57 protein-coding genes and 1 pseudogene (1 of these 58 running past the window's edge) are annotated in these 57,671 nt (G+C 37.0%); 28 read left to right on the forward strand and 30 right to left on the reverse strand.

What is annotated here, in order from left to right; translation table 11 throughout:
• From AP75_RS14095 to AP75_RS07510, 11 genes and pseudogenes are all read right to left on the reverse strand, one after another.
• Positions 1-198, reverse strand: a pseudogene (locus tag AP75_RS14095) (IS1182 family transposase); the annotation flags it as partial.
• 299 nt (positions 199-497) lie between these two features.
• Positions 498-998: a GreA/GreB family elongation factor gene (locus AP75_RS07465; protein ID WP_088264076.1), complete on the reverse strand. Its 501-nt coding sequence runs from the start codon at positions 996-998 to the stop codon at positions 498-500.
• Positions 999-1,624: 626 nt separating this feature from the next.
• Entirely contained in the window at positions 1,625-2,176 is a 552-nt protein-coding gene (locus tag AP75_RS07470; protein ID WP_088264126.1) for a ferritin, read from the reverse strand.
• A 449-nt stretch (positions 2,177-2,625) separates the two neighbouring features.
• A complete protein-coding gene (pdeM, locus tag AP75_RS07475; protein WP_031504685.1) occupies positions 2,626-3,273 on the reverse strand; it encodes a ligase-associated DNA damage response endonuclease PdeM in 648 nt (215 codons plus the stop codon).
• Positions 3,270-5,732: a ligase-associated DNA damage response DEXH box helicase gene (locus AP75_RS07480; RefSeq protein ID WP_262488054.1), complete on the reverse strand. Its 2,463-nt coding sequence runs from the start codon at positions 5,730-5,732 to the stop codon at positions 3,270-3,272. The genes pdeM and AP75_RS07480 overlap by 4 nt, the downstream gene beginning before the upstream one ends.
• On the reverse strand, positions 5,729-7,309 hold the full coding sequence (locus tag AP75_RS07485) for an ATP-dependent DNA ligase (RefSeq protein ID WP_088264077.1): 1,581 nt from the start codon (positions 7,307-7,309) through the stop codon (positions 5,729-5,731). Before AP75_RS07485 ends, AP75_RS07480 begins: the two co-directional genes overlap by 4 nt.
• A gap of 197 nt (positions 7,310-7,506) precedes the next feature.
• Positions 7,507-8,514: a ligase-associated DNA damage response exonuclease gene (locus AP75_RS07490; RefSeq protein ID WP_031501293.1), complete on the reverse strand. Its 1,008-nt coding sequence runs from the start codon at positions 8,512-8,514 to the stop codon at positions 7,507-7,509.
• Positions 8,515-8,579: 65 nt separating this feature from the next.
• Positions 8,580-9,572 (reverse strand): SDR family NAD(P)-dependent oxidoreductase, encoded by a 993-nt coding sequence (locus AP75_RS07495; RefSeq protein ID WP_031501294.1) that lies wholly within the window; start codon positions 9,570-9,572, stop codon positions 8,580-8,582.
• Between the two features lie 87 nt (positions 9,573-9,659).
• Positions 9,660-9,908, reverse strand: a complete 249-nt coding sequence (locus tag AP75_RS07500) for a GlsB/YeaQ/YmgE family stress response membrane protein (RefSeq protein WP_031501295.1) — start codon at positions 9,906-9,908, stop codon at positions 9,660-9,662.
• Positions 9,909-10,052: 144 nt separating this feature from the next.
• Entirely contained in the window at positions 10,053-11,036 is a 984-nt protein-coding gene (locus AP75_RS07505) for a catalase family protein (protein WP_031501296.1), read from the reverse strand.
• Positions 11,036-11,551 carry a pyridoxamine 5'-phosphate oxidase family protein gene (locus tag AP75_RS07510; RefSeq protein ID WP_031501297.1) on the reverse strand — a complete coding sequence of 172 codons (516 nt, stop codon included), beginning with the start codon at positions 11,549-11,551 and terminating at the stop codon, positions 11,036-11,038. Before AP75_RS07510 ends, AP75_RS07505 begins: the two co-directional genes overlap by 1 nt.
• A 300-nt stretch (positions 11,552-11,851) precedes the next feature.
• Between AP75_RS07510 and AP75_RS07515 the strand changes: the two genes are divergently transcribed.
• From AP75_RS07515 to AP75_RS07540, 6 genes are all read left to right on the forward strand, one after another.
• On the forward strand, positions 11,852-12,619 hold the full coding sequence (locus tag AP75_RS07515) for an HU domain-containing protein (RefSeq protein ID WP_031501298.1): 768 nt from the start codon (positions 11,852-11,854) through the stop codon (positions 12,617-12,619).
• Complete coding sequence (locus tag AP75_RS07520; RefSeq protein ID WP_031501299.1) at positions 12,586-13,101, forward strand: acyl-CoA thioesterase; 516 nt, start codon at positions 12,586-12,588, stop codon at positions 13,099-13,101. Before AP75_RS07515 ends, AP75_RS07520 begins: the two co-directional genes overlap by 34 nt.
• A 1-nt stretch (position 13,102) precedes the next feature.
• Entirely contained in the window at positions 13,103-14,032 is a 930-nt protein-coding gene (locus AP75_RS07525) for a 2-hydroxyacid dehydrogenase (protein ID WP_031501300.1), read from the forward strand.
• A gap of 88 nt (positions 14,033-14,120) precedes the next feature.
• A complete protein-coding gene (locus AP75_RS07530) occupies positions 14,121-15,401 on the forward strand; it encodes a serine hydrolase domain-containing protein (RefSeq protein WP_088264079.1) in 1,281 nt (426 codons plus the stop codon).
• 28 nt (positions 15,402-15,429) lie between these two features.
• Positions 15,430-17,118 (forward strand): Ig-like domain-containing protein, encoded by a 1,689-nt coding sequence (locus tag AP75_RS07535; RefSeq protein ID WP_031501301.1) that lies wholly within the window; start codon positions 15,430-15,432, stop codon positions 17,116-17,118.
• Positions 17,118-17,576: a heme-binding domain-containing protein gene (locus AP75_RS07540; RefSeq protein ID WP_088264081.1), complete on the forward strand. Its 459-nt coding sequence runs from the start codon at positions 17,118-17,120 to the stop codon at positions 17,574-17,576. Before AP75_RS07535 ends, AP75_RS07540 begins: the two co-directional genes overlap by 1 nt.
• Before the next feature lie 3 nt (positions 17,577-17,579).
• Here AP75_RS07540 and AP75_RS07545 read toward each other — a convergent pair whose 3' ends face one another.
• The 3 genes from AP75_RS07545 to AP75_RS07555 are packed head-to-tail and all read right to left on the reverse strand — an operon-like array spanning position 17,580 to position 19,499.
• Positions 17,580-17,909: a hypothetical protein gene (locus AP75_RS07545; protein ID WP_031501302.1), complete on the reverse strand. Its 330-nt coding sequence runs from the start codon at positions 17,907-17,909 to the stop codon at positions 17,580-17,582.
• Entirely contained in the window at positions 17,910-18,725 is an 816-nt protein-coding gene (gene panB / locus AP75_RS07550; protein WP_088264083.1) for a 3-methyl-2-oxobutanoate hydroxymethyltransferase, read from the reverse strand.
• Positions 18,726-18,785: 60 nt separating this feature from the next.
• A complete protein-coding gene (locus AP75_RS07555) occupies positions 18,786-19,499 on the reverse strand; it encodes a Crp/Fnr family transcriptional regulator (RefSeq protein ID WP_031501303.1) in 714 nt (237 codons plus the stop codon).
• A gap of 91 nt (positions 19,500-19,590) precedes the next feature.
• Here AP75_RS07555 and AP75_RS07560 point away from each other — a divergent pair, with 91 nt between their 5' ends.
• The 8 genes from AP75_RS07560 to AP75_RS07595 all read left to right on the forward strand — a co-directional run bounded on the left by AP75_RS07560 (position 19,591) and on the right by AP75_RS07595 (position 28,429).
• The gene (locus AP75_RS07560) at positions 19,591-21,981 is read left to right on the forward strand and encodes a heavy metal translocating P-type ATPase (protein ID WP_088264085.1); all 2,391 of its coding nucleotides are present in this window, start codon (positions 19,591-19,593) and stop codon (positions 21,979-21,981) included.
• Between the two features lie 115 nt (positions 21,982-22,096).
• A complete protein-coding gene (gene ccoS, locus AP75_RS07565; RefSeq protein ID WP_088264087.1) occupies positions 22,097-22,297 on the forward strand; it encodes a cbb3-type cytochrome oxidase assembly protein CcoS in 201 nt (66 codons plus the stop codon).
• Between the two features lie 9 nt (positions 22,298-22,306).
• On the forward strand, positions 22,307-24,586 hold the full coding sequence (ccoN, locus tag AP75_RS07570; protein WP_088264089.1) for a cytochrome-c oxidase, cbb3-type subunit I: 2,280 nt from the start codon (positions 22,307-22,309) through the stop codon (positions 24,584-24,586).
• Between the two features lie 19 nt (positions 24,587-24,605).
• Positions 24,606-24,800, forward strand: coding sequence for a cbb3-type cytochrome oxidase subunit 3 (locus AP75_RS07575; RefSeq protein WP_031501305.1), 195 nt, complete (start codon positions 24,606-24,608; stop codon positions 24,798-24,800).
• Between the two features lie 11 nt (positions 24,801-24,811).
• Positions 24,812-25,690 (forward strand): c-type cytochrome, encoded by an 879-nt coding sequence (locus AP75_RS07580; protein WP_088264090.1) that lies wholly within the window; start codon positions 24,812-24,814, stop codon positions 25,688-25,690.
• 95 nt (positions 25,691-25,785) lie between these two features.
• A complete protein-coding gene (gene ccoG, locus AP75_RS07585; RefSeq protein ID WP_088264092.1) occupies positions 25,786-27,234 on the forward strand; it encodes a cytochrome c oxidase accessory protein CcoG in 1,449 nt (482 codons plus the stop codon).
• Between the two features lie 5 nt (positions 27,235-27,239).
• Positions 27,240-27,695: a FixH family protein gene (locus AP75_RS07590; RefSeq protein ID WP_088264094.1), complete on the forward strand. Its 456-nt coding sequence runs from the start codon at positions 27,240-27,242 to the stop codon at positions 27,693-27,695.
• Entirely contained in the window at positions 27,686-28,429 is a 744-nt protein-coding gene (locus tag AP75_RS07595; RefSeq protein ID WP_031501307.1) for a sulfite exporter TauE/SafE family protein, read from the forward strand. Before AP75_RS07590 ends, AP75_RS07595 begins: the two co-directional genes overlap by 10 nt.
• Before the next feature lie 84 nt (positions 28,430-28,513).
• Here AP75_RS07595 and serS read toward each other — a convergent pair whose 3' ends face one another.
• From serS to AP75_RS07645, 10 genes are all read right to left on the reverse strand, one after another.
• Positions 28,514-29,782 carry a serine--tRNA ligase gene (serS, locus tag AP75_RS07600; protein WP_088264096.1) on the reverse strand — a complete coding sequence of 423 codons (1,269 nt, stop codon included), beginning with the start codon at positions 29,780-29,782 and terminating at the stop codon, positions 28,514-28,516.
• A 79-nt stretch (positions 29,783-29,861) separates the two neighbouring features.
• Positions 29,862-30,359 carry a hypothetical protein gene (locus AP75_RS07605; RefSeq protein WP_088264098.1) on the reverse strand — a complete coding sequence of 166 codons (498 nt, stop codon included), beginning with the start codon at positions 30,357-30,359 and terminating at the stop codon, positions 29,862-29,864.
• Positions 30,360-30,374: 15 nt separating this feature from the next.
• The gene (locus tag AP75_RS07610; RefSeq protein ID WP_088264100.1) at positions 30,375-31,652 is read right to left on the reverse strand and encodes an MATE family efflux transporter; all 1,278 of its coding nucleotides are present in this window, start codon (positions 31,650-31,652) and stop codon (positions 30,375-30,377) included.
• 1 nt (position 31,653) lies between these two features.
• The gene (locus AP75_RS07615; RefSeq protein ID WP_088264102.1) at positions 31,654-32,784 is read right to left on the reverse strand and encodes a glycosyltransferase; all 1,131 of its coding nucleotides are present in this window, start codon (positions 32,782-32,784) and stop codon (positions 31,654-31,656) included.
• A 45-nt stretch (positions 32,785-32,829) separates the two neighbouring features.
• Positions 32,830-33,321, reverse strand: coding sequence for a hypothetical protein (locus tag AP75_RS07620; RefSeq protein ID WP_031501309.1), 492 nt, complete (start codon positions 33,319-33,321; stop codon positions 32,830-32,832).
• A gap of 22 nt (positions 33,322-33,343) precedes the next feature.
• Positions 33,344-34,471, reverse strand: a complete 1,128-nt coding sequence (locus AP75_RS07625; RefSeq protein ID WP_143755836.1) for a hypothetical protein — start codon at positions 34,469-34,471, stop codon at positions 33,344-33,346.
• Between the two features lie 58 nt (positions 34,472-34,529).
• Entirely contained in the window at positions 34,530-35,315 is a 786-nt protein-coding gene (locus tag AP75_RS07630) for a (Fe-S)-binding protein (protein WP_088264106.1), read from the reverse strand.
• A 63-nt stretch (positions 35,316-35,378) separates the two neighbouring features.
• Positions 35,379-36,710 carry a (Fe-S)-binding protein gene (locus AP75_RS07635; RefSeq protein WP_088264108.1) on the reverse strand — a complete coding sequence of 444 codons (1,332 nt, stop codon included), beginning with the start codon at positions 36,708-36,710 and terminating at the stop codon, positions 35,379-35,381.
• A 19-nt stretch (positions 36,711-36,729) separates the two neighbouring features.
• Positions 36,730-37,680, reverse strand: coding sequence for an MlaD family protein (locus AP75_RS07640; RefSeq protein ID WP_088264110.1), 951 nt, complete (start codon positions 37,678-37,680; stop codon positions 36,730-36,732).
• Positions 37,681-37,805: 125 nt separating this feature from the next.
• Positions 37,806-39,953, reverse strand: coding sequence for a peptidylprolyl isomerase (locus AP75_RS07645; RefSeq protein WP_031501275.1), 2,148 nt, complete (start codon positions 39,951-39,953; stop codon positions 37,806-37,808).
• A 238-nt stretch (positions 39,954-40,191) separates the two neighbouring features.
• Here AP75_RS07645 and lon point away from each other — a divergent pair, with 238 nt between their 5' ends.
• From lon to AP75_RS07685, 8 genes are all read left to right on the forward strand, one after another.
• Positions 40,192-42,597 (forward strand): endopeptidase La, encoded by a 2,406-nt coding sequence (lon, locus tag AP75_RS07650; RefSeq protein WP_031501276.1) that lies wholly within the window; start codon positions 40,192-40,194, stop codon positions 42,595-42,597.
• Between the two features lie 276 nt (positions 42,598-42,873).
• Positions 42,874-44,514 (forward strand): glucose-6-phosphate isomerase, encoded by a 1,641-nt coding sequence (gene pgi / locus AP75_RS07655; protein ID WP_088264112.1) that lies wholly within the window; start codon positions 42,874-42,876, stop codon positions 44,512-44,514.
• 28 nt (positions 44,515-44,542) lie between these two features.
• Positions 44,543-45,427 (forward strand): bifunctional 5,10-methylenetetrahydrofolate dehydrogenase/5,10-methenyltetrahydrofolate cyclohydrolase, encoded by an 885-nt coding sequence (locus AP75_RS07660; RefSeq protein ID WP_031501277.1) that lies wholly within the window; start codon positions 44,543-44,545, stop codon positions 45,425-45,427.
• Positions 45,420-46,052: a 7-carboxy-7-deazaguanine synthase QueE gene (locus AP75_RS07665; RefSeq protein WP_031501278.1), complete on the forward strand. Its 633-nt coding sequence runs from the start codon at positions 45,420-45,422 to the stop codon at positions 46,050-46,052. The genes AP75_RS07660 and AP75_RS07665 overlap by 8 nt, the downstream gene beginning before the upstream one ends.
• A 33-nt stretch (positions 46,053-46,085) precedes the next feature.
• The gene (locus AP75_RS07670; RefSeq protein ID WP_031501279.1) at positions 46,086-47,453 is read left to right on the forward strand and encodes an exopolysaccharide biosynthesis polyprenyl glycosylphosphotransferase; all 1,368 of its coding nucleotides are present in this window, start codon (positions 46,086-46,088) and stop codon (positions 47,451-47,453) included.
• A 37-nt stretch (positions 47,454-47,490) separates the two neighbouring features.
• Positions 47,491-48,243: an MlaE family ABC transporter permease gene (locus AP75_RS07675; protein ID WP_088264114.1), complete on the forward strand. Its 753-nt coding sequence runs from the start codon at positions 47,491-47,493 to the stop codon at positions 48,241-48,243.
• The gene (locus tag AP75_RS07680) at positions 48,243-49,052 is read left to right on the forward strand and encodes an ABC transporter ATP-binding protein (protein WP_088264116.1); all 810 of its coding nucleotides are present in this window, start codon (positions 48,243-48,245) and stop codon (positions 49,050-49,052) included. Before AP75_RS07675 ends, AP75_RS07680 begins: the two co-directional genes overlap by 1 nt.
• Complete coding sequence (locus AP75_RS07685; protein WP_031501287.1) at positions 49,045-49,671, forward strand: outer membrane beta-barrel protein; 627 nt, start codon at positions 49,045-49,047, stop codon at positions 49,669-49,671. The genes AP75_RS07680 and AP75_RS07685 overlap by 8 nt, the downstream gene beginning before the upstream one ends.
• Positions 49,672-49,707: 36 nt before the next feature.
• On the opposite strand, the gene AP75_RS07690 is transcribed toward AP75_RS07685, so the two are convergent.
• A complete protein-coding gene (locus AP75_RS07690; RefSeq protein WP_088264118.1) occupies positions 49,708-50,025 on the reverse strand; it encodes a lipopolysaccharide assembly protein LapA domain-containing protein in 318 nt (105 codons plus the stop codon).
• 77 nt (positions 50,026-50,102) lie between these two features.
• The gene (locus AP75_RS07695; RefSeq protein ID WP_031501281.1) at positions 50,103-50,912 is read right to left on the reverse strand and encodes a M48 family metallopeptidase; all 810 of its coding nucleotides are present in this window, start codon (positions 50,910-50,912) and stop codon (positions 50,103-50,105) included.
• A gap of 106 nt (positions 50,913-51,018) precedes the next feature.
• On the opposite strand from AP75_RS07695, the gene AP75_RS07700 reads away from it, so the two are divergent.
• Positions 51,019-51,543, forward strand: coding sequence for a DUF4251 domain-containing protein (locus tag AP75_RS07700; protein ID WP_088264120.1), 525 nt, complete (start codon positions 51,019-51,021; stop codon positions 51,541-51,543).
• A 3-nt stretch (positions 51,544-51,546) separates the two neighbouring features.
• Here AP75_RS07700 and meaB read toward each other — a convergent pair whose 3' ends face one another.
• Together meaB and AP75_RS07710 are read right to left on the reverse strand one after the other, a co-directional pair.
• Positions 51,547-52,530, reverse strand: a complete 984-nt coding sequence (gene meaB / locus AP75_RS07705) for a methylmalonyl Co-A mutase-associated GTPase MeaB (protein ID WP_031501282.1) — start codon at positions 52,528-52,530, stop codon at positions 51,547-51,549.
• 21 nt (positions 52,531-52,551) lie between these two features.
• Complete coding sequence (locus tag AP75_RS07710) at positions 52,552-53,547, reverse strand: enolase C-terminal domain-like protein (protein WP_031501283.1); 996 nt, start codon at positions 53,545-53,547, stop codon at positions 52,552-52,554.
• An 87-nt stretch (positions 53,548-53,634) separates the two neighbouring features.
• On the opposite strand from AP75_RS07710, the gene AP75_RS07715 reads away from it, so the two are divergent.
• From AP75_RS07715 to AP75_RS07730, 4 genes are read left to right on the forward strand one after another with little or no spacing between them, the layout of a single operon-like run.
• Complete coding sequence (locus AP75_RS07715; RefSeq protein ID WP_084185964.1) at positions 53,635-53,955, forward strand: c-type cytochrome; 321 nt, start codon at positions 53,635-53,637, stop codon at positions 53,953-53,955.
• A 1-nt stretch (position 53,956) separates the two neighbouring features.
• Positions 53,957-54,301 carry a tRNA-binding protein gene (locus AP75_RS07720; protein ID WP_031501285.1) on the forward strand — a complete coding sequence of 115 codons (345 nt, stop codon included), beginning with the start codon at positions 53,957-53,959 and terminating at the stop codon, positions 54,299-54,301.
• A 51-nt stretch (positions 54,302-54,352) separates the two neighbouring features.
• Positions 54,353-55,051, forward strand: coding sequence for a 3'-5' exonuclease (locus AP75_RS07725; protein WP_031501286.1), 699 nt, complete (start codon positions 54,353-54,355; stop codon positions 55,049-55,051).
• A 40-nt stretch (positions 55,052-55,091) separates the two neighbouring features.
• Complete coding sequence (locus tag AP75_RS07730; protein ID WP_031501288.1) at positions 55,092-55,418, forward strand: SUF system Fe-S cluster assembly protein; 327 nt, start codon at positions 55,092-55,094, stop codon at positions 55,416-55,418.
• Here AP75_RS07730 and AP75_RS07735 read toward each other — a convergent pair.
• A complete protein-coding gene (locus tag AP75_RS07735; protein WP_088264122.1) occupies positions 55,415-56,248 on the reverse strand; it encodes a sulfurtransferase in 834 nt (277 codons plus the stop codon). The genes AP75_RS07730 and AP75_RS07735 overlap by 4 nt on opposite strands.
• An 8-nt stretch (positions 56,249-56,256) precedes the next feature.
• Positions 56,257-57,105 (reverse strand): beta/alpha barrel domain-containing protein, encoded by an 849-nt coding sequence (locus tag AP75_RS07740; protein ID WP_031501289.1) that lies wholly within the window; start codon positions 57,103-57,105, stop codon positions 56,257-56,259.
• Between the two features lie 150 nt (positions 57,106-57,255).
• Here AP75_RS07740 and pepT point away from each other — a divergent pair, with 150 nt between their 5' ends.
• On the forward strand, positions 57,256-57,671 hold the 5' portion of the coding sequence (gene pepT, locus AP75_RS07745; protein ID WP_031501290.1) for a peptidase T. The gene runs 844 nt beyond the window's last position; the window shows 416 of its 1,260 coding nt (coding positions 1-416); the start codon lies at positions 57,256-57,258; its stop codon lies off the right edge, out of view.

Here is a 57,671-nt window from a genome sequence, read left to right on the forward strand (position 1 = left end):
CACTAACAGTATCTTGAAAAAGACCACAGGATCGATGCTGTCCTGCCCGCAACGGCCGTAATAATGAGAGGTTGACTTGTAGAGGAAGCTAAAGGGTACTTCCTGACTGATTTTACGGTAGAAATCATCCTGGGGAACGAGCCCCTCCAGGCTGAGTTCGTAGAAGATTTTCGGTTCAAATGTTTTTCTGCCTTGCATACGCTAATTTACGGAGAATAAACGATATATACAATTGATTTTCAATATTTTAAACCCGTTTATAACCACATTTTCTATTTCTGAAATCTTTTTACCGTATCTTTGAAAAGAGGTTGTGCAACAGGCACATAGTATTTGCAAAAGGCGGGATGACGTGCAAACTTGGAGCTTTGCGCTTCTATTCAAGTGTAGTGCTGGTTGACTGTTTTGTGCTCCGAAATCCGCTACGCCGTTTTCCGATAGTAGCAATGCGATCGGCGACCAAATCCAAATCAAAAGTCAGACACTTTATAAATCCATCAGTATTTTATTGACACAATTTCAAATTGCTTTTCCGCTTTTCCCAATTTCAATATCACGCGATCGCCTACCTTTCTGTCCATAAAGATTTTCGCAAGCGGAGAGGTAAACGCTATTTTTCCTTCTGCAACATTTGCCTCATCGACGCCCACGATTTGATAGTGCTGGATTTTGGGATCGGAATCAACCTTAAAGTACACTTCAGCACCGAACCTAACAATATTTTTTGGTTGTTTGGCCAGATTAACAATTTTCGCAGACGAAATTCGATCGAGTAACAATTGCAATTTCGCATTGATTAAATTTACGGCAATACGATTTTCATTCTCGTCCGAAATCAAAGTATTGTCGCGCTCATGAATCATTTGATCACGTTCGGCGAGTAACTGACTGTATCCGAACTCTGTAACGAAGTTTACCGTACCGGGCGGTAAATCGGCGCGGGGCGGAATCATCGGGAGTTCCTCCTGATCACCTTCTTTCACAAATCCTCTACTCATATATTCCAGTTATACATTTATTCTGTTACACTTAAAATTACTGATATATTTAAAAAATTCACCAAATAAACTTGACAATTTTAAGGTTATAAAGTTTGCTAACCTGTTCCAAAAGGCAATTAAGTACAAAGCACGCACTTCAGCCAACAGCCGCTTAGAAGCAATTGCTTCATTGTCTGTAATGTAAATATAAATTTTTAAAGTAACTTCGCATTCTTCAGACGCAACTTTCTTCGAAAGACGCAATTGCACTTAGCGTCGAAGTGTTAGCAGAAATTTTTTGAAAATCCAGGAATTTAAGAACGAATTTGAAGAAATTACTAAATACTTAAAAATAAATGAAGATAAAGTTTATCTAAAGCTTTCTGTCATATTTTTTTGGTTAGGCTTTTCTTCAAAGGACCAATATATTACAAACTCAAAACCATTTTTGACTTGAAAAACCAACACTGAATTGTAAAAATCACCGACGCAAAATAAATAATAAAAAAACCTGAGATACACTCCTGCTGAACGGAAGCTTCGCGAGCTTTGTTACAGAGCTGAACCAACAGCAAATTTTATTATATTCATAAAAAAAGCAGCCTATTTTTGATAAACTGCTTTTTTTATTTTTAAGAGAATTTTTATGGATTCTCTGCTGTTGCATCCCTTGCAAGATCTGCATCATCTGGCATTTTCTCCAAAGTTTTATCCAGGTTAAATAAGGATTCATCTGTTGCTTGGTCACCGCCGGCAATCTTTAATTTGTCAATTAGATTCATGGCTAAAGTTTCTTCTTCAATCTGCTCTTTCACAAACCATTGCAAGAAATTGTAGCTAGCCCAATCTTTTTCTGCCATCGCCATATCCACTAGGGCATATATTTTTTCAGTATTGTCCACTTCATGTTTAAATACCAAATTAAAGCAGTCTGTCAGGTTTTTAGGATCTTCACCTGGAGCAGGAAGCGCTTCCACTTTTGGTTTGCCACCTCTGTTCAGGATATAACTCATAAATTTAATCGCGTGATCTCTCTCTTCCTGCGCGTGGCGGAACAAGAAATTGGCAATACCGCCGTAACCTTGATCTGCCGCCCAAATTCCGTAAGAGAGATAAACATGAGACTGTAAATCTTCAACATTCATTTGTGCACTCATCGCGTTTTCTAAATTGGCTGAAATTCTTTTTGTATCCATAATTGTGTTGATTTTAATATGCCTTTTAACTATCAAAAAGAACTCCATAGAGCCTTTTTCTAAGCTTAAATTCATTCTAAATAATTAAATAAATTTTATTATCGTTGACAAATTTTCAGTTAGTAACATTAAAATAATTATTCCCAATTAAAATACCTACCTTGCAATGAAGATTTTTTTTATCTTCCATTATGATTTTATTATGAAAGACTGTTGATTTTAATTATTTTGGAATGTACGGTGACCAAATTGGCACGTTTAAGAAAAATTTCACTTCCATCATCAACACTTACTTTACTGAAGAACAAAATGCCGAAGTCTAAAAGGAGCAGAAAGAGCCTACGCTGAGCTTTTGAGTTATTGATGATTTTAATAAGTCTATTTTACGCCAATCTTTGTAATTTCTTAATGCAATAAAGAACAATAGTCTCGGGAAAGGAGGGAATTTCTCAAATTTCATAAAGTCCGTCTTCAGTAAAAAAGAAATATTGACATTTTTCGGGGTGATTCTTAGTGTCTAATCCCGTAAAAGAGCTGAAAGCTGGCAAGATCAGTTGTTGCGGAGTTACAATATAACTTGGAAATCTCAAAAACCGATGTACTGCAGTTTTCACTCGAACTCCAGGATGAAAATGTCCTGAAATCACAAATTTTTCCTGATTTTCTAGTTTTTCATGACTGAAAATTAACTCGTCTTCTTCATACGTTGCATAAATTTCATCCACACCCAATTTTTGCAAATGGTCTTTAGACAGTCGATCGTGATTTCCTTTAATCAAAATAATTTTAAGAATCGGGAATTGAATTTTCCACGTATGAAAAATATACAATTCGGAGTTCTTTCCTGCATGTAAAAAATCCCCAACGATTATTAATTTTTGAGGTTGAAAATGATGAATCAAATCACCCAAGCGTTGCAAATCATTCTGAATTAAATTGTCGGGTAATGCAATCCCGTTTTTTCTAAAATGAGCGGTTTTGCCCAAATGCAAATCGGAAAAAATCAACGCAGAAGATTCTTCCCAAAACATCGCACGCTGATTGGTTAAAATAAAACTTTGATTTCTAATGAGTATTTTCTTTTCTGCAAGCATCATTTTTTTCTGCTTTTTTTCTTCAAATTGTTCTCCTGCATTTTTCGAATTCGTGTGGCCAAATCTTCGCTAGACAAGGATTGTCGCAAACTGTCCACTTTAATCGGAAAACTTAATGGCGTAAACCGATCGGAGAAAATATATACAATTTTACTCGTGCTAATTCTCTCGAAAGCACTTACCAACCGTGCTTCTTCTAATTGTTGATTGAAGACTTCGGTGTAGGCCTGCCTCAGCAACAAATTTTCAGGATCATAATCTTCCAACACCGAAAAAATAATGCCAGAAGAGGATTGCAAAGATTTGTTATTTACCTGGCGCCCGGGCATCGTTTGTACAACCATTCCCGAAATTACAGCAATATCACGAAATTTTCGTCTTGCCATTTCGGTAGCATTTACGCTACTGATAACGTCTTGCATCAGGTTTTCTTTGGATAATATTTGATGTAAATCTTTTTCTGATAGTTTGATTTCACGGTCGGAAAACAATTCAAAACCGTAATCATTCATCGCCATCGAAAAACTGATGGGATATAATTTTGAAATGCGATACGCCAATAAACCGGCCATCACTTCGTGTACCAAACGCCCTTCAAAAGGATAAAAAAACAGATGATAACCTTCACGGGTTTTGATTTGTTCCACTAAAAATTCGTCTTCTTTGGGAATGTGCGAAAATTCATTCTGATTGGCTAAAAGCGGATGCAGAAACCGCAGCTCTTTTTCACGAGCATTGGGAGAAAGCGACTCGGCCAATTTTTTACGCAAAAAGAAACTTAAATTGGATGAAAGTGGCAATCTTCCGCCCAACCAACTCGGCGTTATCGCCTTTCCACTCGATGATTTCACGTAAACCGTCATTTCTTTAAGCATAGCATATTCCAAGATTCTGCCGGCCAAAATAAACTTGTCGCCTTTGTGAAGCTTTGAGATAAAATATTCTTCAATCATCCCTACGTAACCGCCTGAAAGAAATTTCACTCGCAACATGGAGTCGCTAACGATTGCACCGATATTCATCCGATGGAGCATTCCAATTTTACGTTTTTCCACGATCAGTTTACCATCTTCTTGAGGAACCACTTTATGGAATTCTTCGTAATTTTTTCCTGTTTTTCCTCCTTGAGTAATAAAATAAATGCACCATTTCCATTCGTCTTCCGTAATCTCAGAAAAAGCATAGGTATTTTTTATCAACGGAAAAAGTTGATCGGGATAAAATCCGCCACCCAGAGCCAAAGTTACCAAAAACTGCACGAGTACATCGAAAGCTAAAACAAAGGGTTCTCGATGCTCGATGATTCTCAATCTTACCGCTTCTTTTAATGCCGATGCTTCAATCAACTCTAAGGAATGTGTGGGAACGAAATAAATTTTTGAGGTTTCAAAAGGGGAATGCCCACTCCTCCCCGCTCTTTGCATAAACCGTGCAACACCTTTACTGGAGCCAATTTGGATGACGGTATCAACTGGTTTAAAATCAACACCCAAATCCAAGGACGAGGTTGAAACCACTGCTTTCAATAAACCAGAACTCAGATTTTCTTCCACCCATTGCCGAAGATTGGCATCAATAGAACTATGATGCAAAGCGATTTGTCCCGCAAAATCAGGATAAGCTTCCAAAAGCAGTTGGTACCACATTTCCGACTGACTACGCGTGTTGGTAAAAATCAATGTAGATTTGCTGTTGAGAATAATAGGAACCACTTCCTGCACCAATTTGCCACCTAAATGCCCTGCCCATGGCAAAATTTCGACTTCAGGAGGATAAACAGAAAGAATTTCTATCTTTTTTTGCTCTTTGGCAACCACTTTCGTTCTTTTAGTGGCATCGGGAATCAATACTTCCAGGGCTTGATCTAAGTTCCCGATCGTCGCCGTGATGCCCCATATTTTTATCTTAGGATTTTCAAATTTTAAAGCTGCTAATGCCAACTCAACCATAACGCCACGTTTGGTGCTCAGCAATTCGTGCCATTCGTCTACCGCTACACATTTTAGATTTTTGAAAAATCGTTGATGTTCTTTTTGAGCGAGCAGCAAGTGCAAACTCTCCGGCGTTACCAGCAGAATATCGGGCATATTCTTGGTTTGTCGCATCTTTTGTTTGAAATCCGTGTCGCCATTTCGCACTTCTACCACCCAATCCAGACCGATTTCGTTGATGGCTTCCTGCATTGCTCGGGCCAAATCTTTGGCCAGGGAACGCAGAGGTGTTACCCAAATAAGTTTTAATCCGGATTTGTAATTTTCAGGATGATTAAAGAAATCGACGATGACCGCTAAAAAAATCGAGTATGTTTTTCCGAAACCCGTCGGAGCAACAACCATTCCCGAATAACCGTTGGAAAAGCGCTGCCACGCTTCGTTCTGAAAAGAAAAAGCCAACATTCCTTTTTCAGTCATCCATTTTTGGACGAGTTGATAACCTTCCGATTGTTGAAATTTTTGGGTCACGTAATGAGTTTTTTTATATCTTCGATATCATCAATCTGGTCCGCAGTTTTATCTCGTCGCCATCGTAAAATTCGAGGAAAACGCAATGCAACGCCCGATTTATGCCGACTGCTGAAACCAATGCCTTCGAAAGCCAGTTCAAAAACCAATTCGGGCTTCACGGTACGCACGGGACCAAATTTTTCTACGGTATTTTTTGAAATGAATTTGCTTACTTCTTGAATTTCTTTATCTGTTAAACCCGAATACGCCTTGGCAACCGTCACCAATGTTCCTTCTTTTTTCACCGCAAAAGTGTAATCAGTGTAAAATCCGCTTCTTCGTCCGCTTCCTTTCTGGGCATAAATAAGAACTGCATCAATCGTCAAAGGATCGATTTTCCACTTCCACCAATCCCCTTTTTTTCTGCCCGTGTGGTAAGGCGAATGGTAGTTTTTTAACATTAAACCTTCGCTGTTGATATCCCGTGCATTTTCTCGGATTTCGCCCAGCTGATCCCAATTTTCAAAAACAATCTTCTCCGAAATTCGGATTTTATCAGATGGATGATTTTCGAGTAATTCTTCAAGCTTTAGACGTCTTTCCAACATCTTTTTAGACCGATAATCCTCGCCTTCCCATTCCAAAAGATCGTAAGCGAAAACTACAATCGGAATTTCTTCCAACATTTTTTTGGTTAATGATTTACGGTTGAGTCGTTTTTGAAGTTCATTAAAATTAAGGACTTTATCGTCTTTGAAAGCCAAAATTTCACCATCAATCACAAAATTCCCATTCCACTGCAAAAGCTCATCACGAATTTCGGGAAACTGATCCGTAACCAATTCTTCGCCTCGCGACCAAATAAAAACCTCATCATTTCTTTTAATAAACTGCCCACGAATTCCGTCCCATTTATATTCAATCAACCAATTTTCGGGCGCTCCCAAGTCATTTAGATCTTTTTCCAAAGCATAAGCCAGGCAGAACGGATACGGTTTTGAGAGGTGCGTTTCGGTGTATTCCCCTTTTACAAGATGTTCAAAATCAACCTCATCGGGATTCCAGTGGCCCATAATGCTGTGTGTTACTGCGCTGGGATCCAGGTCATAATGTTTTGCTAAGGTGTTGATTAAAGTTTTAGAGGAAACACCAATTCGGAAACTGCCCCCTAATAATTTATTGAAAATAAATCGCTCGACATAATCCAAATGTGACCACGCGTTCAACACAAATTCTTTTTTATCGGCTTCAGGAAAATTTTTTAAATCAATGATTTTTTGCATCCATTCGGACAGCGACATTTCGATTTTATCGGTGGGCGGCGGTAAAATGAGGGAAATCGTTTCTCCCAAGTCGCCCACAGAAGAATAACTTTCAACAAAAAGCCATTCGGGAATGTTGGCCACTTCCATCGCCCAGGTTTTCATAAAGGTGGAGTTGACATTTCGCTTGGGTTTTTTGCCTGTAAACAAAGCAAGAAACCACAATTTATCTTGTGAAGACGCCACTTTCAGGAACTCGGAAATCGCTTCCTGCTTTAAGGAAGTTTTATTGGTGCTGTCGAGCGCATTGATTAAAGCGGCAAAATCTTTCATTTCTTTAAACCTAAATATTTTTTGACCTGTTTTTTAAATCTAGGATACTTCAGTTGTAGTTATTTTCCGAAATAAAATGAATGAAAATTGTGTCGTGAACTTATTTTAAAGCTCAAAAAAATAGAATTTCTCGATACAAAATTCTTTCTGAATTCCATTCGAACTGATGAGTTTTTCATATAATTAAATAGCTAGTTCTAAATACTTTCATCGATGTCGGTTTTCTCTTCATCGTCACCAAACTCTGTTTTAATTTCGTCGGCATTAATTCCAATTTCATTCAAATATTTTGAGAAAACAGCTGTTTGACCGTGTGTGATGTGTACTTTTTCGGCTTCGGTGGCTTTAATAGCTTCAATTAAACCCTGCCAATCGGCGTGATCACTCATTGCAAAACCCGCATCGGCACTTCGCCAACGCCTTGCCCCACGAATCTGCATCCAACCTGAACAAATTGCATAAGCCATATTCGGAATTTTCTTCATCGCTGGATTATCCACCAAAGCAGGCGGAAGAATCACAATTTTACCATTGAGATGTTTTTTCTCTTCGCGCAAATCCACCACATTATAGCCGGGAAGATGAACGCCAACACTTTCGTAAGCTTCATTGAGTTTTGCAATAGAATAATGAACATTAAGCTCGCCCACACCTTCCAAAGCTTTCATGATGCGTTGCGATTTTCCCAAAGAATAACCAATGAATACGGAAGTTTTACCATTGGCTCGATTGTGCTCTACCCAATTTCGCATTTGTTTTTCCTGATCCTCCACAGAAAGCCAGTTGTAAACGGGAAGTCCGAAGGTACTTTCCGAAACAAATTCGTGGCATTTTACCGACTCAAAAGGAGTTGACAAACCGTCATCCTGAATTTTATAATCTCCCGAAATCACCGCCACGTAACCTTTATACTCCATCCTGATTTGCGCTGAGCCAATGATGTGTCCTGCAGGATGAAGAGAAACTTTGACGCCGTTGATATTTAGGACCTCGCCGTACTCCACGCCTTGGCATTCAATATTGCGACCAATTCTGGAATAGAGAATCGGTTTTGTAAATTGATGACACAGATATTTTTTCATTCCACCGCGGGCATGATCGGCATGACCGTGCGTGATGACCGCTAAATCCACAGGTCGCCACGGGTCAATATAAAATTTACCCGGAACGCAATAAATGCCTTTGGATGTGAATTTAAGCAACATTGTTTTGATTTAGGATTACAAAGATTTAGGAAACTTTAATACACAAATAATTCTAGTCGGCGATTTTATTTATTCTTTTTCTGCTTAAAATAAATTAATCCTGCGCCTAGTAATAAAGATACTGCCAACACTTTTTTCGTTGTTTTTGAAGGCACAGGTAAGCTTGTTTCGCCATAAACTCGGTGTGGATATTGTGATGGCTCTAAAATATTTCCGCTGTCGTCGGCATTATTTTTATTCATTTTCATCATCATTCGCAGTCCGCCAGTTGCCAAATTGGTTACGCCATGTGGAAATAAATCGTGTGCGAATTTGATTAGGTACGAACTGACATCTGGGAATTTATCTTTTTTCGGATTTTCCACAAGATTAAAGATTGCCTTTGCGGTATCTTTTGGATCGGCAGCGAAAGGCGGAATTTTAAAATCTAATCCTGAATATTTTGCCGAATGCATATTTCCTGTTGAACGCTGAACCTGTGGATACAGATTGCAAATGTGAATTTGAGGATATGTACTGTATTCACTTTGCAGACCACTCATCATGCCTTTAATCCCTGTTTTTGTCGCCGAATAAACCGAACTGAAGGGTGCCGGCATAAAACCACCGATAGATACATTATTGATAAGTATTCCTTGATTTTGCTCTTTGAAAACAGGCAAGACGTAGTACGCGCCATGCATATACCCCATCAAGTTGGTTCTGATCACTTGTTCGTTAATATCCATCGGGATTTCCTCAAATTTTCCGCTTGCCATAACGCCGGCATTATTTACCCAAACATCTATTCTTCCGAACTTTTCCAGTGTATAATCAACCAAGGATTTCACGTCCTCAGCAGAACCCATATCGGTTGCTTTGTAAAATGCCGTCGCACCAAGACTTCGGCATTCGTCGGTAGCTTTTTGCAAACCTTCCTCACCTCTGGCAGCGAGAATAATTTGATAGCCATTTTTTGCGAATAATTGTGCCGTGGCAAGACCGACACCGCTAGATGCGCCCGTGATTACCGCAGTTTTATTAATTAAACTTAAGTCTACTTCTGATGTATTTTTCATGATATTGAATTTTGTTTAAAAAAATTTTAGTAAAAAAAGCCACAGATCTCTGAGGCTTTTATGAATCAGAATATTGATCTGATAAGCTTATTTAGCGACCATTCTATAAATCGCAAGACAAATAACTGCGCCACCTATTGCTACTAAAAAACTTGAAATATTGAAACCGGTCACGTCTACTCCAAAAATCATAGAACCTAACCAACCTCCTACAACAGAACCAATAATACCGATAAGGATGGTTACAATCCAACCGCCAGGATCCGCTCCTGGGTGAATAGCTTTAGCAATTGCTCCTGCGATAAGTCCGAAAATAATCCATGTAAGAATTCCCATAATATTTTGTTTTTTAATGTTAATAAATAATATTTTAGTTATTAAAAAACTTACAAACGCGATGCCAAAAAACCTTTGTCATTAGTCTTTAAAGAAATAATTCTTTAAATATTCAATTTCATCTAACTGAGATTTAACCACTTATTAGCTATTTAAATTGTTTCGCATTTTTCCTGATTTCTCGTAAACCGACTTTCGGAGATGTTGAATTTTACCAACAGGTTGAAGCGCTACCATATTTATAAAAGGATTGAATGATAGTCTTTCCAAATCCAAACCATTCTCTTCTAAAACCTGCAAACAAGTTAATGTTCCAAAATGTTTGAATTCAGTATTCTTCCAGCCTCTTGTCAAAGTATTTATGGGTTGATCTTTTTCGTTATAAGCTAGCTGATAAAAGATATCGTACTGCAATTTTTCTTGATGAAGATAGGCTTTCACATTTTCATGAATGGACTCACTTACTTTAAATTCGGGATCGAAAAGTTTAGGAACCAATTTCAATTTAATCATCTTATTTCCTAATCGATATACTCCAACCGAATAATAACTTCTAGCTAAAATGAAATGGTGAAAATTTTTAACCCAAGTTTTTACCGCTTTGAAAAATGAGAGATTTAACATTTCCAAAAACATGGGTGATACTGCTGAAATAATTCCTAATACTTTAAACGGCTTTAGTAAAAATGAACTCGTGAAAAACTGATTGATTTTTATAAATAACTTCAAAAATCCTTTGACTGAATCTGTAGGAAATACGGGGAAATTAACCAACGGATAATTGACTTCCTTCGATTCGGCTCTATAAATTTTCAATGCAAAGCCAAAGACGGGAAGTTGCTTATCCGATTTTGATATCTTAAGATTTGCATGCGATAAACGGACTGTAGACTCATATGACTCCTGAGGAAAAAATTCTTTAACGGCTTCATCATTGGACGGCTCAAAAACAGCTTTAATGTATGCATAAGACTTTGCATGAGCGTCTCGGGTGGCATAATTCACGTCGCTTATTCGCTTCGATCTTTTAACAAAAAACTCAACGGAAGACAAAGCTTCACTTAATAGAGCCTCCTCTTCCGCCGAAAGTTGATTGTATTTAGGATGGTATGGTAATGAATTTTTCACTAAACATCTAGTTTACCTTCAACACCTCCGTCTTCAATAGAGCTTCCCGTAACTGCCGCAAAAATCATCTTAGACATTGCGATGAGTTTATTTTCCTTAGTTTCATAATAATAACCATCGTTTGGCGAAACTTTAATTACGCTAATACTGGGATCATCTTTTCCATCGAACCAAGCGTTGGCAAAATTCGTCCAATACTTTTCAATAAGTGCTTTATCCTGAGAAATACTCGCTTTGCCCTTAATAAAAATGTATTCGTATTTTGAGTTATTCATGAAATAAAGTTCAACATGAGAATCATTTTTGATATCTTGATTCTTATCACTATTTACATCGCTCAAAAACCAAAGATTGCCCTGTTCATCCACTTCCTGTAGAGCCATGGGTCTACTTTTTGTCTCGTTGTTTACATTTGTTGAGAAAAAACAGGTACCTGCAGATTCTGCGATTTCTTTAATTTTTTCAATTGCCGTCTTTCCGCTTAGATCTTCGTGCGGTGATTGTGCATTTGCCATAATATTTTGTTTTTTGATTGTTTCAAAAGCTGTTGCAAGTATTATGCCTCAAAAAATAAAATAATCATCAAAACAAATTCGAAAAAAAGTTGACAGTAAATAAATGAGCCACCATAATGCCTGCTACAAATTGTCTTAATTATTGTAATCGCTTTGGTAGGATAAGCAGACTTTCCTTACACCTACAAACCCAACAAAAAAGCAAACAAAAGCTTGGAAATGGTTATGCTGACGACTGCTTTTCGCAACAAATCTTTTTATTTTTGAATAAATCATTCAAAAAACATAAATTTGCGAAATATGAATTTTCCAGTTCTCATTCTCGAGTTTCTCAACAAGCATGGTCATGTGAACATTCCGGGTTTTGGTGTTTTCTATCTGAAGAACACCAATGCATCATTGGACAATGAAAATGCTCATATTTTGCCGCCGGGAAAAGAGGTTGCCTTTCGTACAGAAACTTCTGAAAAAGATGAAAATCTGGCGGATTTTATTATCCAACAAAACAATCTTTCCCGAATTGAAGCCGAAATTGAACTCAGAAAACTCACTAATTTTTGGAACTCCACCCTGGAAAAAGACGGTAAAATCGCCATCGAAAACATAGGAACTTTCTTTCTTGATGACAGCAAACTGCGCTTCACAGGCGAAAGAACTGTAAACTTATCGCCGGATTTTTATGGTTTGGAAGAAATCAATCTTTCACAAATTAAAAACTCACGGCCAATTGAAAGCGTAGATGGTGGTGCAAAACCCTATCGCTTCAGCAAAACAATTTTCTGGCTCATTCCAGTTCTATTGGGAATCGGCGTGATTACTTACCTCGGTTTATCGCAACCGGAAATAATTTTCGGCCAGAAATCTTTTGAAAAAGGCTTCGGCAAGCCGATCGAAAAAAAAATTGAAAATCCATCAGCTAAAACGGATTCCGCAGTGGTCAAGCAATTGGCCATAGATTCCTTAAAAACAGATTCAACAGCCACAACCATCGCTCCAGCAAAAAAGTGGAGCTCGAAAAAAAAATCTACTTCTAAATGGAAAAAATCAAGAAAGCCTCAGAATCATTAACGGTAATGACAAATATCGTTTTGCCCAACGAAACCAACTCGCTCCGAAATCTTTTTGGAGGCGAACTGCTCGCGAGAATGGATCGTTGCGCATCGATTTCGGCGGCAAGACATTGCGAAAGACGCGTGGTAACGGCTTCTGTGAACCATGTTTCGTTCAATCATCCGATTCCGGAAGGCGGAATAGTAGTGTTGGAATCCAAAGTTTCGCGGGCATTTTCTACCTCGATGGAAATTTATGTAGATGTGTGGTTGGATGATCCCATTAATCAAACAAAAACGCACACCAACGAAGGAATTTATACATTTGTAGCGGTAGATGAATTCAACCGCCCGATTCCGATTCCCAAAATCGAACCCGAAACCGAAGAAGAGAAACTTAGATTTGATGCGGCATTGAGAAGAAAAGAACTTTCACTAATCCTTTCCGGAAGAATGAAACCTTCGGAGTCCGTAGAATTAAAAAAACTATTTTCAGAATAAAATGAAAATTCTTCAACTGGATAAAAATCATCCGCTCATTACCGAACAACTTTCTGCCAAAGGTTTCGAAATTGATGATGATTTCAGCTCGTCTTATGATGAAGTTTTAAAAAAAATAGATGCGTACGAGGGCATCATTATCCGCAGCAGAATCCCCATTGACCGCAACTTTATGGAACACGGTAGGAACCTGAAATTCATTGCCCGAGTCGGTGCCGGAATGGAAAACATCGATGGCGAATTTGCGACCAAATCTGGAATATCATTAATCAGTTCGCCAGAAGGAAACCGGGATGCTGTAGCGGAACACGTGTTGGGAATGCTTTTAATTTTGATGAACCGACTCTTCATCGCATCCAACGAAGTGAAAAACGGAATTTGGAAACGTGAAGAAAACCGCGGTGACGAACTTCTAGGGAAAACCTTCGGCATTATCGGGTACGGAAATATGGGAAAAGCCGTGGCAAAAAGACTGTCGGGTTTTGGAGTTAAGGTGATTTTCCATGATATTTTGCCCAATCTTTCCGATGAATTTGCAACTCAAGTTTCATTAAAACAACTTCAGGAAGAAGCGGATATTTTGAGTCTGCACCTGCCGATTACTCCCGATACGCGATATATTTTTAATGAAAAAATGATTGCCGGAATGAAGAAAAACTTCTATTTCATCAATACCGCCAGAGGAGAAAATGTGAATACGAAAGATTTGGTAAAAGCGATGAAATCCGGAAAAATAAAAGCCGTCTGCCTCGATGTTTTGGAATTCGAGAAACCATCTTTCGAAAATATCACTGAGAAAAATGAAGATTTGGAATACTTATTACAATCGGAAAACGCCATCGTAACGCCACATATCGCAGGCTGGACGATACAAAGCAAAGAAAAATTGGCGCAAATCATTGTGGATAAAATACTTGCCCAATTTCCGTAATTCTTAACAATTCTTTATGAGTTTCCAACTCTAAAATTTTAGCAAAATCCCTTATCTTGCGGAGATTTTTTTTCATAAAATTTTTTAGATGAAGTTATCCCGCAGATTATTTTTCCTTTTAATTCTTTGTTGTTCTCTTATTTCGTGCAAAAAAGAAAATCCCGCAGAAAACCAGCAAAAAACCACATTGCCCAATTACGGAAACGTCGATCTGGATGATGTTTTCAAAAATAAAGACATCAAACTAAAAAACAAAGATTCCATAGTTTCGGCAATTGATGATTACTACCAAAAAGTTTGGGTAAAAGGCGATTTGTGGGGCGGATTTTTAGTAGCAAAAGGCGACCAAATCCTCTACGAAAGCTACCGCGGTTTTGCACAAGACAATCAGCAAGTCCCAATTAATGATACCGTTGCGCTTCACGTTGCCTCCATATCGAAATCCATTACTGCGATGGCAACGATGAAATTAGTTGAAGCCGGCCAACTGAAATTGGATGATCCACTCACTAAATTCTTCCCGAAATTCCCTTATCCGGAAGTTACGGTTTTCACCTTGCTTTCCCAAAGAAGCGGTTTGCCAAAATATGAGCATTTCATTGAAAAAATTCAACCACAACCTGCAGAACTTACCAAAAAATACATCACCAATCAGGATGTGCTGAATCTTCTGATTCGTTATCAACCAGAACTCGCAAGACCGACCAATACGGGATTTATGTATTGCAATACGAACTATGCATTGTTGGCTTTAATAATAGAAAAAATTACCAAAACTCCTTTTCCCGAAGCGATGCAGCAAATTGTTTTCCGACCGCTGAAGATGAAAAATACGTACATTCTTCAGGAAAAAGATATGGAAAGATCTGCGAAATCTTTTTACCAAAGAGGTCCACGTGTTTATCCTTACGACCGCCTCGATTTGATTTACGGTGATAAAAACGTCTACACCACTCCACGGGATTTGCTGAATTTTTCTAAAGCATTGTTCGCTGAAAATTTCCTTAGAGAAGATTTAAAAAAGATGGTTTTCGAACCACACAGCAACGAAAAACCAGGCGTAAATAACTACGGACTCGGTTTCCGGATGAAGATTTTCGACAATAACGAAAAGCTCACTTATCATAACGGTTGGTGGCATGGAACCAATTCGGTTTTTGCGCATTTGCTGAAGTCGAATGTTACCATTATCGCAATCGGAAACAAATATTCTAATCGGGTTTATACTTCGTTGGCGCTTTCCGGCCTGTTTGAAAATTTCCCGGTGGAGAAAGAAAAGTTCCAGAAAATCATGACTGACACGGAAGCAGCGAAAATTCCGAACGCTACAGATTCGCTAAATACTAATAATGAATCGTACAGCGAATAATTTTCTTAATTTTGTTCAAAACATTTCAATGAAGAAATTGTGTTTTCTTGTCATTCTCAATTTTATTTTGCTGTCCTGCGCACGGGTTGGATCACCAGTCGGAGGCACAAAAGATTCGATTCCCCCAAAAGTCGTAAGTTCCAATATTGATACGCCTCGTGTGAATGTTCCGCGAGATATCAAAGAATTGCGCATCGATTTTGATGAATATATCACGCTGAAAGATATCAACAAACAATTGATTATTTCGCCACCGCTGAAGAAAATGACCAAAATAATTCCTTCCGGAATGGCCAATAAATATTTGCTGATTAAGTGGGAAGATACTTTGCAAGCAAATACTACTTATAATTTCAACTTCGGGAATGCAATTGTTGACAATAACGAAGGAAATGCGCTTCGATATTACAATTTTGCATTATCTACAGGAGAAAAAATTGACGATTTGTACATCAGCGGAGAGCTGAAAAGCTTAATTGAAGATAAAGAGAAAAAATCTGAAGAATCGAACTTGGTTGTAGGACTTTATCAGGAGAAAGACACGATGAATTACCGCCAAAAGCCTTATTACATCACGAAAGCTGATCCAGATGGATATTTCGAACTCAATTATCTGTCGCCGGGAAATTACCATATTATTGCTTTCGACGACGCCAATTCTAATTCGGTATATGATCCGGGAAAAGAAAAAATCGGGTTTTTGAAGGAAAAAGTGAAGTTAGATAAAAACATTTCCGGCCTTAAAATTTATCTTTTTCCATCCCGAAAAGAGCAGAAATATGCCGAAATGAAGGAAACTGCCGGAGGAATTCTAATGACTTTCGAAGGCAATCCAGAAACCGTGAAAGTACTTTCATTAAATGAAAAACTACAAGATTACAGAGTTACTCATTCGCCAAAATCGGACTCAATCAATATTTGGTTTAATGCTAAAAAACAAAACATCGGACTTGAAAGTAGCGAAAATCTGAAGTTCAGCTACGACGATGGCAAAAAACAAGATACTGTTTCTGTCTTCTATCGCTACAACGCGAAAAACGAGATGTCGATTAGCAATGCAAAAGGAAATTTGTTGCCACCCAATCAGGATTTTGTCATCAGTTCGAATTATTTTATTGATCGAATTCAACCTGAAAAATGGACGTTGGCTTCGGATAGCATCCAACAAGAATTTACTGCAAAAATTTCCGACAACAATCCTTATGAAATTCACATAAAATCCAGTTTTAAAGAAGGAAAAAAATACTCGTTGACGGTTCCGAAAGAAAGTATTTCTTCGTTTTATGAAACCATTGCGAAATCTTATCGGTTTGATTTTGAATCCGATAAAATGGAAAATTACGGAACATTTGTGTTGTCAATCACCAATGCTCCGTCGCAGAAATTTTGGGTTCAACTCCTTAGCGAAAACGGTACTGTCGCCTATTCCCGATACGGAACGGAGAATGTTATGACATTTAATTCTTTGAAACCCGGAAAATATAAATTGCGGATTTTGGTCGATAATAACGAAAACGGAATTTGGGATTCGGCAGATTTCGGGAAATTAGAATTTGCAGAAGATGTTTTCGTATTTGAAAAACCGGTAGAAATTCGTCCATTATGGGAAGTTCGAGAGACTTGGGATTTGAAAAAAACCGAGGAGAAACCAACAATTTCAACGCAGGAACCCGCAGAAAAAACCGTCACTACCACTCCAATTTCCAATCAACCTTAATGAAAACTTTCAAGAAAATTGTTTATTGGTCGCTAATTATTTTTGCAGTGATCCAGTTCATTCCGGTGGACAGAACTTTAAAACCTGTGAATCAACAAGAGAATTTCGTTACGGTTTACAATACGCCCAAAAACGTTCAGCAAATCTTGAAAAAAGCTTGTTACGATTGCCACAGCAACGAAACTGTTTATCCAAAATATGCTTATGTAGCGCCAATTTCGTGGTCGGTACAGCACCACATCAATGAAGGTCGGGAGCATTTGAATTTTTCTGAATGGGGAAAATTCAATTCTGATTTAAAGCGTAATATGTTGGAAAATAGTATAAATGCAGTAAAAGACTACTCTATGCCTTTCGCGGGTTATGTTGCGCAACATCCCGAAGCCAATCTCACCAAAGCAGAGCGGGTACTATTGGTAAATTACTTTGAGGAAATTTTAAAATCAGGAAAGTACTGATTTTTAATTTTTTAGCTGTCTCGGTCGGTTGAAAATCGACATAATTACACCCGCGAAAAGTCCAATGGTTTTAATAGCAGAAAATTGGGAATTTTCAGGTAAAAACGCACCAATAATACACAAGGCCGCAGCAGCATACATTGGATAAATGAAATTTTTATTCAACAATGTTGGAGCTTGAAAAATGAAACTTGCGCCGATTAAAACATAAAAGATTTTGTTGTAAAGCAAATCATTGATTTCTGGGGAAAATAGATTGAAAAATCCTACAATCAGGCAGAGTAATGCGGCAATCGATAGTATTCCTTGGATGGTTTGAGTATTGGTATTCATTTAGTAGCTTTCATTTTTGTTAGGGAAATCAACAGCTTTCACGTCTTTTACATATTGTGAAACAGCTCCTGTAATTTCGGTGTATAAATCGAGATATCTTCTTAAAAATTTCGGTGAAAATCCTTGGTTCATTCCCACCATATCCTGGTACACAAGCACTTGTCCGTCGCAATCTGGTCCGGCCCCGATCCCGATCGTTGGTATGCTGATGCTCTCTGAAACTTTTTTAGCCAACTCTGCAGGGATTTTTTCTAAAACCAAAGCAAAACATCCTAAATCTTCCAAAAGTTTAGCATCAGAAAGCAGTTTTTCGGCTTCTGCATCTTCTTTGGCTCTCACTTTATAGGTTCCGAATTGATAGATGGATTGCGGAGTCAGTCCCAAATGTCCCATCACAGGAATTCCGGCATTTATAATTTTCTTAATCGATTTTTGAATCTCTACTCCACCTTCAATTTTGATGGCATGTGCACCGCCTTCTTTCATCATTCTAACCGCAGATTCCAAGGCTTTTTCCGAGTTACTTTGGTAGGAACCAAATGGTAAATCAGCAACAATAAGTGCTCTTTCCACGCCACGAACCACGCATTGCGTATGATAAATCAATTGATCTAGCGTAATAGGCAAAGTAGTTTCGAAACCCGCCATCACATTTGCCGCTGAATCTCCGATCAGGATAGAATCTACACCACCGGCATCTACCATTTTTGCGGTCGTATAATCGTAAGCAGTAAGCATGGTGATTTTTTCTTTGTCGAATTTCATTTTTCGCAAAGTTTCGGTGGTAATTTTTTTTATTTCTGAATGTACAGACATGGTTTCTTTTATTAAAAATGAATATTATGAGATGATTTTTGGCGTAGAGCACCTCTGAAATCACATCACAACGTGACCTAATTTAATGAGTTTATCGTGATTTAATATTTTTAAATTTCTACCTTCAACCTCAATCAAACCATCTTGTTTAAATTCTGAAATTAATCGAATAGCACTTTCGGTAGCGGTCCCGATGATGTTTGCAATTTCTTCTCTGGTCAATGAAATTTTGATGAAGCCCTCGGGATCCGTTCCCAGTTTTTGTTCTAGGAGCAAAAGGATTTCCGCCAATCTTTCTCGAACTGTCTTTTGTGCAAGGAAAGTTACGGTGTTTGCAGACTCGCCCAATTCGAAAGCAATTTTCTGAAGCATTACAAATGAAAGTCTAGGAGCTACTTCTAAAAGATGAAGGAAAATATCAGAAGGTAAAAACTGTGCTTCCACCTCGGTCATTGCTTCAGCTTTTGCCTGAAAATCTTCGCCACAAAGCAAAGATCGGTAACCAATTAAATCGCCTTCTTTTATGAATCTTAGAATTTGTTCCTTGCCATAAACCCCTTGTTTAGACAATTTTGCGGTTCCTTTGCTTAAAAAATAAACACCATTTGGGGTTCCACCATCCTCGAAGATGGTTTCTCCTTTATGAAATTTAAGATTTTGTTTTGCGGAAAGGTATGAAGTAAAATCTTCCAGGGAGAGCATTTCTTTGAAGGATTCGTCACTGAAAACTTTTTGTAAATTTTCTTCAATGAGCGTTTGTTTTTCTAAAGACATTATTTTATGACATTTATCAGCAAAAATAGGTTTTTTAAACCCCAGAGACAAATTTATTTATCATAATTTTGCAAGTCAAATTTATAGGAAAGTGTCTGAAAACTGTTTTCATTGTGGCCAGAATATTGAGAAAGAACGCATTGCATTTGATGATAAAATCTTCTGTTGCAATGGGTGTAAATCCGTTTATGAAATACTGAATATCAATAATTTAAGTAATTTCTACGAACTCAATAAGCGCTCGGGAATTCGACCAGATAACGAGCAGACATCCCAATTCGACTACCTCGATACGCCAGAAATTTTCAGTACGATAACCGATTTCTCTGAGGGCAAAACCAGTCTTGTCACTTTCAAAATACCAGTGATCCATTGCTCTTCTTGCATTTGGCTGTTAGAAAGTTTGCATACTTTAAATCCAAATATCCATTATTCCCAAGTAAATTTTACCCGGAAAAACGTTCAAATTTCTTTCAACCACGAAGAATTAAAACTCAGCGAACTTGCAAAATTTCTCACCAATTTAGGTTATAAACCGGTTGTGAACCTAGAAACTGCTGACAAAAAAGAAGAAGTCCTCGATAAAACTTTGCTTATTAAATTGGCAATTGCCGGTTTTGCTTTCGGGAATGGAATGTTCTTCAGCTTACCGGAATATACGAGCCAATGGGCAGGAACTACCGATTACTGGATGGAAACCTACAAGAATTTGTTCCGATTCATCATGTTTCTTTTGGCAACTCCTGTGGTTTTTTATTCCGCTTCAGATTATTTTAAATCTGCTTGGTATGGCTTGAAAAATAAAATAGTAAATATTGATGTACCGATTGTTTTGGGAATCATCATGCTCTATGGACGCAGTATTTATGAGGTTGTCACAGATTATGGAGCCGGATATTTTGATACGCTGTGTGGACTTTTATTTTTCATGCTGCTCGGAAAAGTTTTCCAAAAAAGAACGTATAGTGCATTGGCCTACGACAGAGATTACAAATCTTTTTACCCGATCGCTGTAACAAAAGTTGATTTCAACGGAAAGCAAGAGAATATTTTGCTTTCGGAGTTGCAAATCGGCGATAGAATTATGGTAAGAAACCAGGAAATTATCCCTGTTGATGGAATCTTAATTAATGGTGAAGGAAATATTGACAACAGTTTTATCACAGGTGAAAGCGCCTCCATTCCGAAAAAACCTGGCGACAAGATCTTTGCCGGCGGAAAACAATTAGGTTCTGCGCTGGAACTTGAAGTCATCAAAACGGTAAACCAAAGTTATTTGACTCAACTTTGGAATAAGGAAGCCTTCAAAAAATACGAAACCGGACTCGACACTTTAACAAATGAAATCTCCAAATACTTCACTTTCATTATTTTAGGCATCACATTAATTGCCGGAATATACTGGGGAAGAATCGATTTCGAAAAAATGTTTCAGGTGATTGCCGCGATTCTTATTATCGCTTGTCCGTGCGCTTTGGCGCTCTCTGCTCCGTTTACTTTCGGACATGTGATGAGGATTTTGGGTAGAAATAAATTCTATGTAAAAGACACCCTCACGATTGAAAAACTTTCGAAAATAGACACTTTTGTTTTCGATAAAACCGGAACCATTACCCATCACAAAAAATCAAATATTAAATATGAAGGCGCTGAACTCCAAGAATTTGACTTAAAAAACATTAAAAGTTTATTTAAAAATTCCAACCATCCATTATCGAAATCAATTTATGAATATTTGGAGGTGAATGACGAATATTTTCCGATTGAAAACTTCAGGGAAATTCCAGGGAAAGGTTACGAAGCCATGGTTCGGGGAAATCATTACAAGATAGGATCCGCAAAATTGGTTGGGAAAGTCTCCGAAAACTTAGAAACAGCAGTTTACATCAGTAAAAACGAGGAGTTTTTAGGAAAATATATTTTCAAAAATGAATATCGGGCAAATTTGAATTCGTTGTTTCAGAAGTTAAATTCCTATGAAATCCACATTCTCAGCGGCGACAATTCTTCGGAAGAAAAACAACTTAAATCAATGATACCCAATGTTAGGGGAATGGCATTCAACCAAAGTCCGGAAGACAAGTTGAATTACATTAAGAATCTACAAGATCAGCAGCATAAAGTTGCGATGCTGGGTGATGGCTTGAATGATGCCGGAGCTCTAAAACAAAGTAATGTAGGAATCGCGATTGCTGATGACACCAATTCTTTCACGCCTTCTTCGGATGTGATCATGTCTGGTGATAAACTTGAACTTTTTGATAAGTATTTGCTGTTTTCGAAAGATGCAATGCGAATTGTAAAATTCACTTTTGGGATCAGTTTTATGTACAACATCATCGGTTTAGGATTTGCTGTGACCGGTCATATGTCTCCCATTTTCGCTGCGATTTTGATGCCGATCAGTTCGATCAGTGTTGTGGGGTTTACTTCGATTGCAACTTGGGCTAGAAGCACAAAGTACTTTAAAATCAGGAAGTAAGTGACCTGATTTTTATTTAGAAATATTTTAAATTAACTAAATTTAACATTTAATGATTATTATCATTATTTTTCGCTAAATTTGGGGGCGTTTTATACGTTAATATTGCATAAAAATGGACATCTTATATTTAATGATTCTTTGCAGTGTAACTTTAGCTGTTATCTTTTTGATCATTTTTATAGTGAATGCGAAAAAGGGACAGTTTGAAGACGATGAATCACCAGCGGTTAGAATTCTTTTGGATTCGGAAATCATCAAGGAAGAACCGGAAAAACAGGGAAAAAAAAATAAAAGTATAGCAGAAAAAAAGTGATTAGTTTATATGGAAACACAAAAATTTAGTTATGACAACAGCATTGTGCGTGCGTTCCTTTATGCAACCATAGTTTTCGGACTTGTAGGTTTCTTATTGGGTCTTACTGCAGCATTAATGCTTTTCAACCCGGAACTTCCTGAGTTTTTCTTTGGGACAGATGATGCTACCATCAAAAGTTTGCAGAGTGGTAACCTTCAGGGATTAATCAACACCCAAGGAGCCTTTGGTTTTGGGCGAATCAGAATGCTACACACCAGTGCAGTAATTTTTGCATTCGTTGCGAATGGTTTTTTTGCCGGAGCTTATTATTCTATGCAGCGATTACTAAAAACCAGAATGTGGAGCGATACGCTTTCTTGGATTCATTTCTGGGGATGGCAACTGATGATTGTTTCTGTGGTAATTACTTTCTTGATGGGTATCAACACCTCTAAAGAGTATGCAGAACACGAGTGGCCAATCGATATTTTGATCACTGTGGTTTGGGTTATCTTCGGAGTGAATATGATTGGAACCATTGCTGTGAGAAGAGTTCGTCACCTATATGTTGCCATTTGGTTCTACTTGGGAACTTGGGTTGCAGTAGCAATGTTGCACATATTCAACAACTTAGAAGTGCCATTATCTTTCGGCGGTTGGAAATCTTATTCCGCTTACGCAGGGGTAAAAGACGCTTTGGTACAATGGTGGTACGGGCACAACGCGGTTGCGTTTGTTTTGACAACACCAATTCTGGGCTTGATGTACTATTTCTTACCAAAAGCAGCAGACAGACCTGTATTCTCTTATAAATTATCAATTATTCACTTCTGGTCTTTGATCTTTGTTTATATCTGGGCTGGTCCTCACCACTTGCAATATACTGCAGTACCAGGTTGGGCACAGGCGTTGGCTACAGGTTTCTCTATCATGCTTATCGCTCCTTCTTGGGGTGGAATGCTTAACGGTCTCCTTACTTTGAGAGGTGCATGGGATAAAGTAAGAGAAAATCCTGTTCTTAAATTCTTTGTAGTAGCAGTAACTTGTTACGGTATGGCTACATTTGAAGGTCCATTATTAGCAACTAAAACATTAAACAAAATCGGTCACTATACCGACTGGGTTATTGGTCACGTTCATATTGGAGCGTTAGGATGGAACGGATTCATAACTTTTGGTATGATTTATTATTTGTTACCAATCCTTTGGAGAACCAAACTTTGGTCTGTAAAATTAGCGAACTGGCATTTTTGGTTAGGAACTTTAGGAATTATTTTCTATGCAGTACCATTGTACATTGCAGGTTTCCAACAAGGATTAATGTGGAAACAATTCAACCCTGATGGAACGTTGGTTTACAAAAACTGGTTGGATACCGTAACTGCCATTATCCCTTATTACCAAATGAGATTTGTAGGTGGTGTGCTTTATATTTCCGGAGCTATTTTAATGGTAGTAAACGTAATCGCTACGGTAAGAAGCGGCTCTTTCCAAAAAGAAGTACCAGCAGAAGCTCCTGCACTTGCAGAGGTAACCAAGAAGAGAAAAGAAGGAGAAGGTTTCCACCTATGGTTAGAGAGAACTCCTTTGTTATTAACCATATTGTCTTTTGTAGCAGTAGCAATCGGTGGCTTTGTAGAAATTGTACCGACGCTAGTTATTAAAGATAATGTACCTACGATTTCAGCAGTAAAACCATATTCTCCGTTGGAATTAGAAGGTAGAGATTTATACATTAGAGAAGGTTGTAACTCTTGTCATAGCCAAATGATTCGACCTTTCCGTGATGAAGTTGTAAGATTCAACGGTAAAAACGGACAATATTCAAAAGCGGGAGAATTTATTTACGACAGACCATTCCTTTGGGGATCTAAAAGAACAGGTCCGGATTTGCATAGAGAAGGTGGTAAAAACCCAAGTTCTTGGCACTATAAACACATGCTGAACCCAAGAGTAACATCCGCAGGTTCCATCATGCCACGTTATCCTTGGTTAATTGCTAATGATTTGGATAGAAGCCAAATGGTTGATAAAATCAAATTGATGAAGAACACATTTGATGTTCCTTACACCAAGGCGCAAATCGATTCAGCAGATCAGTGGGCCGATAACCAGGCAGCATATATTGTAAAACAAATTTACTCGGAAGCAACCGACGTAAAAGAAGCTTACGAACAAAGAAAAGCTGCTGAAGGGGCTAACTTTACTCCGCTTGAGAAAAAAGAAATCGTCGCTTTGATTGCGTATTTGCAAAGATTGGGTACAGATATCAAAACTACTGAAATCAAAACAGCAAGTACTAACTAATCATTAAAAAAAGCATTCAATGATACCTCAAAATGTAAAAGAAATACTTGGAAATAGTGAAAACGTTGGCTTTTTGCAAACAATAGCAATGTTATTTTTCCTTGTCTTCTTTCTAGGGATTGTGTATTATGTTTTTTCTCGTCCGAAAAAGCACTACGACGAGGAAGCGAATGCACCTTTACAAGACGATATCACTGAAGACAACAACTTTTAAACTATCTACAAATGAAACAAAGAACGCCGGTATACGTTACCATACTCATAATACTTTGTATTTTATATATTGTATTTTACATGTTTGTTCAAAATGCGTCTTTTCTTAGCTCTCCGTATTTTTGGGGCACAGCAGTTATTTCTACTATTATCGCCCTGATCCATAATTCAATAGGAGACTTAATTGAAAATGCAAAGTTTAAGGCACTTTCCGAAGAGGAGAAAAAAGCTTATCTAGAATCTAAAAAAGTTCCTTACTTTAAGGCACTTTACAATAGTGCATTCAAAAAGCAATCTGCAACTGAAGAAAAAGACATTCTGATCGACCATGGCTTCGACGGAATTATGGAACTTGATAACCAATTGCCAAAGTGGTGGCTCGGCCTTTTCTGGTTCGGTATTGCCTATTGTGCAATTTACATGGTGTCTTTCGCTTTCACGGATTTTGCACACCAAGAGAACGAGTATGACGAAGAGTATAAAGCACAAACCGCAAGCATCGCTGAATATGTAAAAAATACACCTCCGCCAACCATCGAAAATGCGGTGTACTCACCTGAAAATATCGAAGCAGGTGCAGAGGTTTTCAAAACCAACTGCGTTTCTTGTCACGGCGACGGAGGAAAAGGAGGAATTGGTCCGAACCTGACTGATAATGCTTGGATTAATCAACCAGAAAAAACTTTGTTTAAAAACGTATTCCATGTGGTTGAAAATGGTTCTCCAAACAACCCCACCATGCAAGCTTGGGGAAAAAATGGTGTACTTACCGGATTTGATATCCAAAATGTGGCAGCTTATGTTTATCATATTAACCAAGAACAAAAACCTATTACTCCTGCTGAAGGCGGTGCTGCACCACAAGGTACACCTGCCCATTGGGAGAAGTAAGTAATCGAGTAAAACAATAGCTTTTGAAAACATAATTCGTTATTTTTGTAAAATAAAATAACGGATTATGTTTTTTTATTTAAAAATAAATAACAATGGCAGAAGATCAAAATTTTAGAGGCGGACAAGGACAAGTAGTAGATCCCGAAACTTTCAGAGATTCGGTAGGAACTATGGATAATGCAGGGAAGAGAAAATGGATTTTTCCTCGAAAACCTAGTGGGAAATATACTAATTATAGAACCATAGTAGCATATTTCCTATTGGCCGTATTTTTTATCCTTCCTTTTTTAAAAATCAATGGCAATCCCGTGCTTCTCATCAATGTAATTGATCGGCAGTTTTTCATTTTCGGGCAACCGTTTTTCCCGCAGGATTTCTTTATTTTAGCGTTAGGAGCAATTACTTCTATTGTTTTTATCATTTTGTTTACCGTAGTTTTCGGGCGAATTTTCTGCGGATGGATCTGTCCACAAACCATTTTTCTTGAAATGATTTTCAGAAAAATTGACTATTTAATCGAAGGAGACCGAAACAAACAAATGAAACTCGACCGACAAGAATGGAATTCTGAAAAAATCTGGAAGAGATCCTTGAAATGGTCAATATTCCTCATTATTTCCTTAATCATCACTCATTGGATGTTTATGTATATTGTGGGATATCAAGAAGTCTTTAACATGGTTAAAGAAGGTGCTTTCAATAATTTTACCAGCTTTTTGGTAATGATTGTCTTCACGGCCGCCTTTTATTTCACTTTTGCATGGTTCAGAGAGCAGGTCTGCACCTTGGTTTGTCCATACGGAAGATTACAAGGGGTGCTTATTGATAAGCAAACCATCAACGTATATTACGATTTCAAAAGAGGAGAAAAGCGTTCGAAATGGAGAAAAGGCGAAGACCGAAAAGCACAAGGAAAAGGCGATTGCATCGATTGTTACCAATGTGTTGTAGTATGTCCAACCGGCATTGATATCCGAAACGGACAACAACTCGAGTGTATAAACTGTACCGCTTGTATTGATGCTTGCGATGAAGTAATGGTGAAGGTAGGTTTACCACCAGGTTTAATTCGATATGCTACAGAAGATGAAATCGAAAAAGAAGTTCCTTTCAAATTTACCGGAAGAATGAAGGCTTATTCTGTTGTTTTGTTGCTGATGCTTGGTTTTTTAGGATTCTTGCTTAGTAATCGCGGTACTATGGAGGCCAAATTCATCAAACCGGCCGGTTCTACGTATTTTGTGCGAGACGGACAGATTACCAATATCTACAACTACACCTTCCTTAATAAATCCAATAAAGACCAGATCGTAACCATAAAAATTATGGAGCCAGCTCACGGAACGGTAACATTAAGTACAGCCGATAAAATTCTTCTCAAAAAAGATCAAATAACCAAAGGAACAGTGAACATCAGTTTCCCGGAAAAGGAAATTAAACTTTCCAAACAGAAAGTGAAAATAGGGGTTTACGATCAAAAAGGAGAACTACTGGATACCTTCGAAACCTATTTTGAAGGTCCATTTAAATTACAATTTTAATTAAAATGCTAAAAAAACTCAATTGGGGGCACGGTGTCGCAATAGCGCTCGGTTCTTTCATCATATTTATTCTTTTTTTAATCTTCGTTTACTCCAGCGGAATGAAGAATTCCGAACTTATTTCGGATGATTATTATCAAGATGAACTCACCTATCAACAAGTGATTGATGCTAAAAATAACGCAGAAACTTTAAGCCAAAAACCTGCTTATAGCCAAGATAAGAATGGAATTACAATTGTATTTCCACAAAGTGTAAGCGTTAATGATTCTAAAGTGAATTTCACGCTTTTCCGTACCGACGACGGAAATCTTGATGTGAAAAAAGAAATTACTTTGGACGGAAGTAAGCAATTTACTATTCCTTCGAAAGTACTTTCAGCAGGATCATACACCTTGAAAGTAAGTTGGAAAGAAAACAAAAAACCTTATCAACTCGATTACGACGTTCAATGGAAATAGCACTCATCATTTCGGCATTGGGTTTAGGATTCGCATCCGGTTTCCACTGTATTGGAATGTGTGGTCCTATTGCACTTTCAATGGGATTGACCAAAAAACAAGCCACCAATTATTACCTCCAGAATCTTATCTACCAGTTGGGAAGAATCGTAACTTATGCTGTGTTAGGCGGAGTTTTAGGAATAATAGGACAAGGTTTCCAAATGGCAGGATTCCAGCAATATTTAACTATCATCGTTGGTGTCATATTGATATTAATGGCACTGTTTTCATTTGGCGGAAAAGATTTTGCTTCCAAAATTCCTTTTCTCTCTCAATTCCTTTTTACCGTTAAAATGAACTTGGGAAAACTTCTTCAAAAAGCCGATTACAAATCTCGTTTCACCACAGGTATTCTCAATGGATTATTGCCTTGCGGAATGGTTTACATGGCTCTAACAGCAAGTTTGGCAGCAGGCGGAGTTTGGCAAAGTTCAGTTTTTATGGCGCTTTTCGGGTTAGGAACTTTACCATTTATGTTTTTCGTGGTTCTTGTAGGAAATTTAATGACAACTGCATTAAGAATAAAAATACTAAAATTTGTTCCTGTAATGATGATCATTTTGGGAGGTCACTTCATCCTTCGCGGATTAGAAATAGGCATTCCGTATGTTTCACCAAAAAAAGAAGCATTGCAAGTAATTCACAACAATTCCATTGATCACCAACAAGGTAATCACCACAGTTGCCATTAATTATTAATTGAAAAAATAATAATTCACAAAAATAAAACCACCGCAATCACGGTGGTTTTCTTATGTTTTAAAGTTTAAATAATTTTAGTCGATCAACTCAAATCTAGTATAAGCTGCGATTTTCTCTGGAATTCGAATTCCGTTTTCTGTTTGGTTATTTTCCAAAAGTGCTGCCATAATTCTTGGCAAAGCCATTGCAGAACCATTTAGAGTATGAACCAATTGAGTTCTTCCTTCGCCTTTGAAACGACATTTCAAACGATTTGCCTGGAAGGTTTCGAAATTGGAAACGGAAGACACTTCCAACCATTTTTCTTGCGCTGCACTCCAAACTTCGAAATCGTAAGTCATCGCTGAAGTAAAACCCATATCTCCGCCACAAAGTCTTAAAATCCTGAAAGGTAGCTCTAGATCAGTCAAAATAGATTTTACGTGTTCAACCATTTCTTCCAAAGCTGCGTAAGAATTTTCAGGTTTTTCTAAACGAACGATTTCCACTTTCTCGAATTGGTGCAAACGGTTCAAACCACGAACATGGGCCCCATAACTACCAGCTTCTCTTCGATAGCATTGTGAAAATGCGGTGTTTTTGATTGGCAACTCTTTCTCATCCAACAAAACATCTCTGTACAAATTGGTCACAGGAACTTCCGCAGTAGGTATTAAATAAAGATTATCCTCGTTTACAAAATACATTTGACTTTCTTTATCAGGAAGTTGTCCTGTTCCGTAACCAGAAGCTTCATTCACCACATGAGGCGGATTCACTTCCAAATAACCGGCATCGGTGTTTTTATCAAGAAAATATTGCACGAGCGCTCTTTGCAATCTCGCCCCTTTCCCGAAATATACCGGAAAACCTGCTCCGGCAATCTTCACACCGAGTTCAAAATCAATTAAGTTATATTTCTTCGCCAATTCCCAGTGCGGAATAGCACCTTCGTCCAAACCTTCTACATCATGAGATTGGTAGATGATTTCGTTGTCATCAGCGGAAGTTCCCGCAACTACTTTTTCGTAAGGAATATTCGGAATTAGATAAAGAATTTCCAAAAGTCGGGCTTCGGTTTCTTTTAAATTTTGCTGAAGGTTTTGCGAGTTTTCTTTAAATTCTGCAGTTTTAGATTTAGCTGCCTCTGCTTCTTCTTTTTTTCCATCTTTCATCAGAATTCCAATTTCTTTTGAAATTTTGTTCATCTCGGCCAAATTCTGGTCGAGTTCGAACTGGAATTTTTTTCTTTCGTCATCGGCAGAAATAGCTTCATCAACCAAGTCCAGTTGTTTGAAATTTCTTTTCTGTAAACCCTGCAAAATGCGTTCTTTGTTTTCGCGCAAAAAATTAACCTGTAACATAACGGAGTGAAAATTGTATAATTATGATTTTAATAATCGGTTCGATGACCAAGTGATCGATTGAGCACAAATTTAGTGATTATTTCACGATTTTTACGATGTTCGGCTGATCTTGTACTTTGGTAAATTTAAGTTGCCCATTATACCAAACGTTTGCCACCTGAAAAAGCGTAGGAGAAGAATTATAGTGCACAATCATCGTGTCATTAATAGAATAGTTGGTAGAATCGTTGATAACTTTGGTCATTGCTAAAGCGATTTTAGATTCGTAAATTTTCTGAGAAGCCGAGGAATCGACAAGAACTCTTCGGGAACCGGCAACATATTCAATATAGCTTATTGTATCAGCATCTTTTTTTTGATTAAAACTCACCGGAGCATTATCGGTAATTCCATAAACGTCGTTCATGGAAATGTTCGTGTAGCCACCCTTCAAATTGGAATTCAGCATATCTTGACCTGCCGAATCAATATAAACCTGAAGTATCTGATCGATCTGCTGCACCTCCACATCATCTTTTCTACAAGAAAGAAATGCCAAAAAAGCAACGAGAAATAAGAAAAAAAGATTTTTCATGAAGGCAAAGGTAAATTATTTTGATAGCTTAGTGCTAGATTTGGTTTTAAAAAAATGGCTTAAAAGTAAATTTATTTCATTTTTAGAGAACAAAAAATCTTTAACATGAAACTCGGTTATCTGGTAAAATCGCCAAAATAAAAGCCCTGAAGAAAGGCAATAAGAAACCGTGGTTACAAGACACGCTCCGCGAACTCCCCATTTTGGAATTGCGTAAAACGAAGCTATAACTGTGAAAACCAACCCAACCAAAGATTTGATATTCAATATTTTCAGCTTATTAATTCCCGCAAAATAATATCCGATAATATTACTTACCGCAATCGCCAAAATTCCTGGTGAAAGAAGAATCATTATTTCTTTGGTTTGAGTGAAATCTTTACCAAAAATAAACGAAAAAATATCTGCAGGAATGAGAAGAATTATGACCAAAAACGAAAAAGTAATTAAAAAACTAATTTTCAAATTGACTTTTGTTTTTTCAATCGCTTCGTTGTGGTTATTGCTATTTACCAAATCTGCATAAAGTACAATTGACAAGCTTTTGCTTACCATCCAAATCGCTTCTGAGAGAGCAATTCCGACCGAGAAAATACCCACACTGGCAATTCCTTTGAAAAATTCAAGAAAATAAAACGAAAGTCTGTAATTGAGAAACTGAAGAAACGCGCTTAGTTGTGATTTCCAGCCATAATCAAATAATTTGTTGCGAATTTCTTTGGAAAATTTAATCTGTGAAATAGTGCATTTTTTCAAAACCTGCATGGTGCTCACCAAAAATAAAATACCAAAACAGATAATTTGACCTATAAAATAGGCGTCAACAGAGGTTATTTTAACAAGATAAACAAGAATAATGATGAATAAAACATGGCAAACCTGCTGTAAAACAGTGTAAATATTAAAAAGTTGGATATTTTTTTGTCCGACAAATAAATTGATATTTGTAGCTAAAAGCGACGATAAAACGCTGAGAGCTATTAAATAATTGGAATATTCGATGGTATGATAAAATCCAATAATAATCGGAATCAAAAACCCAACAACGATTGACCATAAGTAAGCAAAAGGTAGAATTTCTTCTGTTTTATACTTCGGTGCAAAATAAGAAATACTGCTTCCTACAAAAATGTTAGCAAAAAAACTGATAATGGTAAGATCGGCTATAACAATGGAAATCACTCCTTTTCCTTCGCTACCCCACATATTGGTGCTGTAAATCACCAAACCGAAATTAAGTAACAGAATAAAAAAACGGGACAAAAAAGTCTTCAAAACCGCATAATGTTTCATGCTACTTAATCGCTTTTTTTATGAAATCTACAAAATCGTCTTTTATGGCATTCCAGTTATAGTTTTTCTCATATTCAACTATTGCTTGATGGGCGTGAGTAGAATAAATCTCAGGATTTTCTATATATTTTATAATATGATCCGAAATGGCGTTTGAATCTTTTGGATCAACTAAATGCCCAAATTTAGAAACATCCATGTGAATTCTAGTGGCCTTCAAATCAGTATAAATCACTGGCTTTCCGGATGCAGCATAATAAAATATCTTGATGGGAAGACAATGATGATTCTCAAAATTCAAACTTCTTAAATCAAAACAAATATCGGCATCAGCATAAGAAGACGTGAAACTTTCAAAAGAGGTCGGTTTTGAAATTGCAATGTTTTGAAATTGATATTTTGACAAGAGCTTCTGAAAATAGTGCTCGTCTTTTTCCTTTCTGGCTCCTCCAACCAACAAAATTTTAATCTCTAATTCTGGCTTTTTTTTCCTTAAACAATCAATTGCTTCAAAGAAATTACCAATACCTTTTTCTTCAGAAAATTGTCCGGTATAGCAAAGTGTAATTTTATTTGGAGATAAATTATTGATTTTCTGATGGATATAAACATCATCAGGATAATACGGTGATGTCAATTTCTTTTTAAATGGAAATAAATAAGCCAACGGAAACTTTTTGGTTTCCTCCCCAAAAATATAGTGAGAACTCAAAAAACCAGCATATAACTGAACCAAAAAAAACTTTATGGCATGAACAAATTTCATGGGGAAAGAAAATCTTTCTACCATCCTCATCGAAGGATACCATTCTGTGATATCGTAAACTAAATGAATGTTTTTTCTTTTTACAAAATCCTTCGCAGCAATTACAGCGATGGGTTCTGAGCAAATGATAAGATCCGGATCAAATGAATTAATGACTTTCTTAAATGCTTGAATTTTGTTCTGAATGGATGTTTCCAAAATAGAAAACGACTCAATTTGAATTCCCTCTATTTCACCGGAAAATTCAGAACTTAGGCTGCATATTTTTATCGAAAAGCCATTTTTTAAAAGTTCTTTCGCTTGGTGAAAAAATATTCTGTCATCATCAAACCGATGCGAAGAAGTAAGAAATAAAATTTTTGACATAAGTCTTCATTTGATTCGCTGAAAAATTCTTAATGATAATTCTAACTAATCAACATAAATCCCTGCCCAACTTCTATTGAGAGGCAATAGAAAATCGCTGAGAAAAGCTACATAAGTATTCTTCGAGAAATCGAATACTTCGATGTCGGTTGAAATTGTTTTTTCTTTCAAACCTTTTCGGAAATCTTGCAATTTCATGGTTTTGGTTTCTCCGTTTTCGATGAAACATGCTTTCATTCTATCAAATAATCCCAATTCAAATTCCGAATCCAATTCTCTCATGATAGCTCCTAAAGCATCGATGCTGCAGCCGGAAGCAGCTTCTTTTTCTTCGTCAACACAAATCACAATAAATTGATTTTTCTCGATTTTAAAGGATGAAGAAAGTGGTTTTCCGTGTGCAGCCCAAGTTGCAAGAAAATCGTATAATTTTTCGGTAATTATTTTGCTTTCCTTAGGTGAAAAAGGTCGTGATGCAGGATATACTATTACTCTATAATCAGTGGTTTCTACGATATTTGATTCTTCTATTTTCATTTTAATTTTTTAAAGTATAAAATTACGCAATTTTCTTGATTTGGTGTTTCCCATATTTCTTGCTCAATGCAAATAAGAAAATGATGAATAAAAGCATTACAAATCCAATGAAAAACCTTAAAGTCCCGCCTTGTGGGAAAAATAGAAATTTAATAAAAATGTTTACAAAAAACAAGGAAGCCAAAATTCTTATCCATGAATCTTTTGAAATATAAAATGTTGCTCCTAATAGAAAAAGTGAAAGGAGGGTAACTTTTTTAAAATTGATGAATTTCAAAATAATGAAATCCCGATATTCTACGAAAGTAAAATCTGCTTTTTGAGCAGAAATAATTGGTCTTCGGTGGATGAAAGTATCATAAAACACATCTTTCCAACCCGGATAATGATAAAATTTTATGATAAAAAGGTAAATCAACATTAATGAAAAGCCTTGTAAAATAAGATGAAAACCTATTTTTTTATCTTTTTTCAAATAATCATATACAAAAACAGCGAAAAGATAAGTTAGTGCGAATAAAATAAAATCTGGCCGAATAAGAACGCAACAAAGCAAAATTATATATCTCCAGACCTGATTTTTATTTTGAATAACATTGATGACAAACAAAAGCATGAAAACCAATAGAAAAATATCCGGTGTTGGATTCTGCGCCATACTTCTTACCGCTGGAAACCACATTAAAAACAAACTCAAAGATGCCGCTAAAAGATGATTGTTCGGAAAGAAATATTTAAATAAATAAAAAAGCAGAACTCCACAAAAGAAGTAAGAAAATATATTGAGTAAAAGTACCGCATGTGGCCCCGAAACTCCTAATTTATAGAGAACATAAACAAACGCGTTGTATCCTATTTTGATTTGATAATAAGGCAATTGCTCTCCAAAAGCCTTAAAATTCTTCACAAAAACCTGGTTGGCTTCATTATAAGCAATTATATCATGATACTCTCTGGGAGACGCTTCTTTTTTTATTGTGCTATAAACCAGCTCATGAACATATTCTGGATTTTTGGGATATTCCCAAGTATAAATACTTCCCAAATAACCGGGCATATCCCAATCGTAAACTCTATTTTGGTAACAAGAAACAGTTAAAACACCAAGTACAAAAAGAAACAGACAAGATATAATGTACTTTATGTTCACGTTTGAGTTTTATAATTTCCTTAAAATTTTTTAAATAAATATTTTAAAGCCCTCAATATTACAAATCCTCCGCTTCCGCAAGAAGTTCTACGATATCTTTTACGGCGACTTCATTGTTTTTATTGAAATGTTTCACTCCATCAGTCATCATGGTGTTGCAGAAAGGACAACCGGTAGCGATGATATTTGGAGTTTCTGCTAAAGCTTCTTCCGTTCTTTCTATGTTGATGTCTTTGTTACCTTTTTCAGGTTCTTTGAACATTTGTGCACCACCGGCTCCACAGCAAAGTCCGTTGGATTTGCAACGTTTCATTTCTACTAATTCCGCATCTAATTTTTCTAGAAGCATTCTTGGCGCTTCATATTCATCATTCCCTCTTCCGAGATAACACGGATCGTGGAAAGTGATTTTTTTGCCTTTAAAGCTACCTCCTTCTATTTTCAATCGGCCTTCTTCCATCAATTTTTTCAGGAATTGGGTGTGATGCATTACTTCGTATTTTCCGCCTAAACCTGGATATTCATTTTTAATAATATTGAAACAATGCGGACAAGAGGTTACGATTCTTTTCACCTCATAAGCATTCATAATTTCGATATTGGTTAATGCCATCATCTGAAAAATGAATTCGTTTCCAGCTCGTTTTGCGGGATCACCATTGCACGATTCTTCTTGACCAAGAACCGCAAATTCCACTCCTACTTTGTGCAAAATTTTGCAGAATGCTTTGGTAATTTTCTTCGCTCTATCATCAAAACTTCCTGCGCAACCAACGAAAAATAAAACTTCCGGTGCTTTCCCTTCGGCAGCATATTCTGCCATTGTTTTTATTGTGAAATCCATGTTTTTATAAGTAATTAGTAAGGAGCAATTTTAAATTTATCCGATTTTCAAATGTTTTAGAACTTAGTTTTCGGTTGCCCATTTTAGTCGATCAGCTTGGTTGTACTGCCACGGTGCAGCATTGTTTTCAATATTGGTCATCATCAGATTTAATTCCTGTGGCGCTGAAGACTGCTCCATCACCAGGAATCTGCGCATTTCAAAAATAATAGACAACGGATCAATTAACACCGGACAGGCCTCCACACAAGCGTTACAAGTGGTACATGCCCAAAGTTCCTCTCTTGAAATATAATCGTCGAGTAACTTTTTGCCATCATCGACAAATTTTCCGTTTTTATTAATGTTTTTACCCACTTCTTCAATTCTGTCGCGGGTGTCCATCATAATTTTTCGTGGTGAAAGTTTTTTGCCTGTAATATTCGCCGGACAAACCGCCGTACATCTTCCGCACTCTGTGCAAGAATAAGCATTCAACAACTGAACCTGATTCAAATCGAAAATATCATTGGCACCGAATTTATCAGGAACTGCGTTCGGATCTGCATCTGCAGGAGCTGCGTAAGGATCAGCGTTGGGATCCATCATCAGTTTAATTTCTTTGGTAACCGAATCCAGATTATTGAATTTTCCTTTCGGCTGTAAATTCGCAAACCATGTGTTTGGAAATGCAAGAATAATATGCAAATGTTTCGAATAATAGAGGTAATTCATAAAGAAAAGAATTCCCAGGAAATGAAACCACCAAGCGGCTCTTTCGATAAAAATTAAGGTATTATCGCTAAAATTATTGAAAATTGGAGCTAAAATATTGGACGAAATCGGGAAACTTCCGTGTTCGGCAAGAACGCCTCTTTGCTGAAGAACCCAATCTGCGGCATTCATTGTAAAGAAAGCCATCATCAATGCAAATTCGATAATTAAAATCCAGTTTGCATCAATTTTTGGCCAACCGAAAAGTTCTTTCATGTTGAGTCTTTTCACTCCATAGAAATTTCTACGGATAAAAAATACCACGACCGCAAAAACCACCAAAAGTGCTAAAACGTCCAAAGTCGCAGTAAAAGCAGCATACAAAGAATGTCCTAAAATCCCTGAAAGAAAACGGTGGGTACCGAAAATTCCATCAACAATAATTTCTAATAATTCAATATTAATGATCACAAAACCCACATAAACCAAAATGTGCAAAAATCCGGCTATCGGACGTTTGGTCATTTTGCTCTGTCCGAGCGCTACTTTTCCCATGGTTTTCCATCTTTCGGACGGATGATCGGTTCGATCGATGGCTCTTCCGAGTTTGATGTTACGATAAATTTCTTTTAAACTTTTAAAAAAAAGTCCAAAACCTGCGATAAGGGCGATCAAGAAAATGATATTGTCAATATATTGCATATTGAGAGGTTTTTAGTCTTTAGTTGGAACTGTTTTTCCCAAATACAGAGAAATTGAGGTATCTCTTTGGGTTTTCTTTTAAATCAAGAATCAGTTTATTTAGGTTTTGCGAAGATTCATTTAGATTTCTGTAAAGTTCTTCATCTTTCGTCAATTTTCCAAGCGATCCTTCACCATTCTGTATGCCGGAAATAACACCATTTAATTTATCTGCAGTAAGACTGAGTTTATCAATTGTATTATTAAGCTTTTGCACATCAACTTGTTCTGCCACTCTTCCGTATTTATCAATCGCAGTTCTTGCGCTAATCGTTGCTAAATTTGCATTATCGAGAACTTGCTGAACACGCGGATCATTGTTAGCGAGCAACGCATTAGTTTGTCGAGATGTTCCTTCGAAGGAAGCTACGGTTCGGTTAAGGTTTTGCAATAAAGCTTTAATTTCAGCTTTGTTTTGATCATTCAAAATCTGGTTTGCATTATTGGCAAGAGAATCTACACGCTTCAAAACAATTTGCAATTGATCTTTCACCGGACCCACTTGCGAGGAAATATTATTCATCATCGAAAGGGTGAAAGCTCCAGCCAAAGTATCGCCATCTTTTGCCATCGGATTTCCGTAAGCAAGATTGACACGCATTTGCTTGCCAGACATTAGCCCTGGTTCGAAGATTTCAAGGGTTGATTTTTTGGAAAATATAAATTCATCATCCACCGTAACCTTCACGACAAAGTGGATTTTACCATCTTTCTCAGTCACTGGAACAATCTCATCAACTTGCCCTACCTTTAAACCGTTGATTGAAACAGGATTAGAAGCCTCCAATCCTTCAACATTGTCGAATTTTGCGTAAAATATATTATCGGTAGTAAATAGACTTTTGCCTTTCATAAATTGGAATAAAATGACAAACCCTACGATCGCTAAAAGTGCGATTAATCCTGCTTTTATTTCTTTTGAGTACTTCACTCTGATTTATTTTTTTAATGAACAAATATAATACATTTTACTGAAACGCAATTTTTGTGCCTTGGTTTAAAGACACCAAAAGCGACCTTAGAGAGTCGCTTTTGATTTTATTGCTAGTAAGGAGCTTATTGTTGTGCTGCCTTGTTATAAACTTCGATTCTATAATCTTTAATTTTGGCATTATCCTGAAGGCTTTTCAGCAATGCTTGCCCAAATTGTTGTGCATTTTGGCTTGCAATAGACTGCGCAATCTGCTTTGCATCTCCGGGTTGCTTGTTGATCGTTTCAGATTTTTTCACCAAAACATAAACTCCGGTTGCTCCTTCCACAGGGTTCGAAAGTTTTCCTTTTGCCACTCCGAATGCTGCTCCAGCTACTTTAGGTTCCATTGCTCCAGCAAGTTGCGGGCTTAGCAAATTCACTTGTGCAGATTGTTTTCCTGTAGAGAACAATTTCGCGATTTGATCTAATGAAGTTGCTTTCGCTGCGGCAATTTTATCTGAAATATGTTTTGCGATCAATTTATTCATCACAATTGGTTCGATTTGTTCCCTTACCGCTTCTGCATCAGCTGTTCCTGCATCTTGTACGCCGTTCAAATAAACAATAACTCGGTCGCCGGTTCCATCCACTGTGAAAATGTCTGTATCTCCTTTTTCACGTTTTTTATCGAAAGCCCAAGCGATGATTTCTTCATCTTTATCGGTTCCTAAACCTGGTAATTGCCCTTGGAAACGGCCAACTTCTTTCGGATTGAAAAATTGGTAATTATTTTTCTTTGCAATATTCGCAAAATCGTTGAAGGATTTCCCTTGCACCTGCTGAATGAATTTGGTTGCTTTCGTATAAACTTCGTTTTCTGTTTTGTCAGATGCTTTAATTGCTTTCACAAGGTTGGCAACTTTATAGGTCATCGCTCCAGATTTTTTATCTTCGATATTGATGATGTGATAACCGAAAGGCGTTTCCGCAATACCGGTAGTTCCTTTTGCGTTAGAAGCTAGGAAATTTAAATATCCCGGTGCGAAAGGAGTTTCAGGAGTTGTCCAACCTACGCTTCCGTTTCTTTCAACAGCATTTGGTTCGTCAGAAAGTTTTAAACCTTCCGCAAATTTTGCCGGATTTGCTTTGATTTGTGCCAACAAGTCTTCTGCAATTTTTTTCGCTTCTGCCTGAGTTCTTGTTGCTGTAGAACGTTCCGCTCCTTTGTAAGCAATCAAAATATGTTTTGATAGTGTAGAATCTGAAGTTTTCTTATCTAATAATTTAGAAACAACATAGAAATTTTGCTCTTTATAAGGTCCGAAAGTAGTTCCAGGACTTGCTGCTGCTACTTTATCTTTAATTCCTGAAGGAAGTTGGTTCGCTGAAAAATATTGTGGATTAAAAGGCATATCCGAATTTAACGCAACAAACATGGAATCGTTTGCTGTATTTTGGAAATTTTCTTTTCCTCCGCTCACGTCGCTTCCTTGCGAATAAAGTTTGGTAATTTCAGCTAAAGTTGCTGCATCGTCAGTCGCACTTGCTGCTGCAGGGAAATATACAACTCCTAGATTTCTGCTCGCATCTCTTTTGAACATGATCGGGTGAGCCTTGATATAATCCTCCAAATCTTTAGTAGAAACTTTTATAGGATTTTTCTGCGCATAAGCGTTATAATCAATTTTTACATAATCGATATTAGCAAGTTGATCTCTCTGCTTCATCATTTCTTCCGCTTCTTTTTTACTTACGGTAATACCGGTTGAAACGTTCGCAAAAAGTTGTCTAGCCATCATTCTATACTCAATAGCTTTTCTGGTTTTCAACCAATTGTTGTACATCTCAACATTTCCGCTGTTTTTCAGCTCTTCAATTTGCTTCTTTATTTCCTGACTTTTGAAATTGCCTTTAGCATCAAAATTTTCAGGATTTTGGGCAAACATAGGATCATATTGCAATTGATTCCAGAACATCTCTTCTGTTAGCGTAAGCCCCATTTTCTCAAATTGTTGTTTGATTAATTTGGATTGCACCAACATTTGCCATGCTTGTTCTTCTAAACCAGAAGTTGGTTGACCTTGTTGCTGAGCTTGCTGTTGCAATATGAAAAGCTGATCATCAAAATCTTCTTTTGAAATTTCTTCGCCATTCACTTTCCCTAAAACACCTGGATTCGCACCAAACAGTTTCTCTAAACTATCCGGGTTTACTACGAAAGCCAACATCGCCAATGCGATAATTCCCATCAAAAGCCAAGGTCTGTTTCTAATCTGTCCTAAAACTGCCATTTTATTTATATAATTTTTATCAGTGTGCGAAAATACACATTTTTAACAGATTAAGAAAAAAATTAATCCTTTTAAAAATAATTTTTACCAGAAATGGAAATTTTGGCTAAATTATCTAATGGCACAATGCTTGTGAAATTAGATGCGCCTAATTATTTTAGGGAGTTACAGAGCAAAACTTTCAATTTGCTTATTAATACATTTTAATTAACATGACATTTTGTCATTCTATAATATTATGAAAGAATTTGAAGATTTCAATTTTGATGAAATAATGGATGAAGGTTTCAGCATTGTCGCTGAAGAAATCAATATGGATAATGATGTTGATCTTTCCGAAAATTCGGAACAGAAGATTTTTCCGATTTTACCGGTTAGAAATATGGTAATGTTCCCGAAAGTAGTCATCCCGATTACGGCGGGCCGCGAAAAGTCGATCAAACTTCTCGAAGAAGCACAGAAGAACAACGAATATATTGGAATCTTGAGCCAAAACAATTCGAGCATAGAAGATCCCACTGAGGATGACCTCTATAAAACCGGTACTTTAGCAAAGATCATCAAAATTATTAAACTACCGGAAGGAAACGTTACGGCGATTACTCGGGGTTTCCAAAGATTTACCGTTAAAAAATTCACCGAATCCAAACCTTATTTTAAAGCGGAAATTTCCAAACTAAAAGAGGTTAATTCTAAAAAACCAGAAGAATATGCTGCGCTTATAGAAAACATCAAAGATTTAGCGTTAAAAATTGTCGATTTGGATCCAAATATTCCAAATGCAGCAAATTTCGCGATCAAAAATATGAGCGACAATGAAGATCTGCTGAACTTTATTTGTACCAATGCAAATTTTTCTTCAGCAGAAAAACAAAAACTTCTGGAAGAAAAAAACCTGATGAACAGAGCCGAGAAATGTTATGAACTGATGCATAATGATTTCCGAAAACTGGAATTGCGCAATCAAATTCATCAAAAAACAAATCGCGAACTCGACAAAAGCCAGAGAGAATATTTCCTGAACCAGCAAATGCGCGCCATTCAGGAAGAGCTTGGCGGCGGCCCAGAATCCGATATTGAAGAACTTTTGCAAAAGGCAAAAAAAATATCATGGAACGAAGAAGTAGAAAACCATTTCCAAAAAGAAATCAGCCGACTTCAGCGACAAAATCCAAATTCACCAGACTATAATGTTCAGCGAAATTACCTCGATTTTTTCACCGAACTTCCGTGGGAATCTTATTCGAAAGACATTTTCGATATTAGTAAAGCCGAAAAAGTTCTCGATAAAGCACATTTTGGATTAGAAGACATTAAAAAAAGAATTTTAGAACACATGGCGGTCCTAAAACTCAAAAACAATATGAAATCGCCAATTTTATGTTTGGTTGGACCTCCGGGAGTTGGTAAAACTTCCCTCGGAAAATCTGTTGCAGACGCACTTGGCAGAAAGTATGTGAGAGTTTCTTTAGGCGGTTTGCACGATGAATCCGAAATTCGCGGACACCGAAAAACCTATATCGGTGCGATGGCAGGTAGAATTTTACAATCAATAAAAAAAGCAGGAACCTCCAATCCGGTGATCGTTTTAGATGAAATCGATAAAATCGGACAGGGAATTCACGGAGATCCGAGTTCCGCTTTACTAGAAGTTCTCGATCCGGAACAGAATAATTCTTTCTATGATAATTTCCTAGAACTGGGTTACGATCTTTCTAAAGTAATGTTTATTGCGACCGCAAACTCACTTTCTACCATTCAGCGACCTTTGTTGGACAGAATGGAAATTATTCAGATTGCTGGTTACACTTTAGAAGAAAAGGTAGAAATCGCCAAAAGACATTTAATTAAAAAACAACAAGCAGAAAACGGGCTTGATACAAAATCTTTCAAACTCGGAAATCCCGAACTGAAACATATTATAGATGCACACACCTCGGAAAGTGGCGTGCGTGGTTTGGAAAAACAGATCGCTTCGGTAGCAAGATGGGTAGCTTTGCAAACCGCTTTAGAAAATGTGTACGATCCAAAAATCACCATCAGCAAAATTGATGAAATTTTGGGGGTTCCAAGACCAAAAAGTTTATCAGAAATCACCGGAGTTCCCGGTGTGGTAATAGGTTTAGCATGGACGCAAGTTGGTGGAGACATCCTTTTCATTGAAAGCATCTTGAGCGAAGGAAAAGGAAATCTCTCAATGACAGGAAATCTAGGAACGGTGATGAAAGAATCCGCAACCATCGCGCTGGAATACATCAAAGCAAAGCATGATGAATTGGGCATTTCTTCAGAAGATATTCAGAAGAAAAACATCCACGTTCACGTTCCGGAAGGCGCAACACCAAAAGATGGTCCCTCTGCAGGAATTGCAATGCTTACTTCTATTGTTTCAAGCTTTAAGAACAAAAAAGTAAAATCTCATCTTGCGATGACCGGCGAAATTACACTTCGCGGGAAAGTGCTTCCAGTTGGCGGCATTAAAGAAAAATTACTCGCTGCAGCAAGAGCCGGAATCACCGAAATTATCTTGTGTGAAGCGAATAGAAAAGATGTTGAAGAAATTAAAAAAGATTATCTAAAAACTCTTAAAATCAATTACGTAAACCGCATGAGTGAAGTAATCGACCTTGCAATTGAAAAATAATTTCAATAGAAATCGATAATTAAGTAATCTTATTTTTCAATTAATAGCTTAATTAAGGAAATTATAAGACTTAAATTATTTTTGCTTTTCTCATTAATGTTCGTCAATGCAGGGCTCGACAAATTTTCCATGACATGCGGATGCTGTAAAATTAAAAACCATTTTTAATTAGTATTAAATTTAGCTTAATCGACAAACTTCGCCTCCGGATTTTCCGGAGGTTTTTATTTTTCCGTAAATTTGTGGCGTTTAAATTCCTTATTTCATTAAAAATATATGTTACCAAAAATAAATCCGACTCAAACTTCCGCATGGATAGCATTAAACCAGCATTTTGCTAACACCGATTTTGATCTGCGTTCGCTTTTTCAAAACAATCCGGAGCGTTTCAACCAATTTTCGAGAGTTCGTCCGAATTATCTATTTGATTTTTCAAAAAATCTTATTAATGATGAAACTTTCGAATTATTAGTAAAATTAGCCGAAGAAACCGAACTGAAGTCTGCAATCGAAAAAATGTTTTCCGGGGACAAAATCAACGAAACCGAGGGAAGAGCTGTTTTGCATACGGCATTGAGAGATTTTTCAGGAAAAGAAATTCTTGTAGACGGACAAAACATAAAACCCGGAATTGAAAAAGTGCTACATCAAATGAAAACCTTTTCCGAAAAAGTAATTTCGGGAGAACACAAAGGGTATTCAGGAAAAGAAATTACCGACGTGGTGAATATCGGAATTGGTGGATCGGATCTGGGTCCAGCGATGGTTTGTTCTGCTTTAAAACATTATAAAACTCGATTAAATGTACATTTCGTGTCGAATGTCGATGGAAATCATATCGCCGAAGTGGTGAAAAACCTCAATCCAGAAACCACTCTTTTCATCATCGCATCGAAGACTTTTACCACTCAGGAAACAATGACCAACGCGGAAACAGCGAAAAACTGGTTCTTAAAATCCGGAAAACAAGAAGATGTAGCCAAACATTTTGTAGCTTTATCAACTAATATTCAGTCCGTTAAAAGCTTTGGAATTGCAGAAGAAAACATTTTTGAATTCTGGGATTGGGTTGGCGGAAGATTTTCACTTTGGAGCGCAATCGGTTTAAGCATTGTGCTTGCGGTAGGGTACGAAAATTTCGAACAATTACTAAAAGGCGCACATGAAGCGGATATCCACTTTCGAACCGCAGATTTCAAGGAAAACGTTCCTGTTTTAATGGCACTATTGGGAATTTGGTATCGAAATTTTTTTAATGCCGCAACTTATGCCATCTTGCCTTACTCGCAATATTTGGATCGTTTTCCCGCTTATCTGCAACAAGGTGACATGGAAAGTAACGGAAAATGCGTTGACAGAAATGGTGAATTTGTAGATTACAAAACCGGTCCAATTATTTGGGGAGAACCGGGAACTAATGGTCAGCACGCGTTTTACCAATTGATTCACCAAGGCACGGAACTGATTCCGGCGGATTTTATTGCTTATGTGAAATCTTGCAATCCTATTTCTGATCATCAGGAAAAACTATTGGCAAACTTTTTTGCACAGACTGAAGCCTTAGCTTTTGGTAAAACTGAAGCCGAAGTAATTGCAGAATTTGAAAATCAAGGTAAAAAAGAAGAAGAATATCAACATTTGATTAATTATAAAATCTTCCACGGAAATACTCCAACAAACTCATTGTTATTCAATGAATTAACTCCTTTTTCCTTAGGAGAATTAATTGCGCTTTACGAGCATAAAATTTTTGTACAAGGTGTAATTTGGAATATATTCAGTTTCGATCAATTTGGTGTAGAATTAGGAAAAGTTTTAGCCGGGAAAGTACTTTCGGAACTTAAAAATGAAGAGCTGGTAAGCTCTCATGATTCTTCTACCAATGGTTTGATGAATTATTTTAAAGCAAATAAATAATCTGAAATCAATAAAAAGTAAAAATAAAATGGCACAAATCCTCGATGGTCTTAAAGTTTCGAAAGAAATAAAACAAGAAATCCGCGCAGACGTAGAAAAAATCGTCGCTAACAAGAGAAGACCACCACATTTGGTTGCAATTTTGGTGGGAAGCAACGGCGCAAGCATTGCTTATGTTAATAACAAAATAAAAGATTGCAAAGAGGTCGGTTTTAAATCTTCTTTGGTGAAATTCCCGAGTACTGTTTCGGAATCGGAACTTTTAGAAAAGATTGATGAACTCAACAAATCGAAGGATGTCGATGGATTTATTGTACAATTGCCTTTGCCTAAACAAATCGATCAGGAAAAAATCATCATGGCGATTGATCCAAGAAAAGATGTAGATGGTTTTCACCCAGAAAATTTCGGGAAAATGGCTTTGGAGATGGATACGTTCTTGCCCGCAACTCCATACGGAATTCTCACATTATTAGAACGTTACGGAATCGAAACCAAAGGAAAACACTGTGTAATTATCGGAAGAAGTCGCATCGTTGGAAAACCAATGAGTATTTTGATGGGCCGCAAAGATTTCCCCGGAAATTCCACAGTAACCCTCACGCATTCTTACACTCCACATATTGAAAAATTCACACAAAACGCTGATATTGTGATCACTGCATTAGGCGATCCAAATTTCCTTAAAGCCGAAATGATCAAAGGAGGTACGGTAATTATCGACGTGGGAATTACCAGAGTTGACGATGCTTCGGAAAAAGGATATCATCTCGCAGGGGATGTTGATTTCGAAAGTTGTAAAACAAAAGCTTCTTGGATTACACCAGTTCCCGGCGGTGTAGGTCCTATGACCAGAGCGATGCTCATGAAAAACACCATATTAGCTTATAAAACCTCAGTTTATAATGATTAAAGAAGAAGAAAATATATTACTAAATGAAGGAAAAATGCTCCCTGTGATGGAGCATTTTTACACTTTACAAGGAGAAGGTTCGCATACCGGAAAGGCTGCTTATTTCATCCGTCTCGGCGGTTGCGACGTGGGTTGCCATTGGTGTGACGTTAAGGAAAGTTGGGATCCAAACCTTCACCCACTGATGAATACTGAAGAAATTGCCCAAACGGCAGCAAAATACTGTAAGACCATCGTTTTAACCGGCGGAGAACCACTAATGTGGAACCTTGTTCCGCTTACTACCCGTTTGAAAGAGTTGGGATGCACCATTCACATTGAAACTTCCGGTGCTTATGACATGAGCGGAATTTTGGACTGGATCACGCTTTCACCAAAAAAAAACGGACTTCCAAAAGAAGAAATTTATGCCAAAGCCAGTGAATTAAAGGTCATTGTTTTCAATAATAACGACTTCAAATTCGCGGAGGAACAAGCTGCAAAAGTTTCGGAAAACTGCAAATTATATCTACAAAGCGAGTGGAGCAAAAGAAATGAAATGTATCCAAAGATCACCGATTTTATTCTCGCGAACCCAAAATGGCAGGCTTCCGTACAGACTCATAAATATTTGAATATCCCATAATTTATATTAAATTTACTTTTTATATAAGGATTTATGCAAAAAATTCGATATTCTCGGTATTTTAAGATCGTTTTCATTCTTCTTGATGTTATTGTAATTACAGGGGTTTTCTTGTTTTTTTTTATGAGAAACAATGAGGTGCGATATGATCAAAATGTTTGGGAACAAAATGCGTTATCGATTATTTTGCTTACGCTGTTTTGGATTCCTCTTAGTGGCAGAACCAAATTATATTCCGTTGCTCGAAACATCACCTACACCATTTACCTAGAACGACTTGTAACTCACATCTTTATTTTTATTTTTGGGGTAATTCTTTTGGCAAAAGTGAGCAATAATGATTTTCTGAAATTGGATCGTTTTTACATTGCGATTGCATTGTTTTTATTGCTTTTTTTTATTAAATCTTTGGTGTTTTTCACCCTGAAATATTTAAGAGCAAAAGGGATAAATTATCGAAATATCATGTTTTTAAATGATGATCCTGCTACGGAAATCCTTAGAAATATTTTAACCGAAAGAAAAGATTATGGTTTTCGCATCTTCGAATTTCCTGACAATGAAGAATTTAGCTATAAAAAACTAGTTGATTTCTGGAAAGAAAACGGAATTCACACCCTATATCTCTCATCTTTAAGATTCGAAAATCAGCAGGAACAAGAAATCCTGCGATTGGCAGAGCGCCACAAAGTGCGTATTTCATTGATCCCTAGTATTGCCAAGAACAATTTTTTTCAGTACGATTTGGGATATGTCGAGATGCAACCTGTTTTGATTAGATCCAAATTTCCCTTAGACTTTTTTACCAATATCATCATCAAAAGAACATTTGACATCATTTTTGCTATTCTTATTTTAGGACTGATTTGCACTTGGCTTTTCCCATTGATTGCAATTTTGATTAAACTCGACAGCAAAGGTTCCATTTTTTTTCTTCAAAAAAGGTATGGATTTCATGATCAGGTTTTCCAATGTATCAAATTTCGTACGATGTATGAAAATGATGGTTCAACCACGAAAACAACTCAGGAAAACGATAAAAGAGTGACCAAAATAGGGCGTTTTCTTAGAAAAACAAGTTTAGATGAAATGCCACAATTTTTGAATGTTTTGCGAGGCGAAATGTCGGTAGTTGGACCAAGACCGCACATGTTATTGGTAGATGATTTTTATAAACTAAAAATCGGAAGATACTCGATAAGAAGCTTGGTAAAGCCTGGTATCACAGGATTAGCTCAGGTGAATGGATTGCGCGGCAATACTGGTGATATTGAAATTAAAATGAAAAAAAGAATCTTGGCGGATGCTTTCTATGTGAAAAATTGGAGCATAAGTTTGGATTTAGTCATCATTTTTAAAACCATTTTTTTGGTGATTGGTGGAGATAAAAACGCCAATTAAAAAATTGATAAAATAAATAAAACACTAATTTAGCAGAATGTTAAAAAAACTTTTGGGACATGTAGGAGCTTACTTTCTACTGCTGTCAAAAACGATAAAAAGGCCACAGAAATCTTCGGTTTTTGGCAAACTTTTCATGCGGGAGATTCATGATTTAGGTGTCAATTCCTTTGGTTTGGTACTTTTCACCTCTATTTTTGTGGGAGCTGTAGTCGCGATACAGATGTACAATAACTTTAGCGCTTCCACCTTCCCTATTCCCAATTCATTCATTGGATATGCAACAAAAGTAGTTTTGATCTTGGAATTTGCGCCTACCATCATTTCGGTAATTCTTGCCGGAAAAGTAGGTTCATATATCGCTTCAAGTATTGGTACAATGCGGGTTACTGAACAAATTGATGCTTTAGATATTATGGGGGTTAATTCTCCTAATTTTTTAATTTTACCTAAAATTTTGGCAAGCGTAATTTTCAACCCGTTGCTTATCGCCATCAGTATTGTATTTGGTATTTGGGGAGGATATTTAGCCGGAATTGCAACCGGAAGCTGGAGCAAAGCCGACTACATCACAGGAATCCAAATGTATATGCCAGAACATTTCATTTGGTATGCATTATTTAAAACTGCAGTTTTTGCATTTTTAATTGCCACAATTCCAGCATATTTCGGGTATAATGTAAAAGGAGGCTCACTAGAAGTAGGTCGGGCAAGTACACAAGCTGTGGTGTGGACGATTGTTTGCATCATTATCACCAATTTAATATTAACTCAAATGTTCCTCAGCTGATGATTGAAGTAAAAGATTTAAAGAAAAAGTTCGAGGAAGTGGAAGTATTGAAAGGAATTACAACTACGTTTGATACCGGAAAGGTAAACCTCATCATCGGGCAAAGTGGATCCGGAAAAACTGTTTTCCTGAAATGTTTGCTGAATGTTTACCAACCAAGTTCCGGAGAAATACTTTTTGACGGAAGAGACATCAATAAAATGTCGCGCGACGAAAAACAGATCCTACGCTCCGAAATCGGAACGGTATTTCAAGGAAGTGCGCTTTTCGATTCGATGACGGTGGAAGAAAATATCACTTTCCCACTAGATATGTTTACCGACCTTACTTACCGAGAAAAGAAAAGACGTGTTTTCGAAGTAATCGGAAGGGTTCACCTTGAAAAAGCAAACCGCAAATATCCTTCAGAAATCTCCGGAGGAATGCAAAAAAGGGTGGCCATTGCAAGAGCGATAGTGAATAACCCAAAATATTTATTCTGCGACGAACCCAACTCTGGGCTAGATCCATATACATCGAATATCATTGATGATTTACTCTTGGAAATTACCAAAGAATATAACACGACGACAATCATTAATACCCATGATATGAACTCGGTAATGACGATTGGCGAGAAAATTGTATACCTACGTTTAGGAATTAAGGAATGGGAAGGAAACAAAGACATCCTCATCAATGCAGGAAATAAAAACCTGATCGATTTCGTTTATTCCTCGGAACTTTTCAAGGAACTTCGAGAATATTTCTTAGAAACCAACAAAACTTCCATCGATAATATTATTACAAAATCTAATGAAAATGAATAAAATACTTAGCATCGCATTACTCTCTGCATCGGTATTTGTATCGGCACAAGTAACTTTATCTGGAAAGGCAAATTTGCTTTTTAAAACCGATAAGCCAACTTGGGAAAATATCAAAGGAACTGCAGTTACAGCATACAACAATTCAGGGAAAAACAATGTTGGTTTCAATGTTGGTTTATCTGCAAAAATCAATTTGCCGGCTTCCTTGTTTGTAATGCCTGAAATCTATTACACCACTTTCAAATCAGAATTTGAAGTGCCAAAAACTGCTGGAACAACTCTTGAAGTGAAAAGCAATCGCGTTGATGTTCCCGTACTATTAGGATACAATATTATAGGAGATAATTTAGGTGTATTTTTAGGTCCGGTTGCTTCCTACAACCTTGCTAAGGAAAATCAGTATGATGATTTTAAGGAAAATGCACTTAGTAATTTCACGGTAGGTTATCAATTAGGTGCGCAAGCTAAGATCCAAAAATTAATTTTCAATGCAAGGTACGAAGGTGCTTTCACCAAAGACCAAAGAGAATTTATCAACAACAATTCCGGTATCAACGAAACGATTCGTTATGACACGCGTCCGAGTTTATTCATGGTCGGAGTCGGTTATCAGTTTTAATAAAAACTTTATTTAAACATAAAAAAATCCTCAGAATTAAAAGTTCTGAGGATTTTCGTTTGTAGTATTTTGGAATGTTTGCTGCTTCGCCAGTTCGGCAGCTTGTTTTTCTAATTCTTCTTTTTCTTTTTTCAGTTGTTTCAATTCTTGGCGCTTCTGCTCTGCTTTCAAAGCCTTTCCTTTGCTTACATAACCAACGATTCCACCGATAATTAACCCAATTCCAATTCCCGCAAGAATTCCCATTAAACTGATGGGTTCAAATAATTTCACGAAAGAAAATTCCGGCAATAAATAATAAAGTAAAAATGCCACCGCCAATAGTAGGAAACCAATAAAAGTTAAATTTTTCATAGTCTTGATATTAAAAAACCTTTCCAAAAATAAGAATTTTTCGGAAAGGTTTGTGATAAATCTTTTTTTATTATATTTTAAATTTTCCCGCCTGCATTTTTATAATATTCCAAAGCTTTCGGCATGTGTTTATTTAAATCTGCTCTCCTGTTTTCAGGACTTGGGTGCGTTGAAAGAAATTCAGGTGTTCTGCTGCTAGAAGAAGAACTTTCCATTCTCTGCCAGAAAGGTTGCGCCTCACGAGGATCGTAACCCGCCATTGACATTAGATAAAGTCCCATTTCATCAGCTTCCAACTCTTGGTTTCTACCATATTTCAAGAGTGCAACTTGCGCTCCGATCGGATAAACCTGCTGAAAGATTTGAGCCATCTGTCCGCTGGTTAAAACGCCGCCTACAATTCCGCCAACACCCTGTGCAACCATTGCCTGAGAAATTCTCTCGTTACCGTGTCCGGCAAGTGCGTGAGATACTTCGTGTCCTAAAACTACTGCTAAACCTGTATCTGTCTTAGAAATTGGTAAAATTCCGGTATAAACTGCCACTTTTCCGCCCGGCATACACCAAGCATTTACTTGTTTATCATCGATGAGATTAAATTCCCATTGATAATTCGCAAGATCGCTTTCGCGACCGATTGAGCGGTAGTAATTGTTCGCTGCATTTTTTATTCTGGCGCCTACATTTTGAACGCTTTTCGCAGCCGTAGTTCCGCTAATCACTTTCGATTTTGATAAAGTTTCTCGATATTGTTGCAAAGCCATCGCCGTAATTTCTTGGTCATTGGCCAATTGCAAAGATTTTCTACCGGTAATCGGGTTCGTGGTACAAGCCATCATCATCAAAGATAATGCACCGATTCCTAAAATTCTATTAACATTTTTCATAATAGTTTAATATTTTAATAGTGTTCTATAAACAATTTTTATTCCACAATTTTCGTTTTTAAATTACTAGCATAATTTTTGCATTAAAAAACAAAAAAATAAGACAATGAAAAATTTATTCAAGATTATAATGCTCGGCGTATTGATGGCGATTTTCAATGCTTGTAGCTCCCAAAATACCGCTGCAAATGCGAATATTTCAAAATTACTTAAAGAAAATGAGTTCACCTTCATTGCGCAAAGAGCCAATCCGGCCAGTGCTGATGTAGTAAATGTGCTAACTTCAATGCCAAATTCCACCTCCACACAAGTATTAAACCTAGATTACGGTTACTCCTTGAAAATCATGAAAAACGAAATTACTGCAGTTTTGCCATACTTCGGAAGAATGTTTACTTCAAATTATGACAATACCAATAATTCCTATCGATTTACTTCAAAAGATTTCACCCTTACTCAAAAAGCAGGTAAAAAAGGAAGTACAATCTACTTCATCAATACCAAAGATCAACAGAATGTTCGAAGAATGATTCTGGAAGTTTTCCCTAATGGAAAAGCGTATCTCAACATCGATTCAACCGACAGACAACCCATTTCTTATGATGGATACATTCAAGAAAACTCGAAATAAATTTTATTTTTTTAACAGATTTTCTACAAAAATTTTGGCTTCCGAACTTGGATTAGATTTCAATTCGGAGGCCTTTTTTTTGTGTTCTAAATAATGATTTTCCGAAGAACCGGATTCCTTGGTCTTTTGCAAAATATATTCCTGCACCCAATATTCAAAGCGTTTTTCGGCTTGTTGCTTCCTGGCTTGTTCAAAATTTCCGTTCTTTATTTTTAAATCAATAAACTTGGAAATCGAATTGAAAACCTCTACCAACCCCTTATTGTTCAATGCAGAACCAAGCAAAACCGGTATTTTCCATCCTTTTTCTTTAGGTTGCAAAAAATGCAAGGCACGCGACAATTCGGTCTTCGTTGATTTCGCTTTCTGAAGATTGTCCTCTTCTACTTTATTAATAAAAATCAAATCGACCATCTCCATGATTCCTCGTTTAATTCCCTGAAGTTCATCACCTGCGCCAATGATTTTCAAAAAAAGGAAAACATCGGTAATATCCGCGACCAAAACTTCACTTTGACCCACTCCAACGGTTTCTATCAAAATATAATCGTAACCCGCTGCTTCGCAAATCAACATGGTTTCGAAAGTCGTGTTGGCTACTCCGCCTAGAAATCCGGAACTTGGAGAAGGACGTATAAACGCATTTTCCTCTTTTGAAAGTTCTTCCATACGTGTTTTATCGCCCAAAATCGAACCTTTGTTCAACGAAGAACTCGGATCGATGGCCAACACTGCAACTTTTTTTCCTTTTTCAATCGCCAACCTCCCGAAATTTTCAATAAAAGTCGATTTTCCAGCACCTGGAACTCCGGTAATTCCAACCCTCACACTTTTTCCGGTGAACGGTAAAATTTCCTTTAAAATAAGTTCAGCTTGTTCGCGATGTTCCCGTTTTTTGCTTTCAACCAAAGTGATGGCTTTCCCGAGGATGCGCTTGTCGCCGGATTTTATGCCTGTAATCAATTCTTCGGTTGAAAATTTTTTCATAAACTCAAAAATACGATTCTTTTACGAAATTATTTCAATTCCAAGTCCCGGTTTTTCGGATAAAATAAGTTTTCCGGAATCCATAAAACTGCCTTTTGCAAAATCATTTGAAATTAAATTAGCCCCATCCAAATCAGCAAAATTACATAAAGATGCAACGGCAATTCCCGCAGAAATCCCAACCGATGATTCTGTCATACAACCGATCATGACTTGATAATTGAGTTTTTTAGCTTCCGAAATTAATTCCAAAGCAGGCGAAATCCCGCCACATTTCATCAACTTAATATTGATTGCAGCATAATGCGGACGCAGTTTTTCAAGGGAAGAAATGTTCTGGCAATCTTCATCCGCCATCCAATTTGCATGAAGATTTTTATTTAAAATTTGATATTCACCAATCGGTCGGGGTTGTTCCAAATAAGAAAACCGAGAAGTTAGTTCGTTGTTTTGCAGAAAATTACAATCATCATCCGAAAAACTTGTATTTGAATCTAAAGCAATCTCTTTTCCGGTATCGAGAAGTTTAAAAATATTTTCGCGATCCAAACCATTACATTTTACTTTAAATTTTCGCCAATCCGAATTTTCGATTTTTCTAATTTGCTCCTCAATCGAAGCGATGCTTATGGTGTAAGAAGATTCTGTTAATCTATTGATTTTTAATTCATTAATGTCTGAAAAAGTCTTATTTTCTAATTTACCGAACAAATCCCAATACGCACAATCCAGAGCAGAAATAAGAAAAGAATGAAGTTTTAACGATGACAGAAAAAGATAAAAATCCTTCGGATGTACGATTTTTTGACTTTCAATTTGAGATTGAACGTATTTTAATTTCAAAATAAATTCGTCCAGATTAATTCCATAATAATTAATGGAAACACATTCGCCAAACCCGTCACAATTGCCATAAGAAAGCTTTACCAAGAGTGAATCCCGAAAATCATAATTTCCGTAAGAAATGGAAAAAGTTTCTTTTAATTTAAGTTTTTTGGTAAACCAATTAAGCTTCATTGAGGTAAAAATTTTGAAGGAAAAATAACGTACTGAAACAAATTTAGATGAAAATTGACTATTTTTGGATAAAACAAATATTAATTTATGAAAAACCAACATTCTTTCAAAAATTTTAAAAATACTTTGAAAACACTTTTAATTGCTGTTTCCGTGACCGGTTTTCTCGCTTCTTGTACGCCAAAACCAGCCGTAGCAGAAGGAACCAAAACCGACAACGCCGAAAAACTTGCTGCTGGAAAAACCATTTTCCAAAACTCTTGCGGCAGATGTCATGATTTACCAAATCCTACAGCGCATTCCGCGCAAGATTGGGTGGGAATTATGAACAGTATGGCGCCAAAAGCAAAACTCAATGATGAGCAACACGCTTTGGTGTACGATTACGTGGTTTCTGTAAAAAAATAAAATGCTGATAAAACCAGAAATTTCTTGGGAAGATTTCGAAAAAATAGACATCAGAAGCGGAACAATTATTTCCGTTTCTGATTTTCCGAAAGCCAGAAATCCTTCTTACCAACTAGAAATTGACTTTGGTGAGTTAGGAATTCGAAAATCTTCGGCGCAAATCACCACTTTGTACCAAAAAGAAGATTTGATTGGAAAACAGATTCTAGCAATCGTGAATTTTCCTAAAAAACAAATCGCCAATTTCTTCAGCGAATGTTTGGTTTTGGGCGTTTATGGTGAAAATAACGAAGTTACATTGCTTTCAACATCGTTTCCTGTGAAAAACGGATTTAAGGTTGGTTGATTTTTTTTAGGAGTTGAAAACTAAATTTTATTCATTAAAAAAACACAAATCATGATTCAAAATATTCCTTTTGAAAAAATACTTTTCCTCGACATCGAAACCGTTCCGCAATACGGAAATTGGGAAGATCTGGATGAATCTTCGCAAAAACTTTGGGACAAAAAAACCAAAATGCAGCGAAAAGAGGATTTTTCTGCGGAAGAATTTTACACGGAAAGAGGTGGAATCATGGCAGAATTTGGCAAAATCATCTGCATTTCTGTTGGTATTTTAGAGAAAAACGAGAAATTGATGATTAAGAGTTTCTACGGCGATGATGAAAAAAAGTTTTTGGAAGAATTCGGTTCCATTTTCAACCATCCGAAACTTCGCGATGTTGTTCTTTGTGCTCATAATGGGAAAGAATTCGATTTTCCGTGGATTGCGAGAAGGTTTTTAATTAATGGAATTCAACCGCCGAAACCTTTCCAAATGTTTGGAAAAAAACCTTGGGAAATTCCTCATCTCGACACGATGGAACTCTGGAAATTCGGTGATTATAAATCATACGTTTCCCTAGAATTGTTGGCGCATGTATTCGGAATCCCCACTCCGAAAGACGATATCGACGGCTCAATGGTTGCATCAATTTATTATATAGAAAAAGACTTATTTAGAATAGTTCAATATTGTGAAAAAGATGTCTTAACTTTGGCAAATATTTTCCGGCGCATGCGACAGGAAGATTTACTTGAAAAATTAGAAAAATAATTTGCTGAAAAGTCTTAAAAACAATACAGCTATCATTGAAATGAAATATACCGACGACCAGATTGCCGATATCGGCGAAAATATCATCAAAGCTTTAAAAACCGTTTACGACCCCGAAATCCCTGTTGATATTTACGAATTGGGATTGGTTTACGATGTACAAATTTCCGATGAAGGAGCCGTGAAAATCATCATGACGCTTACCACGCCAAATTGCCCGGTGGCAGAATCGCTTCCGGCGGAAGTCCGCGAAAAAACTTCGGAAGTAGAAGGCGTAAAAGAAGTAGATTTGGAACTCACTTTCGAACCATCATGGAACAAAGATATGATGAGTGAGGAAGCTCGTTTCGAGTTGGGAATGCTTTAATTTTTGGCGATCTCCTTCCCGCTCCTGCACCACTCGCTCCAGGAACCTACATAAAGAGCAGGAATTTCCATTCCTGCATAAGCCATTGCCAGAATGGTGTGACAAGCCGTAACGCCAGATCCGCAATGGATAATTAACTTTTCAGGATGATTATTCAAAATTTTCTGATAATTTTCTTTCAGGATTTCTGGTTGTAGAAATGTACCGTTTTCGGTTAAATTTTCTGTTAAAGGAATATTGATTGCTCCCGGAATATGTCCCGCGATTGGATCAATCGGCTCCGATTCTCCGTTGTATCGATAGGCGTCGCGAACATCAATCACCGTGGCAGATTTTTCAGAAAGTAAATCTTCAACCTCATCGATATCTGATGTTGGAAACTGCCATTTTTCAGGAATTCTGATGGTGCTTTGATGAAAATGCTCATTACCGGAATTCATTTCAAGACCTGCTTTTTCAGCTATTTGAAAACCGCTATCCAAAACCTGTACTTTTTCAATTCCGAATGCATAGAGCATCCACCAGCAACGTGCTGCGGCATTCGCACCATTTTTGTCATCATAAATCACTATTCGAGAATTCTCGGAAATCCCCAACTCTGAAAGTGTTTTAGCAAAATCGAACAAATCTGGCAGCGGATGTCTTCCTCCCTTTGAAGCATCTGATGAAACGGTAGCCAAATCTTTTTCTAAATCTACAAACCTCGCTCCTCTGATGTGTTTTTCAAGGTAATTTTGATGAGCATCTTTCCCGGATCTCGCATCAAGAACAATTATATTTCCTTGATTTACAATCGATTGAAATTCTTCAATGGCAATGATGGGTTTCATAGAAATCTTTAAAAATGAAAAATATCTTTTGCTTTATTCCATGCGCTTTCGAAGTTTAATAAATTCAAAGAATGATCTATTTTTTCTGAAGCCATGAAATTAATCACTTGTTCTGTCGGCATATTTCCCACCAAATCGTCTTTGGCCATCGGACAGCCGCCAATTCCTTTGATTGCTGAATCAAATCTTCGGCAACCTTTATCATAAGCTGCTTTCAGCTTTTTGTAAGAATCTTCGTATCGGTTATGAAAATGCGCACCGAAATCAATTTCCGGATATTTCTTAGGAATTTTTTCGAATAGTAGTTCAATTTTTTCCACATTTCCGGTTCCGGTTGTGTCGGAAAGCAAAATATTTTTGATCCCGATTTCATTAAAACGATTCGCCCAAAAATCAACATCTTCCAATTTCCAAATTTCGCCATAAGGATTCCCAAACGCCATTGAAAAATAGATATTCAAGGTTCTTCCGTCAGTTTTTAGCAATTCTGAAATTTTTAAAATATCATTAAAAGCCTCTTCCTGATTTTTGTTGGTATTTCGGTATTGAAAAGTTTCGGAAATGGAAAAAGGAAAACCCAAAATATCAACCTGCTGATGTTCCAAAGCTTTTTCAGCACCACGATAATTCGCGACAATCACCGAAAGTTTGGTGTTGGAGATCGATTTGTCAATTTCATCAATTACAATTCCCGAATCTGCCATTTGCGGTATCGATTTTGGAGAAACAAAACTTCCGCAGTCCAATACATCGAAACCCACATCCATCAATTTGTTGATATAGTCAATTTTTTTGGTTGTCGGGATAAATTCGCCCCAACCTTGCATCGCATCTCGTGAACATTCGGTTAAAAACATGAGTGATTTTAGGTTTTCTCAAAGATAATAATTTTTTTCAAAGCAAGTCTTTTTAAAGAATTCCCACAGGAATTTGGGTTAAAAATAGCCTTAAATCGCCATTTCCGAGTTGCAAAATCCTTACCTTTGTTAAAATTAAATTTAATCGAAATGAATACGATAGAATTCAATCTTGAGTGGAAACTCAAACTCCAAAACCGTTTTATCAATTACGTAAAAATCTTTTCAACCAGCGACGCAGAGAGCGACACAACCCCGTCCACCGAAAGACAATGGGATATCGCAAAATATATTTTTGAGGAATTGAAAACTTTAGGGTTAAGCGATGTTTCTTTGGATGAGAACGGATATATTTATGCTTACGTTCCCTCTAATCTGGAAAATGATGATGAGCCGGTGGTAGGTTTTATTTCTCATTATGACACTTCGCCAGATTTTAATGGGGAAAATGTGAAGCCACAAATTTGGGACGATTATGATGGTAAAGATCTATTATTGAACAAAGAAACCGGTTTTATCCTTTCTCCGTCGAAATTTGAAAGCTTAAAAGATTATGTAGGAAAAAC

It is taken from the genome of Kaistella haifensis DSM 19056 (genome assembly GCF_000735695.2).
Taxonomy (GTDB): Bacteria; Bacteroidota; Bacteroidia; order Flavobacteriales; family Weeksellaceae; genus Kaistella; species Kaistella haifensis.

Excerpts from the sequence above, each read along its gene's own strand:
- AP75_RS07520 (WP_031501299.1), top strand. The coding sequence starts at position 12,586 with ATGGAAAAAATCAAGAAAGCCTCAGAATCATTAACGGTAATGACAAAT.
- pdeM (WP_031504685.1), bottom strand. The coding sequence starts at position 3,273 with ATGATGCTTGCAGAAAAGAAAATACTCATTAGAAATCAAAGTTTTATT.
- meaB (WP_031501282.1), bottom strand. The coding sequence starts at position 52,530 with ATGAAAAAATTTTCAACCGAAGAATTGATTACAGGCATAAAATCCGGC.
- AP75_RS07685 (WP_031501287.1), top strand. The coding sequence starts at position 49,045 with ATGAATAAAATACTTAGCATCGCATTACTCTCTGCATCGGTATTTGTA.
- pgi (WP_088264112.1), top strand. The coding sequence starts at position 42,874 with ATGTTACCAAAAATAAATCCGACTCAAACTTCCGCATGGATAGCATTA.
- AP75_RS07500 (WP_031501295.1), bottom strand. The coding sequence starts at position 9,908 with ATGGGAATTCTTACATGGATTATTTTCGGACTTATCGCAGGAGCAATT.
- AP75_RS07690 (WP_088264118.1), bottom strand. The coding sequence starts at position 50,025 with ATGAAAAATTTAACTTTTATTGGTTTCCTACTATTGGCGGTGGCATTT.
- AP75_RS07515 (WP_031501298.1), top strand. The coding sequence starts at position 11,852 with ATGAATTTTCCAGTTCTCATTCTCGAGTTTCTCAACAAGCATGGTCAT.
- AP75_RS07495 (WP_031501294.1), bottom strand. The coding sequence starts at position 9,572 with ATGAAAAATACATCAGAAGTAGACTTAAGTTTAATTAATAAAACTGCG.
- AP75_RS07610 (WP_088264100.1), bottom strand. The coding sequence starts at position 31,652 with ATGAAACATTATGCGGTTTTGAAGACTTTTTTGTCCCGTTTTTTTATT.
- AP75_RS07715 (WP_084185964.1), top strand. The coding sequence starts at position 53,635 with ATGAAAAACCAACATTCTTTCAAAAATTTTAAAAATACTTTGAAAACA.
- AP75_RS07490 (WP_031501293.1), bottom strand. The coding sequence starts at position 8,514 with ATGTTGCTTAAATTCACATCCAAAGGCATTTATTGCGTTCCGGGTAAA.
- AP75_RS07635 (WP_088264108.1), bottom strand. The coding sequence starts at position 36,710 with ATGCAATATATTGACAATATCATTTTCTTGATCGCCCTTATCGCAGGT.
- AP75_RS07670 (WP_031501279.1), top strand. The coding sequence starts at position 46,086 with ATGCAAAAAATTCGATATTCTCGGTATTTTAAGATCGTTTTCATTCTT.
- AP75_RS07665 (WP_031501278.1), top strand. The coding sequence starts at position 45,420 with ATGATTAAAGAAGAAGAAAATATATTACTAAATGAAGGAAAAATGCTC.
- ccoN (WP_088264089.1), top strand. The coding sequence starts at position 22,307 with ATGGAAACACAAAAATTTAGTTATGACAACAGCATTGTGCGTGCGTTC.
- AP75_RS07535 (WP_031501301.1), top strand. The coding sequence starts at position 15,430 with ATGAAGAAATTGTGTTTTCTTGTCATTCTCAATTTTATTTTGCTGTCC.
- AP75_RS07720 (WP_031501285.1), top strand. The coding sequence starts at position 53,957 with ATGCTGATAAAACCAGAAATTTCTTGGGAAGATTTCGAAAAAATAGAC.
- ccoS (WP_088264087.1), top strand. The coding sequence starts at position 22,097 with ATGGACATCTTATATTTAATGATTCTTTGCAGTGTAACTTTAGCTGTT.
- panB (WP_088264083.1), bottom strand. The coding sequence starts at position 18,725 with ATGTCTGTACATTCAGAAATAAAAAAAATTACCACCGAAACTTTGCGA.
- AP75_RS07740 (WP_031501289.1), bottom strand. The coding sequence starts at position 57,105 with ATGTTTTTAACCGAATGTTCACGAGATGCGATGCAAGGTTGGGGCGAA.
- AP75_RS07540 (WP_088264081.1), top strand. The coding sequence starts at position 17,118 with ATGAAAACTTTCAAGAAAATTGTTTATTGGTCGCTAATTATTTTTGCA.
- AP75_RS07660 (WP_031501277.1), top strand. The coding sequence starts at position 44,543 with ATGGCACAAATCCTCGATGGTCTTAAAGTTTCGAAAGAAATAAAACAA.
- AP75_RS07700 (WP_088264120.1), top strand. The coding sequence starts at position 51,019 with ATGAAAAATTTATTCAAGATTATAATGCTCGGCGTATTGATGGCGATT.
- AP75_RS07510 (WP_031501297.1), bottom strand. The coding sequence starts at position 11,551 with ATGGCAAATGCACAATCACCGCACGAAGATCTAAGCGGAAAGACGGCA.
- AP75_RS07485 (WP_088264077.1), bottom strand. The coding sequence starts at position 7,309 with ATGAAAGATTTTGCCGCTTTAATCAATGCGCTCGACAGCACCAATAAA.
- AP75_RS07590 (WP_088264094.1), top strand. The coding sequence starts at position 27,240 with ATGCTAAAAAAACTCAATTGGGGGCACGGTGTCGCAATAGCGCTCGGT.
- AP75_RS07555 (WP_031501303.1), bottom strand. The coding sequence starts at position 19,499 with ATGTCTTTAGAAAAACAAACGCTCATTGAAGAAAATTTACAAAAAGTT.
- AP75_RS07615 (WP_088264102.1), bottom strand. The coding sequence starts at position 32,784 with ATGTCAAAAATTTTATTTCTTACTTCTTCGCATCGGTTTGATGATGAC.
- AP75_RS07575 (WP_031501305.1), top strand. The coding sequence starts at position 24,606 with ATGATACCTCAAAATGTAAAAGAAATACTTGGAAATAGTGAAAACGTT.
- AP75_RS07680 (WP_088264116.1), top strand. The coding sequence starts at position 48,243 with ATGATTGAAGTAAAAGATTTAAAGAAAAAGTTCGAGGAAGTGGAAGTA.
- AP75_RS07545 (WP_031501302.1), bottom strand. The coding sequence starts at position 17,909 with ATGAATACCAATACTCAAACCATCCAAGGAATACTATCGATTGCCGCA.
- AP75_RS07605 (WP_088264098.1), bottom strand. The coding sequence starts at position 30,359 with ATGAAAAATCTTTTTTTCTTATTTCTCGTTGCTTTTTTGGCATTTCTT.
- AP75_RS07630 (WP_088264106.1), bottom strand. The coding sequence starts at position 35,315 with ATGGATTTCACAATAAAAACAATGGCAGAATATGCTGCCGAAGGGAAA.
- AP75_RS07675 (WP_088264114.1), top strand. The coding sequence starts at position 47,491 with ATGTTAAAAAAACTTTTGGGACATGTAGGAGCTTACTTTCTACTGCTG.
- AP75_RS07465 (WP_088264076.1), bottom strand. The coding sequence starts at position 998 with ATGAGTAGAGGATTTGTGAAAGAAGGTGATCAGGAGGAACTCCCGATG.
- AP75_RS07620 (WP_031501309.1), bottom strand. The coding sequence starts at position 33,321 with ATGAAAATAGAAGAATCAAATATCGTAGAAACCACTGATTATAGAGTA.
- AP75_RS07595 (WP_031501307.1), top strand. The coding sequence starts at position 27,686 with ATGGAAATAGCACTCATCATTTCGGCATTGGGTTTAGGATTCGCATCC.
- AP75_RS07710 (WP_031501283.1), bottom strand. The coding sequence starts at position 53,547 with ATGAAGCTTAATTGGTTTACCAAAAAACTTAAATTAAAAGAAACTTTT.
- AP75_RS07470 (WP_088264126.1), bottom strand. The coding sequence starts at position 2,176 with ATGGATACAAAAAGAATTTCAGCCAATTTAGAAAACGCGATGAGTGCA.
- AP75_RS07525 (WP_031501300.1), top strand. The coding sequence starts at position 13,103 with ATGAAAATTCTTCAACTGGATAAAAATCATCCGCTCATTACCGAACAA.
- AP75_RS07645 (WP_031501275.1), bottom strand. The coding sequence starts at position 39,953 with ATGGCAGTTTTAGGACAGATTAGAAACAGACCTTGGCTTTTGATGGGA.
- AP75_RS07735 (WP_088264122.1), bottom strand. The coding sequence starts at position 56,248 with ATGAAACCCATCATTGCCATTGAAGAATTTCAATCGATTGTAAATCAA.
- AP75_RS07530 (WP_088264079.1), top strand. The coding sequence starts at position 14,121 with ATGAAGTTATCCCGCAGATTATTTTTCCTTTTAATTCTTTGTTGTTCT.
- AP75_RS07580 (WP_088264090.1), top strand. The coding sequence starts at position 24,812 with ATGAAACAAAGAACGCCGGTATACGTTACCATACTCATAATACTTTGT.
- AP75_RS07730 (WP_031501288.1), top strand. The coding sequence starts at position 55,092 with ATGAAATATACCGACGACCAGATTGCCGATATCGGCGAAAATATCATC.
- AP75_RS07695 (WP_031501281.1), bottom strand. The coding sequence starts at position 50,912 with ATGAAAAATGTTAATAGAATTTTAGGAATCGGTGCATTATCTTTGATG.
- ccoG (WP_088264092.1), top strand. The coding sequence starts at position 25,786 with ATGGCAGAAGATCAAAATTTTAGAGGCGGACAAGGACAAGTAGTAGAT.
- AP75_RS07725 (WP_031501286.1), top strand. The coding sequence starts at position 54,353 with ATGATTCAAAATATTCCTTTTGAAAAAATACTTTTCCTCGACATCGAA.
- serS (WP_088264096.1), bottom strand. The coding sequence starts at position 29,782 with ATGTTACAGGTTAATTTTTTGCGCGAAAACAAAGAACGCATTTTGCAG.
- lon (WP_031501276.1), top strand. The coding sequence starts at position 40,192 with ATGAAAGAATTTGAAGATTTCAATTTTGATGAAATAATGGATGAAGGT.